Source organism: Pseudoalteromonas luteoviolacea NCIMB 1942 (genome assembly GCF_001625595.1).
GTDB classification, from domain to species: domain Bacteria; phylum Pseudomonadota; class Gammaproteobacteria; order Enterobacterales; family Alteromonadaceae; genus Pseudoalteromonas; species Pseudoalteromonas luteoviolacea_A.
This window is the reverse complement of sequence record NZ_AUXT01000216.1, coordinates 57,202-114,872: the sequence shown is the minus strand read 5'-3', so window position 1 is coordinate 114,872 and position 57,671 is coordinate 57,202. Positions and strand designations below refer to the sequence as shown.

49 protein-coding genes (2 of these 49 only partly in view) are annotated in these 57,671 nt (G+C 43.1%); 29 read left to right on the top strand and 20 right to left on the bottom strand.

Annotated features, from left to right (window positions below; translation table 11 throughout):
• Positions 1 to 587 carry the 5' portion of a DcaP family trimeric outer membrane transporter gene (locus N482_RS22915; protein WP_063379254.1) on the bottom strand. The gene continues 577 nt to the left of window position 1, outside the view, so the window shows 587 of its 1,164 coding nt (coding positions 1-587); the start codon lies at positions 585 to 587; its stop codon lies off the left edge, out of view.
• A gap of 367 nt (positions 588 to 954) precedes the next feature.
• On the opposite strand from N482_RS22915, the gene acs reads away from it, so the two are divergent.
• A complete protein-coding gene (gene acs / locus N482_RS22910) occupies positions 955 to 2,895 on the top strand; it encodes an acetate--CoA ligase (RefSeq protein ID WP_063379253.1) in 1,941 nt (646 codons plus the stop codon).
• 93 nt (positions 2,896 to 2,988) lie between these two features.
• Positions 2,989 to 3,642 carry a response regulator transcription factor gene (locus N482_RS22905; protein ID WP_063379252.1) on the top strand — a complete coding sequence of 218 codons (654 nt, stop codon included), beginning with the start codon at positions 2,989 to 2,991 and terminating at the stop codon, positions 3,640 to 3,642.
• Positions 3,643 to 3,672: 30 nt separating this feature from the next.
• Here the strand turns inward: N482_RS22905 and purU are convergent, their stop codons facing one another.
• The gene (gene purU / locus N482_RS22900) at positions 3,673 to 4,503 is read right to left on the bottom strand and encodes a formyltetrahydrofolate deformylase (protein ID WP_063379251.1); all 831 of its coding nucleotides are present in this window, start codon (positions 4,501 to 4,503) and stop codon (positions 3,673 to 3,675) included.
• A gap of 193 nt (positions 4,504 to 4,696) precedes the next feature.
• Here purU and N482_RS22895 point away from each other — a divergent pair, with 193 nt between their 5' ends.
• Positions 4,697 to 5,077, top strand: a complete 381-nt coding sequence (locus tag N482_RS22895) for a response regulator (protein WP_063379250.1) — start codon at positions 4,697 to 4,699, stop codon at positions 5,075 to 5,077.
• An 11-nt stretch (positions 5,078 to 5,088) separates the two neighbouring features.
• On the opposite strand, the gene N482_RS22890 is transcribed toward N482_RS22895, so the two are convergent.
• From N482_RS22890 to N482_RS22880, 3 genes are read right to left on the bottom strand one after another with little or no spacing between them, the layout of a single operon-like run.
• The gene (locus tag N482_RS22890; protein WP_063379249.1) at positions 5,089 to 5,682 is read right to left on the bottom strand and encodes a Crp/Fnr family transcriptional regulator; all 594 of its coding nucleotides are present in this window, start codon (positions 5,680 to 5,682) and stop codon (positions 5,089 to 5,091) included.
• A 37-nt stretch (positions 5,683 to 5,719) separates the two neighbouring features.
• Positions 5,720 to 6,586: a DMT family transporter gene (locus N482_RS22885; RefSeq protein WP_063379248.1), complete on the bottom strand. Its 867-nt coding sequence runs from the start codon at positions 6,584 to 6,586 to the stop codon at positions 5,720 to 5,722.
• A 5-nt stretch (positions 6,587 to 6,591) separates the two neighbouring features.
• On the bottom strand, positions 6,592 to 7,413 hold the full coding sequence (locus tag N482_RS22880) for an arylamine N-acetyltransferase family protein (RefSeq protein ID WP_063379247.1): 822 nt from the start codon (positions 7,411 to 7,413) through the stop codon (positions 6,592 to 6,594).
• Positions 7,414 to 7,600: 187 nt separating this feature from the next.
• On the opposite strand from N482_RS22880, the gene N482_RS22875 reads away from it, so the two are divergent.
• Positions 7,601 to 8,242, top strand: a complete 642-nt coding sequence (locus N482_RS22875; protein WP_063379246.1) for an NAD(P)-dependent oxidoreductase — start codon at positions 7,601 to 7,603, stop codon at positions 8,240 to 8,242.
• A 5-nt stretch (positions 8,243 to 8,247) separates the two neighbouring features.
• Here N482_RS22875 and N482_RS22870 read toward each other — a convergent pair whose 3' ends face one another.
• Positions 8,248 to 9,039 (bottom strand): AraC family transcriptional regulator, encoded by a 792-nt coding sequence (locus N482_RS22870; RefSeq protein WP_063379245.1) that lies wholly within the window; start codon positions 9,037 to 9,039, stop codon positions 8,248 to 8,250.
• A gap of 103 nt (positions 9,040 to 9,142) precedes the next feature.
• On the opposite strand from N482_RS22870, the gene N482_RS22865 reads away from it, so the two are divergent.
• Together N482_RS22865 and N482_RS22860 are read left to right on the top strand one after the other, a co-directional pair.
• Positions 9,143 to 9,856, top strand: coding sequence for a glutamine amidotransferase-related protein (locus tag N482_RS22865; RefSeq protein WP_063379244.1), 714 nt, complete (start codon positions 9,143 to 9,145; stop codon positions 9,854 to 9,856).
• A gap of 72 nt (positions 9,857 to 9,928) precedes the next feature.
• Positions 9,929 to 10,414, top strand: a complete 486-nt coding sequence (locus tag N482_RS22860) for a MarR family winged helix-turn-helix transcriptional regulator (protein WP_063379243.1) — start codon at positions 9,929 to 9,931, stop codon at positions 10,412 to 10,414.
• A 5-nt stretch (positions 10,415 to 10,419) separates the two neighbouring features.
• Here the strand turns inward: N482_RS22860 and N482_RS22855 are convergent, their stop codons facing one another.
• The 3 genes from N482_RS22855 to gorA form a co-directional block, all read right to left on the bottom strand.
• The gene (locus tag N482_RS22855; RefSeq protein WP_063379242.1) at positions 10,420 to 12,372 is read right to left on the bottom strand and encodes a BCCT family transporter; all 1,953 of its coding nucleotides are present in this window, start codon (positions 12,370 to 12,372) and stop codon (positions 10,420 to 10,422) included.
• Positions 12,373 to 12,672: 300 nt separating this feature from the next.
• The gene (locus tag N482_RS22850) at positions 12,673 to 13,602 is read right to left on the bottom strand and encodes a substrate-binding periplasmic protein (RefSeq protein ID WP_081251194.1); all 930 of its coding nucleotides are present in this window, start codon (positions 13,600 to 13,602) and stop codon (positions 12,673 to 12,675) included.
• A gap of 101 nt (positions 13,603 to 13,703) precedes the next feature.
• Entirely contained in the window at positions 13,704 to 15,062 is a 1,359-nt protein-coding gene (gene gorA / locus N482_RS22845; RefSeq protein WP_063379240.1) for a glutathione-disulfide reductase, read from the bottom strand.
• A gap of 153 nt (positions 15,063 to 15,215) precedes the next feature.
• Here gorA and prlC point away from each other — a divergent pair, with 153 nt between their 5' ends.
• From prlC to N482_RS22825, 4 genes are all read left to right on the top strand, one after another.
• On the top strand, positions 15,216 to 17,261 hold the full coding sequence (prlC, locus tag N482_RS22840; RefSeq protein ID WP_063379239.1) for an oligopeptidase A: 2,046 nt from the start codon (positions 15,216 to 15,218) through the stop codon (positions 17,259 to 17,261).
• Between the two features lie 126 nt (positions 17,262 to 17,387).
• Positions 17,388 to 18,542 (top strand): response regulator transcription factor, encoded by a 1,155-nt coding sequence (locus tag N482_RS22835; protein WP_063379238.1) that lies wholly within the window; start codon positions 17,388 to 17,390, stop codon positions 18,540 to 18,542.
• 76 nt (positions 18,543 to 18,618) lie between these two features.
• A complete protein-coding gene (locus tag N482_RS22830) occupies positions 18,619 to 19,386 on the top strand; it encodes a class I SAM-dependent methyltransferase (protein ID WP_063379237.1) in 768 nt (255 codons plus the stop codon).
• Between the two features lie 200 nt (positions 19,387 to 19,586).
• Entirely contained in the window at positions 19,587 to 21,509 is a 1,923-nt protein-coding gene (locus N482_RS22825) for a methyl-accepting chemotaxis protein (protein WP_063379236.1), read from the top strand.
• Between the two features lie 288 nt (positions 21,510 to 21,797).
• On the opposite strand, the gene N482_RS22820 is transcribed toward N482_RS22825, so the two are convergent.
• Positions 21,798 to 23,930: a S8 family peptidase gene (locus N482_RS22820; RefSeq protein ID WP_063379235.1), complete on the bottom strand. Its 2,133-nt coding sequence runs from the start codon at positions 23,928 to 23,930 to the stop codon at positions 21,798 to 21,800.
• A gap of 366 nt (positions 23,931 to 24,296) precedes the next feature.
• Here N482_RS22820 and N482_RS22810 point away from each other — a divergent pair, with 366 nt between their 5' ends.
• From N482_RS22810 to N482_RS22790, 5 genes are all read left to right on the top strand, one after another.
• Positions 24,297 to 25,484 carry an NAD(P)/FAD-dependent oxidoreductase gene (locus N482_RS22810; protein WP_063379233.1) on the top strand — a complete coding sequence of 396 codons (1,188 nt, stop codon included), beginning with the start codon at positions 24,297 to 24,299 and terminating at the stop codon, positions 25,482 to 25,484.
• Between the two features lie 61 nt (positions 25,485 to 25,545).
• On the top strand, positions 25,546 to 25,815 hold the full coding sequence (locus N482_RS22805; protein ID WP_419555064.1) for an SDR family NAD(P)-dependent oxidoreductase: 270 nt from the start codon (positions 25,546 to 25,548) through the stop codon (positions 25,813 to 25,815).
• Between the two features lie 214 nt (positions 25,816 to 26,029).
• The gene (locus N482_RS22800; protein WP_063379231.1) at positions 26,030 to 27,058 is read left to right on the top strand and encodes a cytochrome-c peroxidase; all 1,029 of its coding nucleotides are present in this window, start codon (positions 26,030 to 26,032) and stop codon (positions 27,056 to 27,058) included.
• Positions 27,055 to 29,406, top strand: a complete 2,352-nt coding sequence (locus tag N482_RS22795; RefSeq protein ID WP_063379230.1) for a hybrid sensor histidine kinase/response regulator — start codon at positions 27,055 to 27,057, stop codon at positions 29,404 to 29,406. Before N482_RS22800 ends, N482_RS22795 begins: the two co-directional genes overlap by 4 nt.
• A gap of 305 nt (positions 29,407 to 29,711) precedes the next feature.
• Positions 29,712 to 30,266 (top strand): hypothetical protein, encoded by a 555-nt coding sequence (locus N482_RS22790; protein ID WP_063379229.1) that lies wholly within the window; start codon positions 29,712 to 29,714, stop codon positions 30,264 to 30,266.
• Here the strand turns inward: N482_RS22790 and N482_RS22785 are convergent.
• The gene (locus N482_RS22785; RefSeq protein WP_196765374.1) at positions 30,252 to 31,169 is read right to left on the bottom strand and encodes a LysR family transcriptional regulator; all 918 of its coding nucleotides are present in this window, start codon (positions 31,167 to 31,169) and stop codon (positions 30,252 to 30,254) included. The two genes, N482_RS22790 and N482_RS22785, sit on opposite strands and share 15 nt — an antisense overlap.
• Positions 31,170 to 31,265: 96 nt before the next feature.
• On the opposite strand from N482_RS22785, the gene N482_RS22780 reads away from it, so the two are divergent.
• The 3 genes from N482_RS22780 (at position 31,266) to N482_RS22770 (ending at position 35,842) form a co-directional block, all read left to right on the top strand.
• Positions 31,266 to 31,787 carry an SRPBCC family protein gene (locus tag N482_RS22780; RefSeq protein WP_196763552.1) on the top strand — a complete coding sequence of 174 codons (522 nt, stop codon included), beginning with the start codon at positions 31,266 to 31,268 and terminating at the stop codon, positions 31,785 to 31,787.
• 288 nt (positions 31,788 to 32,075) lie between these two features.
• Complete coding sequence (locus N482_RS22775; protein ID WP_081228197.1) at positions 32,076 to 34,499, top strand: ATP-binding protein; 2,424 nt, start codon at positions 32,076 to 32,078, stop codon at positions 34,497 to 34,499.
• A 200-nt stretch (positions 34,500 to 34,699) separates the two neighbouring features.
• Positions 34,700 to 35,842 carry an RNA polymerase sigma factor gene (locus N482_RS22770; RefSeq protein ID WP_063379226.1) on the top strand — a complete coding sequence of 381 codons (1,143 nt, stop codon included), beginning with the start codon at positions 34,700 to 34,702 and terminating at the stop codon, positions 35,840 to 35,842.
• A gap of 53 nt (positions 35,843 to 35,895) precedes the next feature.
• On the opposite strand, the gene N482_RS22765 is transcribed toward N482_RS22770, so the two are convergent.
• From N482_RS22765 to N482_RS22750, 4 genes are all read right to left on the bottom strand, one after another.
• Positions 35,896 to 37,362: a DUF3526 domain-containing protein gene (locus N482_RS22765; protein WP_063379225.1), complete on the bottom strand. Its 1,467-nt coding sequence runs from the start codon at positions 37,360 to 37,362 to the stop codon at positions 35,896 to 35,898.
• The gene (locus N482_RS22760; RefSeq protein WP_063379224.1) at positions 37,359 to 38,765 is read right to left on the bottom strand and encodes a DUF3526 domain-containing protein; all 1,407 of its coding nucleotides are present in this window, start codon (positions 38,763 to 38,765) and stop codon (positions 37,359 to 37,361) included. Before N482_RS22760 ends, N482_RS22765 begins: the two co-directional genes overlap by 4 nt.
• Positions 38,765 to 39,496 carry an ABC transporter ATP-binding protein gene (locus N482_RS22755; RefSeq protein ID WP_063379223.1) on the bottom strand — a complete coding sequence of 244 codons (732 nt, stop codon included), beginning with the start codon at positions 39,494 to 39,496 and terminating at the stop codon, positions 38,765 to 38,767. The genes N482_RS22760 and N482_RS22755 overlap by 1 nt, the downstream gene beginning before the upstream one ends.
• 215 nt (positions 39,497 to 39,711) lie before the next feature.
• On the bottom strand, positions 39,712 to 40,356 hold the full coding sequence (locus tag N482_RS22750; RefSeq protein WP_063379222.1) for a peroxiredoxin-like family protein: 645 nt from the start codon (positions 40,354 to 40,356) through the stop codon (positions 39,712 to 39,714).
• A gap of 202 nt (positions 40,357 to 40,558) precedes the next feature.
• Here N482_RS22750 and N482_RS22745 point away from each other — a divergent pair, with 202 nt between their 5' ends.
• The gene (locus N482_RS22745; RefSeq protein ID WP_063379221.1) at positions 40,559 to 41,173 is read left to right on the top strand and encodes a flavin reductase family protein; all 615 of its coding nucleotides are present in this window, start codon (positions 40,559 to 40,561) and stop codon (positions 41,171 to 41,173) included.
• A 45-nt stretch (positions 41,174 to 41,218) separates the two neighbouring features.
• Here the strand turns inward: N482_RS22745 and N482_RS22740 are convergent, their stop codons facing one another.
• Positions 41,219 to 43,720, bottom strand: coding sequence for a S8 family serine peptidase (locus tag N482_RS22740; protein ID WP_063379220.1), 2,502 nt, complete (start codon positions 43,718 to 43,720; stop codon positions 41,219 to 41,221).
• Between the two features lie 718 nt (positions 43,721 to 44,438).
• Between N482_RS22740 and N482_RS22735 the strand changes: the two genes are divergently transcribed.
• From N482_RS22735 to N482_RS22720, 4 genes are all read left to right on the top strand, one after another.
• The gene (locus N482_RS22735; protein WP_063379219.1) at positions 44,439 to 45,959 is read left to right on the top strand and encodes a curlin repeat-containing protein; all 1,521 of its coding nucleotides are present in this window, start codon (positions 44,439 to 44,441) and stop codon (positions 45,957 to 45,959) included.
• A gap of 131 nt (positions 45,960 to 46,090) precedes the next feature.
• Complete coding sequence (locus tag N482_RS22730; RefSeq protein ID WP_231100917.1) at positions 46,091 to 46,390, top strand: curli production assembly/transport protein CsgE; 300 nt, start codon at positions 46,091 to 46,093, stop codon at positions 46,388 to 46,390.
• Complete coding sequence (locus tag N482_RS22725; RefSeq protein WP_063374589.1) at positions 46,384 to 46,806, top strand: curli assembly protein CsgF; 423 nt, start codon at positions 46,384 to 46,386, stop codon at positions 46,804 to 46,806. Before N482_RS22730 ends, N482_RS22725 begins: the two co-directional genes overlap by 7 nt.
• Positions 46,806 to 47,597, top strand: coding sequence for a CsgG/HfaB family protein (locus tag N482_RS22720; protein WP_063379218.1), 792 nt, complete (start codon positions 46,806 to 46,808; stop codon positions 47,595 to 47,597). The genes N482_RS22725 and N482_RS22720 overlap by 1 nt, the downstream gene beginning before the upstream one ends.
• 31 nt (positions 47,598 to 47,628) lie before the next feature.
• Here N482_RS22720 and N482_RS22715 read toward each other — a convergent pair whose 3' ends face one another.
• The 4 genes from N482_RS22715 to yegQ form a co-directional block, all read right to left on the bottom strand.
• Entirely contained in the window at positions 47,629 to 48,345 is a 717-nt protein-coding gene (locus N482_RS22715; RefSeq protein WP_063379217.1) for a helix-turn-helix transcriptional regulator, read from the bottom strand.
• Positions 48,346 to 48,550: 205 nt separating this feature from the next.
• Positions 48,551 to 49,696: a M23 family metallopeptidase gene (locus tag N482_RS22710; RefSeq protein WP_063379267.1), complete on the bottom strand. Its 1,146-nt coding sequence runs from the start codon at positions 49,694 to 49,696 to the stop codon at positions 48,551 to 48,553.
• Between the two features lie 213 nt (positions 49,697 to 49,909).
• Positions 49,910 to 50,167, bottom strand: a complete 258-nt coding sequence (locus N482_RS22705) for a YfhL family 4Fe-4S dicluster ferredoxin (protein ID WP_063379216.1) — start codon at positions 50,165 to 50,167, stop codon at positions 49,910 to 49,912.
• Between the two features lie 2 nt (positions 50,168 to 50,169).
• Entirely contained in the window at positions 50,170 to 51,528 is a 1,359-nt protein-coding gene (gene yegQ / locus N482_RS22700; protein ID WP_063379215.1) for a tRNA 5-hydroxyuridine modification protein YegQ, read from the bottom strand.
• 226 nt (positions 51,529 to 51,754) lie between these two features.
• Between yegQ and ndk the strand changes: the two genes are divergently transcribed.
• The 6 genes from ndk to hisS all read left to right on the top strand — a co-directional run.
• Positions 51,755 to 52,186 (top strand): nucleoside-diphosphate kinase, encoded by a 432-nt coding sequence (gene ndk / locus N482_RS22695; RefSeq protein WP_063358800.1) that lies wholly within the window; start codon positions 51,755 to 51,757, stop codon positions 52,184 to 52,186.
• Between the two features lie 188 nt (positions 52,187 to 52,374).
• Positions 52,375 to 53,505, top strand: a complete 1,131-nt coding sequence (locus N482_RS22690; RefSeq protein WP_063379214.1) for a bifunctional tRNA (adenosine(37)-C2)-methyltransferase TrmG/ribosomal RNA large subunit methyltransferase RlmN — start codon at positions 52,375 to 52,377, stop codon at positions 53,503 to 53,505.
• Positions 53,506 to 53,572: 67 nt separating this feature from the next.
• On the top strand, positions 53,573 to 55,264 hold the full coding sequence (gene pilW / locus N482_RS22685) for a type IV pilus biogenesis/stability protein PilW (protein ID WP_063379213.1): 1,692 nt from the start codon (positions 53,573 to 53,575) through the stop codon (positions 55,262 to 55,264).
• Positions 55,261 to 56,193, top strand: coding sequence for a RodZ domain-containing protein (locus N482_RS22680; protein WP_063379212.1), 933 nt, complete (start codon positions 55,261 to 55,263; stop codon positions 56,191 to 56,193). Before pilW ends, N482_RS22680 begins: the two co-directional genes overlap by 4 nt.
• Before the next feature lie 5 nt (positions 56,194 to 56,198).
• The gene (gene ispG, locus N482_RS22675) at positions 56,199 to 57,320 is read left to right on the top strand and encodes a flavodoxin-dependent (E)-4-hydroxy-3-methylbut-2-enyl-diphosphate synthase (protein ID WP_063379211.1); all 1,122 of its coding nucleotides are present in this window, start codon (positions 56,199 to 56,201) and stop codon (positions 57,318 to 57,320) included.
• A 144-nt stretch (positions 57,321 to 57,464) separates the two neighbouring features.
• Positions 57,465 to 57,671: the 5' end (the start) of a histidine--tRNA ligase gene (gene hisS / locus N482_RS22670; protein WP_063379210.1), read on the top strand. 1,071 nt of this gene lie beyond the right edge of the window; only the first 207 of its 1,278 coding nucleotides appear in the window; it begins with the start codon at positions 57,465 to 57,467; its stop codon lies beyond the right edge, outside the window.

Sequence of the window (57,671 nt, the reverse complement as noted above, 5' to 3'; positions counted from 1 at the left end):
GTCGTGACTGTACTTTCTGGGTTTTCTGCTGAGAAAGACCAATTACCAATAGTGTACTTTGCCATGGCCTGCCTAACGAATACGGTGCCTTCCGCTGGGCCGACAAAATCGAGCGTTTCAGGTAGCGCGCCAACATTCTGGAAGTTTGACCATGCTTGACCAAATAGCCATCCCTTATAGGTTACAAAGGCTTGCCTGATACGTGGCGAATATGAATTACTCACACGTTCGTTGCCACCGACTGAAGCGATAAAATCTAACTCAATTTTTGTTTTAATTGTACTGCCATCATCAAGCTTAGAGGCCGTGCCAAAATTGAATCTAGACTGACGCGCATGCATATCAAAGACGGCATCTTCTCCCGTACTAGGGGTGACGGGCGTGGTGCCAGGTACATAAAAGTCACGGCCGATATGTTGTGACCCGAGTGTGCCATCGGAAAAGTCACTCCATATCGCATCGAGTTTAATATACCCGCCGTAACTGACTTCGGTATTTCCGATGTTGGCAGCGAATGCCTGACCACAAAGCACAGAAGTTACAGCCATAGCTGCGAGGTTTTTTTTCATATTAATTTTAGTTGTCATAATGTTGTTCCTGTATAACTGCCATCTCAGTTGCATCGCAGAGAAATTATTTCATCATTCACTTTTGATGATGGTTGTTATTTACTCAATTACCTTTTGGTCTATAAGACTAAGGTTGAATAGCGGTTTGCATATTTGAAAAAGCCTTTGGCAATAAATAATTACACTTCAATCTTGGTTGCTTTGGCCCCTTTCTAGCTTTACTTCGAAAGAATCAGTATGCTGTTTCTAGTTAATTTATAGTTAATACTCAGCGGATTGAGTAAAGTTAGAGCAACAATTACAACTAAGGTCTAATACTTAATCGCGTAGTTGTAAGTGATCCTTGAGTGAAGCCGTAAGGCAAGTAATTAATATGGAGATAAGTATGTCACAGAGTGTTTATCCGGTACCTGAAGCGATCAAAAAGGCTGCACTGGTAGATAACGAACAATATCAATCACTATACAAGCAGTCTATTGATGATCCTGAGGAGTTTTGGGCTGAACACGGTAAACGCCTCGACTGGTTCACACCGTATGACAAGGTAAAAAACACGTCTTTTGACAAAGGCCATATCAGCATCAAATGGTTTGAAGACGGTGTCCTTAATGCTTCCTATAACTGTATTGATCGCCATCTTGAAAAAAATGCCGACAAAGTGGCAATGATTTGGGAAGGTGATAACCCTAACCAAAGCGAAAATATTACATTTCAAGCATTACATGATGAAGTGGCCAAGCTTGCAAATGGCTTAAAAAAGCTGGGCGTTGAAAAAGGTGACCGAGTCGCAATTTATATGCCGATGACACCGCAAGCTATTTACGCAATGCAAGCGTGTGCACGTATTGGTGCTATTCACTCCGTTGTTTTTGGTGGTTTTTCACCATCGGCAATCGCTGACAGAATCAAAGATTCGGGCGCGAAAGTTGTGATCACTTCTGATGAAGGCCGCCGCGGTGGTAACACGGTTCCTCTCAAAGCAAACGTAGATGAAGCCGTGGCACAGGACTCTGTTACAACTATTGAACATGTTATCGTGCACCAGCTGACCGGTGGTGAAGTGGAATGGAATAGTCATGATCTATGGTGGCATGAGTTAACAGCAGATGTACCTGCTGAGTGCGCGCCAGAACCAATGAATGCAGAAGACCCGCTCTTTATTCTTTATACATCAGGTTCAACAGGACAGCCTAAAGGCGTTGTACACACGACGGGTGGCTATTTAGTGTATGCATCCATGACTCATGAGTATGTATTTGACCTAAAAGATGATGACGTATTTTGGTGTACAGCTGATGTGGGTTGGATCACAGGCCACAGTTATATGGCATACGGCCCATTAGTTAACGGCTGTACGCAGGTTATTTTTGAAGGGGTACCAACTTACCCAAGTTCAGGTCGTATTGGCGAAGTAGTCGATAAGCACCAAGTGACAATCTTATATACTGCACCAACGGCTATTCGTGCCTTAATGGCGAAGGGTGACGAACCTACGGCAAGCTCTAAACGGACTAGCCTACGTATTATGGGCTCGGTAGGTGAGCCGATTAACCCTGAAGCATGGGCATGGTACTACGAGCAAATTGGTAATAGCGCTTGCCCAATTGTTGACACTTGGTGGCAAACAGAAACGGGTGGCATTATGATCACGCCACTACCTGGTGCAATTGATATGAAACCAGGTTCTGCAACACGTCCATTTTTTGGCATCGCGCCAGCGTTGTTTGATGCCGAAGGCAATACACTAGAAGGTGCAACAGAAGGCAACTTAGTCATTTTAGATAGTTGGCCTTCACAAGCACGTACCGTATATGGTGATCATGAACGTTTCGAGCAAACTTACTTCTCTGCATACCCCGGTGTTTACTTTACAGGTGATGGCTGTCGCCGTGATGAAGATGAGTATTATTGGATAACAGGACGTGTAGACGACGTATTAAATGTATCTGGTCACAGACTTGGCACTGCTGAAATAGAAAGTGCGTTGGTTGCGCATGAAGCCGTTGCAGAAGCAGCAGTAGTGGGTTATCCCCATGACATCAAGGGTCAAGGTATTTATGTTTACGTCACACCAAACGAAGGCGTAGTGGTAACTGACGAGCTAACGAAAGAAGTTCGTAGCTGGGTGAGAAAAGAGTTAAGCCCAATTGCGTCGCCGGATATGATCCAGTGGTCACCAGGTTTACCAAAAACACGCTCTGGTAAAATTATGCGCCGTATTTTACGTAAAATTGCCGCGAATGAGTACCAACAGTTAGGAGATACCTCTACTTTGGCGGATCCAAGTGTAGTGGACGAGTTGATTGAAAATCGTTTGAACCGTTAATTGAGCGTTAAAAACTTGAAATTAAGCGAATTCTAAACGTACTATATCGGCTGTCTTTACAACAAAGACAGCCGATTTTTTTAGGAGCTATGCATGAATCAGTTTTTAATTGCGGATGATCACCCTCTATTTAGAGAAGCGCTAAAGGGGGCATTGCAAAATCAGTTTGACGGACTAGAAGTCATTGAGTCGGAAAGCTTTGAACAGACGTTAGAGCGGCTGTCTGAATATGATGACTTAGACTTATTATTATTAGATCTACATATGCCAGGAAATGGCGATTTGTATGGACTTATTCGCATTCGAGAAGATTACCCAGCATTACCCATCGTAGTCGTGTCGGGAAGTGAAGACCTTAATACCATTTCTAAGGTGATGGGGTATGGTGCGATGGGGTTTATTCCTAAAGCTTCCTCTTCACAAGATATTGTTACGGCACTGATGCAGGTATTAGAAGGTGAAACGTGGCTGCCCTCTGATATAAAAGAAAAAATAGAAGACTTGGATGGTGAAGAAAGAGAGCTTGCACAGCAGATTGCCTCATTGACACCACAGCAGTATAAAGTACTTCGGTACCTTCATGAGGGTTTGCTTAACAAGCAGATTGCCTATGAACTCAGTATTTCAGAAGCCACTGTTAAAGCACATATCACTGCAATCTTTAGAAAGTTAGGTGTTTACAACCGAACCCAAGCAGTACTAATCGCTTCCAAATTACAATTAGAGCCAATTGAAGCAGCAAAGTAGCAAGCGCTACTTTTGCACCTTCATTATAAGTTATTTAAAGACCACCGTTTTGTTGCCATTAATAAATAGCTTGTGTTCAGAAGCAAGTTGCAGCGCCTTGCAAAAAACGGTTTTCTCTATATCTCGGCCAATTTTTGCCATTGATTCCGCGTTGTTAGCATGCGTAATTTGGGTTACATCCTGAACGATAATAGGCCCCTCATCAAGCTCATTATTTACAAAGTGCGCGGTTGCTCCGATGATTTTTACACCGCGTTCAAATGCCTGATGGTAGGGTTTTGCGCCAATAAAGGCAGGCAAAAATGAGTGGTGAATATTGATTATTTTGTCTTCAAAGCGTGCCACAAACTCAGGACTTAAGATACGCATGTACTTCGCAAGTCCAATAAGTTCTGGAGAGTATTGAGCAATTAAATCTCCCACCTGTTGATCATGTTCACTGCGGCTTAAACCTTCATGTGAAACACAGTGGAATGGGATGTTAAATGCGCTAACGAGCGGCTCTAAATCAGGGTAGTTGGAGATAACGGCAAGCACTTCAATATTAAGCGCGTTTTCAAACTGTTTTAAAAGCAAGCCTCCTAGGCAATGGGCTTCTTTGGTGGCAAGTAACACAACCTTTACCTTGGTATGGCTATGTAAGTGGGTAATTGCTCCATCGGGTAAGTTAGCTTGCAGCTGTGACAAGAAAAGCGCGCTGGGCGAACCTGTCAGCTCGGTACGCATAAAAAAGCGTTTGCCTTCGGTGTCTACAAATTCATTGTTACGAACAATATTTAAGTTGTGCTCATGGCATAAACTTGTGATTTTGGCGATTAAGCCGATTTCATCACGGCATTGTGTCGTTAATATATAACTCATGGTCCTCATCCCAGTCGTTTAGCGGTCTTTCAGATTAACCTAATGACATATAAATGCAATGCGACTTTTGAATCGATTATTCCGATTTTTGTGATTAAATGAGTCAAACTATGAATAGGGAGAGTTGAACACTAAATGTTCATATGTACTACACTAATATTTCGTTGAAAACAGCCTAGGTCTACAGGTGCGTATGGCCCGAATAAAAATACTGATCGCGGATGATTCCAATACAATGAGGCAGTTAACATTACAGACGTTGAGAGCGTTGGGGTACAGAGAGCTAGACGAAGCAAGAGATGGCCGGCAAGCGCTGATGAAGCTCAACACTTATCATTACGATGTTTTGGTCACGGACTGGAACATGCCAGGCTTGAATGGGTTTGACTTAGTAAAGATTATGAAGTCGGATGAACGCTTGAGTCGAATTAAGGTGATTATGCTCACGTCAGAAACATCAATGTATAAAGTGAGGCAAATTGTCGAACTTGGCATTAACGAGTATATCTGTAAGCCTTTTTCGCCTGATATGCTCGCCAAGAAAATATCACGTCTCAACCTAGTTCAGGGTTAGAGGACACTATTTTAGAGTTCTAATTTCCTGCGGATCCGACTTAGAGCGATGGGCGTAATACCAATATGAGAGGCGATCATTTTGAGTGGTACGTTGCCGCTGAGTTCGGGGTTGTTAGTGAGAAAGTCCAAATAACGTTGTTCGGCGCTGAGGTATGCAAAAGCATGTTCGCGTTCCTCTTTTTTTATGAAAAGGTTTTCTAACAACTGAGTATAAGCTTCTAAAAAACCAGGTTGCAGCTTCATAGTATTGAAAAAACTATGCCATTCAAATTCCAAACAAATGACTTCATCAAGGGCTTCGATACTAAAAAGGGCGGGAGTATTTCTGGTCATTGCCCGCGTTGACCCAGCGATGCTTGGGGCGCACGCAAATGACTGGGTAAACTCCTTGCCATTGGCCGAGACATTAAAATATCGTACATCGCCTTGGGTGATAAAAAATAAACTGGGTGCAAGATTGCCTTGGCTTATTAGCAAAGCGCCTTGTTGATAGTGCCTTAACTTGCCCTGTAAACCATATTTATTAAAATCCGTCACTGATAATGGCTTATGCTCGCTACTGAAAAAAGCTACAAAATCTTCTAATTGGTGTTGAATGTTCATAGCTAGATCCTAGTTTTTTATGATTATAGGTACAATCCTAGGCTTTACTTGAAATCAAGTAAAGCGCTAACAAAATGATTAATAATGCTGGTAGACAGGTAAGCAACACCTCTAACTGGGCAATGCCTTGAAACAATATAACTAAAACCGGCACCAAGTAAGTGGCGGCCAAAAAGACGTTGGGACTAAAACGCTTGAGCAGATATTGTTGTAAAAAGAATGTGCCCAAAGTCGTAAAAAGGGTCAAATAAATAATACCAAACCAAAATGCCCAATTGCCCCAAGCGATATCCTGAGGGTTGCCATACAGTATAAATGGCGGGAGAAGTAACAAGCTGCCAAGAGAAACGATCATAAACGTGCTTATCAAAGCACGTTGCGTACTTGCCCACTTTTTTGTGAGCACCACATGCAGTGCCAAGCTAAAACAAGAGAGCAAAAATAGGCTATCGCCGCTGAGCCAGTTAGTTGTTATTTCTGTGTCGGCAATCAACAAAGTCCAAATGGCACCAAATATGCCTAACAAAAACCCCAAAAGTTGTATTATCTTTGGTACAACTTGCAATAAAAAATAGCTTAGCAGCACACATATCAGCGGCAATAATGTGTAAATAACAGCTGTTCGTTGCGCTGTGGTAGTTTTGAGAGACTCAAATAATCCTACGAAAAAAAGCACAATAAATAGACTAACAACAGCATATTTCACAAGCTGTTTAACACCAATTTTAAAATCGACGCCAAATCGAACCAAAGGGAGCAGGATTATACTGGTCAGAAAAAATCGTAACCAAGTTGCGGCCACGGGGGATGCATAAGGCAGTACTTGTTCAGACACAATAAACGAAGAAGCAAGCAGGCTTACCCATGCAAAAAGCAATATGGATTGAGTGAGGGTGGAATGCATAAACGTCACCTGATTTGGCTATTGGGTAGAGCAAATTTTCTGAACAAGTAAGTTGAAATCGCGAAGTCCAAATTGAGATTAAACTGCTGGCTTAGTAGTTGGTGGAGCTGTTTTTCACAGGTGATGGTAGTGATTTCAGTGTGCTTGGCGGTGATATGGTGGTATTGGCCATTTCTGAGAGAGTGTGTTGTATCGAGTGTTTTTCTACTTACGACCAAGTTTTTGACAAAAGCGGCTTCTGGGTGCTTGTGGGAATAAAAATGACTGAGGTCGCAATCTGGCTCTGTGTACTCATTTAAATCAAAGGTATATAGAGTAAAGAATACACCATTTTTTAGCACTTGAAAGTGATACGCCGTTTCGTTTTTTTTGCTTATCTGAAAGGTTTCATTCCCTTGCTGTTGCGGGGTATCTAAAACAAGTTTTAATGGGTAAAAAGCACCTTGAGGGCCAAAGCCAACGTCCAAAAGATAGTCCGCGCCTTCATAGGTTACTAAAGTTGCTCTGTGGGTTCTTGGGACATTAATATCGCGATTATATACCACTTTTGCAAGTAGCAGTTTTACATCAAAACCTAGGCTTTGCAGTATCGTGTATACCAACTTATTGTGTTCAAAGCAGTATCCGCCGCTTTGTTTGGTAATAAGCTTATTGAATAGATGCGGTACGTCCAGCGGCATAGGTTGATTGAGTAAGACAGAGATGCTGTTAAAACTGTACTTAGCAATGTGCTTACGTTGCAGTTGGTTTATAAACTCGAGGTCGAGAACGTAATTTGTAAGGCCTAATTCTGTTAAGTACTGTTGTACTATCTGTGCATTATTCATGGAGTGCTCTTCGTCTAATAAATCATGAGACTAAGCTTAAAGAGCAAAACACGGGCTGTAATGAACCTAGGTTTATTGTGTGCAAATAAAAAACTTCTGTGACTAAACCTCGGTTAATTTCTCTTGGGACAAAGACATTTAAAGTAAACACCTAGTACAGCGCAACGAACATATAAAGGAGAAAGACATGCGTATAACCGTATTTGGTGCAACAGGTAACATTGGTCAAGTAGTGGCGGTCGAAGCGCTCAACCGAGGGCATCAAGTAACCGCGGTGACTCGCAGTGCCTCTAAAGCCTCACAGCTACCAGCAAATGTAAATATTGAAGTGGCAGATGTGAATAATGTTGAGGATGTTATTCGGCTGAGCCAAGGCCAAGATCTTGTGATTAGTGCGACAAGGCCAGTAGAGGGGCAAGAAAAGCAATTAGTCGGTATTGCGAATGCATTATTAGAAGGGCTTTTAGAAACGCGCACTCGATTACTTCTTGTCGGCGGAGCTGCTTGTTTAACCGTTCCTAACACGGATGGTAAATTGGTGCTTGACGATGAGTCATTTGTTCCCCCCGCGTGGAAAGATATTGCACAAGCTTGCTATGAGCAATATCAGCACTGTGTGTCTCATAGAAATCAAAACTGGACATATATGAGCCCTGCTGCGTTAATTGGCTCAGGAACACGCACAGGGCAATTTAGAGTGAGTGATGGAGAGCTGTTAATTGATGAACAGGGAAAGTCACATATTTCTTGGCAAGACTTTGCAGTAGCATTGTTAGACGAAGCTCAGTCTCCGCAATTTTTGGGCGGTAAATTTACCGTTGGATACTGACAACGCTATAGGCTATAAACTGTTTTTGCTTGAAGTACACCGTTTCGGTATGTGTGTGGTGTATTAACAAAAAGGGCTTTAAATGCCGAAATATAAGCTGCATCTGATGCAAAGCCAAGGCTAAGTGCGATGTCCTGTATTGAGCGAGTCGTGGTGAGCAGCTCTAATGATAGCACGAGCCTTAGGTGCTGACGCCAAGCTCTGAATGATTGATTAAATTCTTTGGTGAACAAACGACTTAATGTACGTTCAGAAGCGCCTACTTGCTGTGCCCACTGTGCTAATGTTAAGCGGGTGGCAGGTTGGTCTATGAGCCCTTCGAAAATAGCTAAAGTTCGCCGATCTTTTGGTTTTAAAAGCGGAATTTCGTAGTTGGCAGCCGCGGTAATTTGGTCATTTAAAACGTGTAACAGGTTTGAAGTGGCATTGTTGTCGGGCGCATCCGCTTTTTTGAGGAGCAGTAGTACCAACTCCTTAAAAAAAGGCGTGACTAAGCAAGACTTTGGCGCATGACAAAAAGTAACTTTGCTTGTTGGATTCAAATAGAGTGCAGCAAATTCGGTGCGAGTGAACGCCACAGATTTATGCTGCGTACCAGCTGGAATATATAACAGCGCATTATGTGGGACAACTACTCGTCGGTTGTCTATCTCTGACTGCAATAACCCAGATACTGGAAAAATGACCTGATGCCAAGGGTGCTGGTGGTAGTCATCGAGGTAGCTAGCAGGCATGCTAATTGTCTTCGCTACGAGCTGTTTTTGTTCGTTGATGCTGATTAATGTGTTGGCGTTCATAGATGGCGGTTTTTATATACTTTATGTCTTATAGTTTAAATTATGCCGTGAAAGATCGTTATATGATAAACCCACATTTATTTTGCAAAAACTAGAGACAGGCATGCATCTTCATTTTGTTATCCACGAGTATTTTGAGGCGCCAGGTGCTTTTGAGCAATGGGCGTTACAGACACAGTATCAGGTTAGCTATTCTCGACTGTATCAAGGTGATAATTTACTAAGCAATTCAGAAGGGGTGGATATGCTGGTTGTAATGGGCGGCCCACAAAGCCCAGCTACCACAATTGATCAGTGCCCTCATTTTGACTCTATTGCAGAGCAGCGTTTAATCACGCAGTTCATTGACGCAAATAAGTTAGTTATTGGCGTTTGCTTAGGCGCTCAGCTAATTGGTGAGGCATTGGGCGCTCGCCATAAATCCAGTCCTGAAAGAGAAGTTGGCAAGTTTCCTATCCATTTAACTGAAGTCGCTAAATCACATTCTCTGCTAAGCCATTTTGGAGAGAAACTTGAAGTTGGCCACTGGCATAGTGATATGCCGGGCCTTACCGCAGAAGCTAGGGTTTTGGCGTACAGTGAAGGCTGCCCAAGGCAAATTGTACAATACCAAGAGTGGGTCTTTGGTTTTCAGTGCCATATGGAGCTCACCACTGATTTGGTCAAGGAGCTCAGTAAACATGAAGACTTTAGCGAGGCTGAAAAATATCCTTTTGTGCAAATGCCAGATGTACTAGCCCATCACGATTATGCACAAATGAATGAAGTACTTTATGTCTTTTTGGACAAACTCACTGAGGCCTTTGCCCAAGGTTAGTACATTGATTTATAGCTCAAATTAAAGATTATGATTATACTGCGATTGTCGTTGTATTTATTGGTTATAAAAATGGAAAAGTACGAAGAACTCTTAGTATCGATAAGAAAAGTCATTCGGGCGATTGATCTACATTCTAAACAGTTGAATAAATCATCAGGTTTGACTGGGCCACAACTATTGATAATGCAAGAAATTGCTCGCGTAAAAGGGGTGACAGCAAGCCAAATTGCTAAAAACGTAAATCTAAGCGCTGCGACGGTGACAAATATTTTGGACCGATTGGAAAGCCGAGGGCTTGTTGAGCGTGTAAGGAACTCGCAAGACAAGAGGCGTGTTAGCTTGTTTTTATCACAACAGGGGAAAGGGCTATTAATTGATGCCCCCCAGCCTTTACAAGAACACTTTATTCAGAACTTTTGTGAATTAGAGGAATGGGAGCAGTCTTTATTACTGTCATCGATGCAACGTATTGCAACCATGATGGATGCTAATGAGTTAGACGCTGCACCAGTGTTAGAAATTGCCCCTATGAGTCAGAACGAATCCGGCAAATAAGTGCGCTACTCGCGTAGCACATTTAAAAAGTGTAGGTGTTTTTGGTACTGTGACAGTACATCATTAATAATGGCGGTTTCTGACCAGCCCATAATATCGTAATTTTGCCCGCCTTCACTTAAGTGCACCTCTGCACAATAATATGAGTCACTGTCTGTTACATCACTTTGAGTAAAATCAGGCTGTAGACGCTTATTTTTATACACTCCATAAACAAAATCGTGCTCGTCACCGTGATGAACTGTAAGAATAACTGCCGAGTTATGTACTTTCACCTCAGCTTCTAGCTGATTATTCTCAAACTCATCTCTGATTTTTTTCAGAGCCGGTTTGGCTTCTTTCAGGATAAACTTGTCGACTTTACCTTTAGCTGGCGTCGCAATGAGTAGCGCCAGACTCTCTTGCCATGTTTGCTCATCATTTACTTGGTTTTCAAAAGTCATAGGCATGGTTTGTGCGCTGCGCTTAGCATCGTCCACTCGTAGGGCGCTAATTAGGCCGTAGCAGGCGACCAATAGCACAATAGAAAATGGCAGAGCACTCGCTATGGTCAACGTTTGCAGAGCATCTAATCCGCCTGCAAGGCTTAAAGCGGCTGCAACAATCCCAACACCAATAGACCAAAACAACCTTTGCCAAAGCGGTGTGTCGTTTTTGCCGTTAGAGCACAACATGTCTATGACCATAGCGCCCGAGTCACAAGAGGTAACAAAGAACACCACAATCATGATAATTGAAAGTCCAATTAGCATTTGTGACAGTGGGTAGTTTTCTAAAAATACAAACAAGGCTACGGCCGAATTGTTGCTGACCATTTGTGAGATGTTGGTTAAACCCTGCTCAAAAATCATCGACAGGGCAGAATTACCAAAGATAGTCATCCATAATAAGGTGAAGGCTGTTGGAATACAGGTCACGCCAATCACAAATTCGCGAATAGTGCGTCCTTTAGAAATACGGGCGATAAACAATCCTACAAACGGTGCCCAAGCTAGCCACCAGCCCCAATAAAAAATAGTCCAACCACCTATCCAGTCTTTCTTTTCATAGGCGAATAAATTAAAGGTGGTTGAAACAATATCGGAGAGGTATTCACCAAAATTTTGTACATAGGCTTGAAGTAAAAACACGCTAGGGCCAATAAAAAATATTAACGCCAGTAGCACAACGGCCAAAATCATATTCGTTTGAGAGAGGATCTTAATGCCTTTATCTAGCCCTGTGGCCACTGAAATAGATGCCAGCGCGGTGATACCTATCATAATGAAGACTTGATTGAGCGTTGAAACCTCAAATGAAAACAGATAAGCCAGCCCAGAGTTGACTTGAGCTGCTCCCAAACCAAGCGACGTGGCTACACCAAAAACAGTACCAACTACCGCGAAAATATCTACGGCATGGCCGGCCCAGCCATTTATGCGATCGCCAATAATCGGGTAGAGGGCGGAGCGCAGTGTTAAGGGTAAGTTATGTCGGTAGCTAAAGTAAGCGAGGATCATAGCCACGATGGCGTAAATTGCCCATGCGTGAAAACCCCAATGAAAGAATGTGATTTTCATTGCTTCTTTAATTGCTTCGAGTGAACCGCTTTGTTGTGATGGCGGAGAAACAAAATGCATTACGGGTTCCGCGACGCCAAAAAACATCAGCCCGATCCCCATGCCTGCGGCAAAGAGCATTGCCAGCCAAGTTGAAAAGCTATAGTCGGGATCGGAGTGGTCTGGCCCAAGCTTTATTTCGCCAAATCGAGACATACTAAGATACACGACTAGGCCTAAAATAATTGCCACCGTTAACACGTAAAACCAGCTGGCGTTTTGAGTGATGGCTGACTGAGTTAACGAAAATAGGGAGGATGCGGTCGTTGGACTGAATACGGCAAAAATGACCAGTACCAGCACGACGGCCGAGGAAGTATAAAAAACGGGTAAATTTAGAGACGAGTTGTCTTTTTTCATAGTGAAACTCTAATTATTAGATCACGAATAAATTTGTTTTGTGGCGAGGCGTATTGTAGTTAGATGTATCGGCGCTAATGAATTGCCTTATACCTTCAGACATGAACCCCATTTCAAAACATAAAGCGCTAATAAATTTAGAGCTCTAATAATTAGTATTGTAACTTTTAACCATGCATAGATAAAGGAAGGCATCGTTTGTGCTGCAAGAATAATTAAGAGAAGTGGGCTTCTTAGCTTTGTAACGAGCAAGCAGTGAGGAGAAATGGTTTTAGCTGTAACTAAATTAGGGATGATTAATTATTCTAGTTCCTCTTGAAGTTCTGGTTGAATAGACTGACGCAGTTGCTCTTCGAGCTCAGCGGTATAGAAAGGGACGTAGCGCTGTATGATTTCAAGCCGTTTACCTGTTTGATTGAGTTGCTCAAGTGCGCTTTGCCATTTTGCGATAATGTCATCTGGCGTCATTAGCGAAAAAGCTATGTATACGCCTTGAGCCGGCAATTGAATATTCATCGCTTTGAGATGTGATAAAGGGTGTCCAGCTAAGCTGAGGACCTCACGGGTATTCATCAGTGATAGCATAGTGCAATCAAAGCGGCTTTTCGGTTGGAGCAATAGCTGAATAGCCCCCACTTGGCTTTGCGTCTCATGATAAAGGATTTGGTGTTGAGCATATAATTCAGAGTCACGAACTTTATGTTGCGTGATACATGTAGCCTCACTGTGCTTTATATCTTCTAAACTATTAAACTCTCTTGTGTCTTTCGATTTTTGATAGAGTACAGGGCCGTCAAATAGCAAAGGGCCCACCCATTTGAACCGTTCGAGTCTTGCCGGTGTTTTCGCCACGACCAAATGTGCTCGATGGTAGACGATAGTTTGTCGATACCTTGCACTGACAACTTTAGAGCCCTTTTCTAACATTTTGATGCCACGTGCAAATGAGCTGATTTGAACTGAATGCTGACGCCCAAGCATCTGTTCAAGTTCATGAAAAATATCCACAATAAACCCACTTTGTACTTCACCATGATGGGTAATGATAAATGGCTCTATTGGGTGCGCTGATACCAATAGTTTATGTCTATAAGTCTGGGCATGAGCTGGTTGAATAAAGGCCCACATATATATCAAACCGGCAATCCAAAGTGCTTTCATAAGTGCTTTCATGACATCAAGGTTTGTATGAGTATTGTGGCCAGAGTTGGATTTGTCTAATTTACTCAAGGGGTGAACAAAGATTAGACAAACAAAAGAGTCAAATGAAGTTATAAAATTAATAGGACCATGTTTTCAATATAGCCCTATTTATAGATTGAGCGAAGCGGTTACCTCATCGTCACAAACTCTTCAGAGCCTGTTGGGTGAATGGCTACCACTGAATCAAAGTCTGCTTTGGTTGCGCCCATCTTCATAGCAACACCAAAACCTTGGATCATTTCATCAACCGCAAAGCCAATACCGTGCAGACCTACAACCTTTTCTTCAGGGCCTGCGCAAACCAGCTTCATTCTGCAAGGTTGACGGTGTTGTGTCACCGCCGTGTACATGGCTGCGAAAGTAGAATTGTACACTTTGACGTTGTCCTCGCCGTACTCTGCAATAGCTTCTGGCTCGGTAAGCCCAATGGTACCAATTGGAGGGTGGCTGAACACAACCGTTGGTACAAGGTTGTAGTCCATTTTGGCATTCGGCAATTCCGGGTTAAATAGGCGCTCTGCCAGCATACGACCTGCTTTTACAGCTACTGGCGTTAACTCAATACCGCCTTCCATGATATCGCCCAGCGCGTAAATACCAGACACAGATGTATTTTGCCACTCGTCTACTTCCACATAGCCTTTATCAGTGATTTCAACATCGGTAGCTGCTAAGTTGATTTTATCTGTTACCGGCTCGCGACCAATTGCCCAAATCACTTGATCAACTGTGTGTGATTCGCCGTTTTCGAGATGTAGTGTTACTGAACCATCAGCCTCTTTCACGAGTTCTTCAGGTGTTGCATGAGTATGTAAAGTTGGCCCTTCCTTCTCCATCACTTCAGTCAGTGTTTCAACGACCATAGGGTCAAAATTACGAAGCGGTGCATGTTTACGCACAAATAAGTGGGTTTCAGTGCCTAGACTATGTAGTACACCGGCTAATTCAACGGCGATGTAACCCGCGCCAACGACTGCAACGCGGCGCGGTTGTTCGTTTAACTCAAAGAAGCCATTTGAATCGATACCATGTTCAGCCCCAGGGATATTTGGCACACTTGGGCGGCCACCAACAGCAATACAGATATGATCGGCTGTATATTGTTCGCCATTGACTTCAATGGTTTTATTGTCGATGAATTTGGCAACCCCGTTAATAACTGTTACGCCATTACTTGCAAGGTATTTGTTGTAACCTTGATGAATACGACCAATATAAGCTTCACGGCTTTCCACCAATTTGGCCCAGTTAAAGTTTTTTAGCTCAACATCAAAGCCGTAGTCTGGCGCATAAAGCTTGATGGCTTCAGCAACCTGAGCACCGTGCCACATAACTTTTTTAGGTACGCAGCCTACGTTAACACACGTGCCACCCATATGTTTTGCTTCGACAAGTGCGACTTTAGCGCCACGCATTGCCGCACGGTTAGCTGATGCGATGCCGCCACTGCCACCACCGATGGCAATGTAGTCAAAATGTTGAGCCATAATTTTTCCTCTTCTGAATTCGCTGAACTAGTCTTAAGATGACAGATAAAATACGTCATTACTTTCAACTAGGTTAGTAAGTTTTACTTGTATTTGCGCTATTAGCCCTTATTTCAAGTTTAATTGGGAAATAAAAAATTTAAGAGAGACATTATGAGTAACCCATTAATTGGTTTAGAAGGATTACCGCCGTTTTCAAACATAAAGTCAGAGCACATTGTTCCTGCATTAAAAGCAGCCATTGAACACTGCCGCAATACCATTGACTGTATTGTGGAACAGGACCAGTTTACATGGGATAACTTTGTTCTGCCCTATGAAGAAGCAGACGATAAGCTTTCTAGAATGTGGTCGCCAGTGTCTCATATGAACTCTGTGGTAAATAGTGAAGAATTAAGGCAAGCCTATGAAGCGTGTTTACCGCTTATCTCTGAGTATTCAACTTACGCTGGCCAACATCAAGGTCTGTATAAGGGTTATTTGTCTATTCAACAAAGTAGCGACTTCGACATGCTGTCAGTCGCGCAGCGAAAAACCATTACAAATGCCCTAAGAGATTTTAAGTTATCGGGTATTGCCTTAGATGAAGCTGGCCAAAAACGCTATGGTGAGATCAGTGCACGGCTTTCTGAGCTAGGTTCAAAGTTTGGTAACAATGTGATGGATGCCACACAAGCTTGGCATTTACATGTAACGGGTGAAGCCGATCTTGGTGGGTTGCCGGAATCGGCTTTAGCGCTTGCTGCGCATACGGCACAAAGCAAAGAGCTTGAAGGGTGGGTATTTACATTAGATATTCCTTCCTATTTACCTGTGATGACTTATGCGGATAATCGTTCTATGCGCGAGCAAATGTACCGAGCTTATGTAACTCGTGCATCTGGTCAAGGCCCTAACGCAAATCAATTTGATAACTCAGAATTAATGACAGAAAAGTTAGCTTTGCGACATGAAATTGCGCAATTGCTTGGGTTTGAAAATTATGCGGAGCATTCTTTGGCAACTAAAATGGCAGAGTCTCCAGCACAGGTCTTTGAGTTTTTGAATGACTTGGCAAAAGCATCTAAGCCGCAAGCTCAAAAAGAGGTAGCAGAGCTACAAGCGTTTGCGAAAGAGCAGTATCAGGTGACTCAGCTCGAAGCGTGGGACTATGGCTATTATGGCGAGAAGTTAAAACAAGCCAAATACGCAATTTCGGATGAGCAATTACGTCCTTACTTCCCAGCTGACAAGGTCCTCAGCGGGCTGTTTGAAACGGTCAATCGCTTATTCGGTATTTCAGTAACTGAAGTCAAAGAGTTTGATACGTATCATGAAGACGTGCGCTTCTTTGCTATTCACGATCAGCAGGGCACATTACGTGGTAACTTCTATTTAGACCTATACGCACGAGAGCATAAACGCGGTGGTGCATGGATGGATGATTGCCGAGGTCGCAGAGTATCTGAAAGTGGCACACTACAAACACCAGTAGCTTACTTAGTGTGTAACTTTAATAAGGCTGTAGGGGACAAGCCTGCATTATTTACGCACAACGAAGTGACAACTTTATTCCATGAGTTTGGTCACGGTATTCACCATATGCTGACACAAGTTGACGCACCTGCTGTTTCGGGTATCAATGGGGTTGCTTGGGACGCCGTTGAATTGCCGAGTCAGTTCTTAGAAAACTGGTGTTATGAAGTGGAGGCGTTGAACTTTATTTCAGGTCATTATGAGACTGGCGAACCACTCCCTAAAGAGTTGCTAGACAAGTTACTAGCGGCTAAAAACTACCAGTCAGCGATGATGATGCTCAGACAAATTGAGTTTTCATTATTTGACTTCCATATTCACGCAGATTATGACGCTGCACAACCGTGCCAAATTCAAGCGACATTGAATCAAGTCCGTGATCAAATTTCGGTTATTAAAGCGCCTGAGTTTAACCGTTTTCAGCATGCGTTTAGCCATATATTTGCGGGCGGTTACAGCGCAGGATACTACTCTTACAAGTGGGCCGAAGTACTCTCAGCTGACGCGTTTTCACGCTTTGAAGAAGAAGGTATTTTCAATGCGCAAACAGGTAAATCCTTTATGGAAAATATACTGGAAATGGGTGGCTCTGAAGAGCCTATGGCATTGTTCCAGCGTTTTAGAGGGCGTGCACCTCAGGTTGACGCATTGCTCCGCCATAGCGGCATAGGAAAAGCTGCCTAATTACATAGCTAAGTCACTAATTGATATATCGAAGCGCCCGAATGGGCGCTTTGTTGTTTTTGCACTCGCAAAATAAGCGTTTCCGTCTATGCTTTGGTAAAGACCTGATCTTGTAGGGAAAGCCATATGACCAACTTAGTGCTTGCCATTGACGATGACAAGCTGATCCACCATGTTATCGAGCAGTCACTATCTCAAAACTGTAAATTGATCCATGCAAAAAATGGTGAACAAGGCCTAAGGTTAGCGATAAAGTATCAGCCAGATATTATCTTACTTGACGTTGAAATGCCCGGTATGTCTGGGTTTGAGGTGTGTGAGCGGCTCAAAGGTGGGGAGCACACGGTTGATATACCCGTCATGTTTTTGTCTTCAAAAGGGGACATTAGTGAACGAATGCGAGGCTACAATGCGGGCGCAGCAGATTACATAGTGAAGCCTTTTGAAGGGTCTGAGTTACTTGCTAGAATCAAAGTGTTAGATGACTATCGGCGCCAGTCGGTGGCACTTAAACAAGATATGCAGCGGGCGCAAATTACCGCTGAAATTGCCATGACAGACTCAGGCGATATGGGGCGCATAATGCGCTATGTGGGTCAGTCTTACCATGCTCATGATTTAAGTACCCTATCTGAGTACTTTTTAGAGTTTTTTACGCCACTCAATTTAGAAGTCGCGTTGGCATTTTGGTATCACAATCAGGCCGTGTTTTTTTCGCAAGAGGGAGCAATTCAACCCATAGAGCAAGAATTATTGGAAACCAATAAAGAGGGGAGTCGTTTTGTCGATTTTGGCCGGCGAACGATTATCAATTATCCAAAAGTATCTCTGCTCATAAAAAATATGCCAACTGACGACCCTGCACTTTATGGTCGGTTTAAAGATTTATTACCCCATATATTGGAAGCGACCAACGCCAAAATAAAAGACATGGAAGTAAGCGAGGTAGCGCTTAACAAAGTGGAAGAAATTGGCTTGGCTTTTGCTCAACTCAGTGAGCAACTAAGTTGTATTGGTGAAGTGTATGGCACCAAAGTCTCTGAGCTGGAAGCATTTGTAAAACAAGATGCTGTTAAACAAGCCTTAGGGGAAGAATATAAAGCATCAATTGAAAGCCTTTGCGAGCACTTTGCCTTTGTGAATGACGAGTTTTCAATTATCCGATATAAACTGGGAGAAATAACTCAAGTGCGTCAGGAGCTCATTCAAAGCCTCAATCAAATGGCAAAACCTTGGGGAGAAGAAGAAGTCCCCGCGCAAACAGATATTGAGCTGTTTTAGCATCACTGAGCTGATGCATTCTTTTTTCTCTCATTAAACGTTATACTCTGCAGGCTTAAACAACAGGAGTCTGCAGTTGTACATTCATACGCCATTTTCTGAAAACCGCACTTACCTAGATGAGCTAACTCAACGCTTTAAACTGAGCGCTTTGACTGAACTCGATAACGATTTTCGGCTTGTTTACGATGAAGACGGATTACAGCTATTTAAAAAGGACGAGCCTAAGCTGGGTGCAATTCGAGTCGACTTTGTAACCGGAGCGAGCGCTCATAGGCGTAAATTTGGTGGCGGTAAAGGGCAGGCGATTGCCAAAGCGGTTGGCTTAAATAAAGGCGTGACACCTGTGGTGCTAGATGCCACAGCAGGGCTAGGTCGCGACGCATTTGTGTTGGCATCTTTGGGTTGTAAGGTGCTTATGCATGAAAGGCATCCAGTTGTTGCTGTGCTTTTATACGATGGGCTACAACGCGCTTATCAAGACCCTGAAATTGGTGACTGGATGAAGGAAAGCATGGCCATTGCTTTTGGTTCGAGCCATGAACTACTTGAACAAGCCACAAGCGATGCATCATCAAAACCGGATGTGGTGTATTTGGACCCCATGTTTCCACATCGTGAAAAGTCGGCACAGGTTAAAAAAGAAATGCGGGTATTCCAGTCTTTGGTAGGCGCTGATGATGATGCCGATACATTATTACCCTTTGCCACAGCGCTTGCGACAAAACGCGTGGTAGTTAAAAGGCCAGATTATGCGCCATTTTTAAATGAGCAAGCGCCAAGTATGCAGATCACCACCAAGAAAAATCGTTTTGATGTGTACGTTAACGCGGCCATGAAGTAATGACATGAGGCCGTCTAAAACTTAATTTTTAATTGTAATCGCATACAACCTTCAAAAAACTGTCAAAGTTGTACACAAAAAGCATACGTAAAAAGTATGCTTTTTCACTTGGGTGAACAGGAACTAAACAATTTACATCAAACTGTCATAAAACATTAATAGTCTAGCGCTGAAATCAACTGATAAGGCCTGTAGTACATATGCGTGTTTCGTCTTTCACCCGGTTGCTTGCTATTTTACTAGCGACAGCCAGTATCATTCTTGCGGTAACTTTATTTTGGGCAAGCCAAGTATTTAGCAAGTTGGATCAACAGGACAGTGCGTATACGCAGTTAAAAAATACGGTGTTGATTGATCTCGCAGGCACAATTGAAGACTATTTAAGTGCGGGAGATAGCCAGTATTTAAACCAAGCTAGTGAACAAATTAGCACCATCAAGCGCGTACATCTATCTGAAATTTCCTCTGATGTTATGTCGAATATGGTGCAGCAATTAGATGAGCTAGATGCAGATATACAAGGTAAATACCGAGCCTTGGGCAAACTATCTGGCAATGAGTTAGCTCTGCTCGACAACGCCTTGAGACAAATGGCAGGCTCTGCATCTTCGTTGATGAATTATGTAGCAGATGCGAATGGCCATGTACTCAGTGCGCGCTATTACTCACTGGCGTCAGACTATTATTTTGAAACAACAAACTTAAGTATTTACACCTATCAACTGGTGCTTCACTACGATAAATCAACCCAGCAGAGCTTGAATCAATCGCTTAATCGACTACAAGAACTTGCGCGTCAAATTGAGCGCCTAGATGACTTGGGCGTGATGACCGAAGTAGATGAAGACGAGCTGTTCTTGGGTGAAGAGCCAGAAGATTTAGCTCAGGAAATAAAGGCTGAACTTACAAGCTGGCCAAATCGATTTAGTCGCGATTTACAAAACACAATTGTGCAAGCACAACAAAGACAGCAGGGGATCACCGCACTAAGAGACGATATCAAACAGCTTTCTGCTTTGATGTTAGAAGCGGGAGAGCTGTTAAAGAGTGAGCAAGTTGCCGTTAAATCTCAGGTGTTTACTATATTTGGTGCAGCGATTGGTTTACTTGTACTTTTAGCCGGTGGTATGTATTGGGTGCAGTTTAGCCAAGTGCTTACACCACTGCGCAACTTACGTGACGGCTTTGCATTTCTAATCGAAAGTAATGAGCTTAAACAAATCAAGTGCAAACGCGCTAATACCGAGGTTGGTGAAATTGCGCAGTACTTTAATCAGCTGATTGAAAGACAGCGCACAGAAGCGCAAGAGCGTGAGCAAATGCTGCAAGTCATTAACGATTTTATGCAGGGTATGAATCGAAACTTGGCCAGTATTGGGCATCAGTCTGAAAATACCTATGATCAGGTTGAACATAATCAAATACAACTCGAAGAAATTAAAGTCATTGGCGGCGAAGCTAGCAATATCAACCAGCAAGTTGCTGACAACGCCAGTGATACCTTTAACGCTATGACACAAAGTGTTGGATTTGCTGAGTCCATGTTGAAGGCCAGTTCCAGTACACAGCAGCGTGTAGAGCAGGGGTTGAGTAGCCTAAACGAACTCCTTGTGGGTGTTGAAGATGTGGGTAAGGTGATTGAAATGATCCACACTATTGCAGAACAAACTAACCTTTTGGCTTTAAATGCAGCGATTGAGTCTGCTCGCGCGGGAGAGCACGGTCGAGGCTTTGCAGTGGTTGCCGATGAAGTCAGAAAGCTGGCTCGTCAAACGCAAGAGTCATTGACGGATATTAACGAGCAGTTGAATATTTTAAGTGACAATTCAAGCAAGGTGTCTAACCAGATCAGCGCACTGGCTTCTGAGGCACAGCAACAAACAGAGCATGCTCAGGAACTGAAGCGTAACTCTGAAGGCGTGGCAGGGCGTGCCCAAGGTGCAAGCCAAGTCGCAGCAGATGCGATGGCATTGTCGAATAAGCAAACAGAGCTGGTGGACAGTTTTAGTAGCTCGATGGCGTCAATGAAGCAACAGGTCAGCAGCTCGAACCAGCAAATTCAGCAAATTCAGCAAAGTTTAGAGCAACAAATGGCTCAGATCAGACACAGTCTAGGCCTTTAAGTAAGTATTAACGTGAGAGTAAGCGAAAGGCCAAACTTCTGTTTGGTCTTTTTTATGTGTTCATAATTTAACTGCTATGACAGGGCAATTCTACGGTGACCCCAAACCTGATTCAGCCCTCAAAGATATGCGCAACTTAGACAGTAAAAGATATAAGTTCTGTTAATTAAAGTGGTTCTATTTACTTTGTGCAAAAGTCACAGCCTGCGGCCATGATTTAACTCTAAACCGCACGCACAAAAAAGGCCGAACAATGTTCGGCCCATATTTACTGCAAGTTATAGGGGATTACTTATATTGAGCGTCTAGTGTCACACCTGAGAATGTGCGGTACGCTCTTACACCAAAGTGCCAAACGCCAGCAGCTGGGTTTGTGATGGTACATGTTTCAACGTTACCACTTTCGTAAGGACGACATTGGTAAGTTGAAGTAGAAGGTACAGCACCTGGATTTACATAAAGGTCTGCATCACCTGAGCCACCAGAGATTTTCACTGTAAGGCTAGACATACCAGCTGGTACAGTTAGTTGGTGACGGCTCCAGCTACCTGTTGATGCTGAAAGATTGTTTTCAGTAAGGCCACCTGGTTGTGTAGTACCTGAAGTTTCTGCGTTAGCAACAAGGCTTACACCACTGTATGCAGAGTAGCCGCGCATCATTACATGGTAAGTACCTGATGGGTTGTCAATTGTACATACTTCGTTGTTACCACTTTCGTAAGGACGACAGTCGTAAGTTGAAGTTGTAGGTTTAGAACCAGCTCTTACGTATAGGTCAGCGTCACCTGTACCACCGCCCATAGTGAAGGTGATTTTGCTTGCATTTGCAGGCGTTTCGAACGTGAAGAATGCTTCAGCGTCTTTTGCACCGCTCAGGCCTGTTTTCGTTTCACCGTCAACAAGCGCGTTGTCACCTGGGTTTGTATTACCGTTACCAAGTGCCATATCTACCGCGGCATTTGCATCTACAATACCAGTACCACAGTTGGTACATGTTGCAGGGAAGCTACGAGTCGTGTCTTTTAAGATTGTTTCGATTTCATCTGGCGTAGCAGTTGGTTTAGCTTGCTTAATTAGTGCCGCAATACCTGCTACGTGAGGTGCTGCCATAGAAGTACCTTGCGAGTAGCTGTAGCTATCACTTACAGGTGTGTTGCTACCAGAGTTGTAAGTTGAAAGAATACCTTCTGGGTCGTTAGCAAAGCTTTGCGCGCCACCAGGTGCTGCAACATCGATAGAAGTACCGTAGTTTGAGTAGTATGCACGGCCACCGTTACGGCCAACAGATGCAACGTTTACAACACCAGAACAGTTACCTGGGTTGTAGTTGTTAGCGTTGTCGTTGTCGTTACCAGCAGCGATGACAACAACTGTGCCGTTAGCACGGGCTTGGTTGATTGCACTTTGAGTCGTAGAGCTACATGCACCGCTGCCACCTAAACTCATGTTGATTACATCAGCTGGGTTTGCGTTTGCAGGTACACCTGATACTGAACCACCTGAAGCCCAGATGATGCCGTCAGCGATATCAGACGTTAAACCACCACACTTACCAAGTACACGTACAGGTACAACTTTAGAGTCGTAAGCAACACCCGCAACACCTTCACCGTTGTTTGTGACAGCCGCAACTGTACCTGCAACGTGTGTACCGTGCCAGCTTGAGTTGCGTGCGCTGTGTGTGTAACCACACTCGTTTGCAGTGACTGCATCACCTGGGTCACGTGCATCGTTATCACGACCGCCACCGTCATTTGCTACAGATAGGTTAGAGATCATGTCATAACCTTGCAGGATATTCGGGTTTAAGTCAGCGTGAGGTCGGTAACCTGTATCTAGTACCGCAACAACTACGCCGCTACCTGTTGCTTTATCCCAAGCTGCTGGTGCGTTGATACCGCCAGCTGCTTCAAAGTAATGCCACTGAGAGCTGTAGCTAGGATCGTTTGGTGTCGCAAATGGTTGTAACATCTGGTCAACTTCAATGTGCTCAACGTTGCCAGATGCGATCATGTCTTGCATGAACTTTTGTGTTTCAGCCGCGCTTAGTTTTTTGTCTGCACGCATTACGTGGTGGTTTGAAAGCGCCATCGGACGAACGTACTGCGCTTTAGCAGCTGCACGCTTGCTGTTGAAGCCCTTCACGAAACTGCGAGCGCGAGTGTTCATCATTACAGGTGACATATCTGCGCTTGAAATCGACATGATGTCGCTGTTGTTATTTTTGTATTTGATGATGAACTGAGTGCCAAACCCGGTTTGTGATTCTAGTTTTTGAGCGAGCTTTGCTTGGCTAGGTACGCTTGGACCAAATTGTTCTGCTTGCATGTTTGCAATCTCTGGTAGTGCCATTGCGTTTGCAGATAGTAGTCCTGTTACTGCAATAGAAAGAGCAGCTAGTTTGAAATTTCCTGTTGTCATGTTTTTTACCCTTTTTTTACTTGTTGTTATCTTGGCAACCTTTATTCGCCAAGAGGTTAACAAAAGTAAACTCGGTGTGATTTGTGTGAAAGTATTGTTTTGTTATTTACACTATTGTTTTGGTTATAAGGGGATGGGTAAAAGTCTTTATTATTTCATTATCATTATGTTTTTATTAAAGTTTATCAAATTATTCTCGGTTAAAGAATAAACTACCTCATATTGTAAATGATTGTAAATGATTTATCCCATATTCTAAAAAGTGATAAAAATATGTCTTTTTGGTTGTGTTTTAAACTATAAACTCCCCCTTAAGCTTAAAAATAGTTATAATTGCGACATAAGTTTTTCGTTTCAGAGTATACAATGTTGCAATATGACGTAGTGATCATCGGTGCTGGTGCAGCTGGATTAATGTGTGCGGCGCAAGCGGGCTATCGTGGACGCAAGGTGGCTGTTGTTGATATGGGTAAAAGAGTGGGAAGAAAAATTCTCATTAGTGGCGGTGGACGTTGCAATTTTACCAATGAAAATGCCAGCCCAGAAAACTACCTGTGCGCAAATCCTCACTTTGTGAAGTCCAGTTTAAGTCGTTACACCCAGCATGATTTTATTGAGTTGGTTGACCGTCATGGGCTTGCCTATCATCATAAAACACTCGGTCAATTATTTTGTGATAACAGCGCACAAGACATTGTGGATATTCTGATGACTGAATGCGAATGGGCTGGGGTCGAAGTCTTCTTGCGAAACGAGGTGCTTAAAGTGTCTCGCGATGAGCAAGGTACATATATAGTAACAACGTCTGATCATACGTTTACCTGTGAATCTTTGGTGGTGGCTTCTGGCGGGCTCACTATGCCAAAGCTGGGAGCATCCCCAATCGGGTATAAAATTGCGGAGCAGTTTGGCTTGCAGTTATTACCGACTACCGCTGCATTGGTGCCTTTTACACTGCATGATCATGACAAAGCGCGCTTTGAAGGGCTTTCAGGGATCAGTGTCGACAGTTTAGTGACCAGCGAAGATGGCACACAATTTAGAGAAAACATCTTATTTACACACCGAGGCCTATCAGGTCCTGCTATTTTACAGATCTCATCATTTTGGGAGGCGGGGCAGGCGGTGAGCATCAACTTGCTCCCAAACACTAACATTGCAGAGCTATTACATGATTGGCGCCAAAACCAAGGGCAAAAGTCACTAAAAAATCTACTTGGCCAACTATTGCCCAAGCGTTTTGTTGATGCGCTAATTGCAGAAAATACCGTACCAGATAAACCCGCTAATCAGCTTTCTCATGGCGAGATCGACATAATCGCCCGCACATTAAGCGCATGGCAAATAAAGCCTAATGGCACTGAAGGCTACCGGACCGCAGAAGTAACATTAGGTGGTGTTAACAGCGATGAACTGAGCTCCAAAACCTTTGAAGCGAAAAAAGCCAAAGGCCTCTTCTTTATTGGCGAAGTGACCGAAGTCACCGGCTGGCTTGGTGGTTATAACTTCCAATACGCTTGGTCAAGCGGCTGGGCATGCGGGCAGGTGTGTTAGTGATTTGATTTGAGTTAATTAAAGCGAAGACAATTTAAATTGGAACGAAGACAGTAGTGATTTGCATAGGATGTTTGGTGTCAATGTATTAGCACTATTGAATACGATGCAATCGGTACTTGCGCCAATGAAAGCGCGACGTGGCGGTACAATTGTCTATGTCAGTTCAATTGCTGGTAAGAAAACGTTTCCAAACCATGCTGCATATTGCCAGTACAGCATTGTTCATTCAAGAGCAACCCCAGCAAATGTGTATCCGAGAGATCTAAATTGCTACAACGCGCCAACAACCTTAAGTTTTTTGCTCGGGTCGGTCAATGTCATATTTTGACTACGACATTGACCGACCAAAGCCATTTATTATTAGCACCGAAATCAGATATTACAGCAGTTGAACGCCACGTTTCTTCGTGAATTGAGTGTGGCTAAATTACCGCATAGTTATTCCACTCAGTTCATAAATTAAACAAGCACTTGGGTGTGTTGTGTCTATACTTATTTGTATCTAATCTTAGACGAAATAAGAGTTCAGCAAGGATGTATAAATGAGTACAAGATATGTGTTGCTGATCACTGGCTTACTAATATGTGTTTGTCTCAGCCTTGTGGTTCAGTTTCATAAGACAGAGCAAAAATATCGCTGGAAGCAAAATACCGAACGCAGCGTCATCAAAATGCGGTTTTTAGAGCGTGCAGTTGATGCCCCCATTCAACCATTACCTAAGGTGATGGAATACGATTTGGCGTGGGCCAAACTGGGTAAGGCGCTATTCAAAAGTCCGTTACTTTCGGCCGATAACTCCACTTCTTGCGCCTCGTGTCACGACTTGTATAACGGGGGGGATGATGGGTTTCCTGTTTCAGTGGGCATCAAGCAGCAATTGGGCGAGCGCAATTCTCCAACGGTGATAAATGCGGTTTTCAACTTTCGTCAATTTTGGGATGGCCGCAGTTCAGATTTAATAGAACAAGCACCTCAACCTATTCATAATCCATTTGAGATGGGAACTAACTGGGCACAAGTGATTGACAAGCTCAGTGCTCAGCCCGGTTTTGTCAGTAGTTTTAATGTCCTCTCTGAAGAGGGGATCACAGAGCAAAACATCATCAAAGCCATTGTGGCTTTTGAAGAGTCTTTGGTTTCCGAAAATACCCCTATTGATGCGTTTTTACTCGGTGATACCAATGCACTGAGCCCCCAACAAAAAAGAGGATATGATAAGTTTGTTAATTATGGTTGTGTAACTTGCCATCAGGGGCGCAATATTGGTGGCAATCTATATCAAAAAATAGGCCGGTTAGACAGAGTGCCTACGAGTTTGCAGGATGATTTTGGTCGATATGAATTGACTAAAAATGAACAAGATAAATTTGTATTTAAAGTGCCAAGTTTGAGAAATGTCGCCTATACATCTCCTTATTTTCACAATGGCTCTGTCGATGAGCTGGCTGATGCAATCCGAATTATGGCAAGAGGGCAGTTGGGCCTAGAGCTTAGTGACGAGGATGTCGCAGATATTGAGGCACTTTTACATGCTTTTTCTGGTGAATTACCGAGGTCTTTGACAGAGTGAAATATCTAATCGAAGCAATACTGCTAGGGTTGATATGGTTTTTTGGCTTTGCCGCCATTGACGCTTACCACCTTCTTAATCGACACCAACATGAGTTGGAATTGAAAAGCCGCCTCAATTTGGTGGCAACGGAGCTATCACTTGAAACTCTGTCTGCGATGGATAGCAATATTTACCATTTTGACAGGCATGCGCAAAAGCAATTGGAATTTGAGCGCTACCTCAATGAATTGGCTTTAAATAACTTATTAAACCAAGAACTTGCCACAGAGTTAGATAAGTTACAGGAGACTATCGACACCTATATGCAATTGGCTTCGATGCTAAAAACATCATATCGATACATCGTTAAGCAAGAGTTGGTAAGCGCAGAGTATGCACCTCAAGCACAAAGTGTAATAAGCCGTGTGGTATCACTTATTTCTAATCTAATGGTGGCTAACTCCATCCCGGTGATTGAAAATGTTGGTGCTCAACTTGAAGCGATCTTGCCGACGCTTAAGCAACTAGAAGCAGCGGAGCCTAGATTTAGGATAATGCGACTACATGTTGAGTTTGTTCTAGAAAACGCGCTACAGGCTTCGAACTTATTAGTGCCCATTCAAGAAAGTGAGATTTCTCGTGTCATTTTAAAAGATAACCAGTTACTGGGTGAGAATATCAAAGATACTTACTGGGAGATGATACGTTCTATCATTCTGCTTTTGGCAGTGATCTTTTTGTTGGTGATCACCGCTTTGGCTCGCTTGATGATGGATTTGAAAAAGGCGAATCAATTGGCCAATCAAGCCGCTGAAACCAAGTCTCTATTTGTATCGAATATGTCCCATGAAATTCGTACTCCAATGAATGGAATTCTAGGACTGACAGACATTTTGCTTAATACTGAGCTTACATCTATACAGCGTAACTACCTTGAAAAAGTGCGCTTTTCGGCTAATGCCCTCACAACGATCATTAACGATATTTTAGACTTTTCTAAGATAGAATCTAAAAAGCTACATATAGAATATGTGCCTTTTCAATTTGAAGACTTACTCGATAACTTACGTTCTTTGATAACGCCGATAGCAAATACGAAAGGGATCAAACTGATATTTGATTTAGACCCGGAGTTGAACGACCAATATGTGGGTGATCCTGTTCGCATTAATCAGATTATGCTCAACTTTGCCTCCAATGCGGTCAAATTCACTGAGCAAGGAACAGTGACGCTTAGCGTTCGTAACAAGAGCAAAGAGCATGGCAAAGAGTGGGTAGAGATCTCAATCATAGACACCGGTATTGGTATTGCAGACGATAAGGTTGCATTGTTATTTGAACGATTTACGCAAGCAGAGTCATCCACGACAAGAAAATATGGCGGCACGGGACTGGGGCTAACGATTTGTAAGTTATTAACGGAGCTAATGCATGGTGAAATTCATGTTGAAAGTACTTTAGGGCAAGGCTCTAAATTTACAGTAACATTGCCGCTGGATACCGTGTGTAATGAAGAACCTGAAATCGTGGTGAACATGCGTGGCTCGATGTTAATCGTGGAAGATGACCCAATTTATTTGGAAGTCAGTACTAACATAGCGTGTTCATTGGGCTTAGAGGTGACTGGTGCTACACGAGGGAGTGAAGCACAGTTGTGCTTGTCTGAATCTCAATTTGATATTCTACTGCTTGATTGGGTACTACCTGATTACGAAGCTAATGAGCTGCTTAAAAAACTCGAGAGCCTCAACGTACTGCCAAAACGGGTTGTTATATATACGGCGCATACAGAAGAGTTCATTAAAACGGATTTGGATTATCCTATTTTGTATAAGCCACTGCTTAAGCGTGACTTAATTGATGCGCTAACTCGCCCCTGTGATGGAACGACTAGTACTGCTAGTATTGGTGGTCGGGTAACAGGCCGTGGTGAAGCGACTAAGGCGACAGGTGACGTATCATCGGACGTATTACAAGGCTCTCAGCTAAGGGTGTTACTAGTTGAAGACAATGAGATAAATCGAATTGTGGCCTTGAAACTACTTGGGCGTATTAATGGGCTAGAAGTAGACGTTGCTGTAAACGGGCAAGAAGCGGTGGATGTCATTAATACCTGCGACGGTGCATTTGATATGGTGCTTATGGATATTCAAATGCCTGTAATGGACGGTGTAGAAGCCACGAAAGTTATTCGGCAAAGCTATGACGCAGATACACTTATCATTATCGCATTAACGGCGAATGTGATGCAGTCAGAAATTGATAAATATTTTGCAATTGGCATGAATGGCCATTTAGGTAAACCTTTCAAAATGAGTGAGTTAGAAGATGTGTTTAAACAGCATGCAGATTTAGCCGATCAATAATTGATATAACTGCCCAAAGAGCAATCTCATCAATTGGCATGTCATTAAGGCTGTCACAATGCTCATGGCGAGAATAAGTTTTTCAAACAATTACATTAAGACTTTAAGTTACCAACCTTGTAACTACCTACGTTATAGAGGCATCAGGAACAAAGGTGATGCGGCTATCTCAAATTGTTTCAGAAACAAAATATGGCTAAGTTGAGCTTGTGATTAGTCCTTTATGCTGGTGACTAAACGCAATTACCTTTGTAACAGCGGCGTGATTCATTATTATTCTTCAAAAAATGATTAAGGAAAATTGGATGCGCATCATATCTATATGTAGTTTGTTAATGCTTGTTGGCTGTACTAGCACACAGCTAGCTCAAACATTTGTTGAAGACAATTGGCGTTATGCCACAGACCCTCATGGTAGTCAGGTGATCTTAGAAGAACCCTTAGTTCAGGATAACAGGGTGAAAATTGGGTTTGATAGAGTGCCCCGTGTAGACAAAGCAAATAACTCTTGGGTAGAACTCATTTACGATATCCCCGCAGGTAATTTGAGCGGGGTATCGAGTATCGAGTTAACCTATCAAAGTGATCGGCCTTTAGTTATTAAACTGTCACAAAAAGACTACGGTGGCGAAGGTGATAAAAGCTATGCTCACTATCAAGTTGTATTGCCGATTGCTGTGACACAAACCTCTGCTCACATTGATATCACAAGCTTTACACGCCCTGATTGGACACCCGACTGGTCATTAGATAAAGGCGTGGTTAAATCTTCTGTGTCTGCATTGTACTTTGCACCAAATTTGACCGATAAAGCAGGTGGTAAAGCCCACATGTCCATCTATAAACTAGCTCTGCATTGATGCTTCTTGGCCAAGTAGTAGGTTGTTTTGTGCGGCAAATAAGTCCACAAGTTGTGTTTTGAAGGCGCGGACCCGAGCGACTTCTCTAGAGTCGTGGTGGGACAGCATCCAAAGATCAAATGCTATGTCTGGCTTACAGCTTGGCACCCTGATTAATTCTGTGGTTTTATCTCCGATAAAGCAGGGTAAACGGGCTATGCCCATCCCTGCTTTAGCTGCTTCGACCTGCATAGCTGAATGATTTAAACGGCAGATAGTCCCCAAATGTGCAAACGGCGAGGTTTTTAGCCAGTCAGGGTAACGACCTAACTCTCCCCAGCCAATGAGTTTGGCGCTGCTTTGCTCAGTCCAAGGATCATGCTCTGTCAAATAGGCCTGCGTGGCGTAGTAACAGGTGGCAATTTTGCCTACCATACGGCCTATTAAGGGTTCTGGCGGCATCATATTGTTGGGCAAAATCCTAAGAGCGATGTCCACTTCTCGTTCGTTTAAGTCCATAACTTGGCTTGATAACACCACTTCAATATCTATATCTGGGTAGGTTTTGCTGAATGAAGTTATCATCGGCATAAGTAAGTGATTGGCTATCGCATCTGAGGTCGTAACCCGTATTGCGCCGCTAAGCTGCGCATCAAGCCCTTGAATTAAATTACATGCCCTACCTATAGCTGACTCTGCCTGCTCTGCAAAGTTCACCAAGGTTTCGCCTTGCTCTGTCAATTTAAATCCTGATACATCCCGCAGAAATAGTTTAGTGCCTAAATTTGACTCTAACTGGTCTATACGTCGTGTAATAGTTGAATGGCTACTGCCTAGCTGCTGAGCAGTGGCACGTGCACTACCACTTCGTACCATGGCCAAAAAGTAGTGAAGATCCTGCCAGTTAATGTTCGATTTTTGCAACGTAATGTTCCATTAATGTCTGTATCGTATCGTTTTTAGTCCGCTTATAGTTGCATCAGACAGTAAATTAAGCAAATAAAAATGGTAAGCACTGCTATGAATATACATAACAAACAGACAATTAATGCACCTATCGAACAAGTGTGGAAATTAGTCGCTGAAGACTTTGCAAATGCGTATAAATGGATGAGTGGGGTTGTGCATAGTTACGAGATAAACCATGGCCTAAAAGGCGAAACACCGGTTGCAGGGCGCGTATGTAACTTAGAAAACCACGAGAAGCCATTTCATGCTGTAGAGAATATTTTGCGCTTTGATGAAACATCACACACTTTAGTTTTTGAGGTGATTCCAGTCAAAGAGCGAGGTCCTAAATTGCCAGTTGTAAAAAACAAAGTGACGATTGAGCTGACGGCTACATCCGAGGGGCAGACTATAGTGTATTGGCATAGCAATGTGACATTAAAATTGATAGGGAAGTTGCTGTATCCAATTTTAAAGCTGGGTCTTTATAAAGCATTTTCAGATATTTTGCAGGATTTGAAGGCTTATATAGAAACAGGCAACCCCAGTAAACGCAAGGTAAGCTCAGACAAAAAGTTGCTAGCGGCGACTTAGTCACAGCGTATCTTTGCTCATTGGCGGTAAAATGCAAATACATTCAGGTGGGGTATTTGGACGAGTGACCTAAGTACTTTGATACAACTCAAAGTTGAAAATTTACAGTTTTTGACGATGCTTAAAGGACTGAATGTTCACCTCAGCAATATTAAAAAGGTTCGTATACTCAGACTGTAAGCACTGCCTGACATACTGTTCTTCGTTGTATTGCCGATTAGGGTGTGGAGCGTAGCTATTGATGTATCACTTCCTCTTTTTTGTTTCGAAGCGCATAGTTGGGCGGTAATGAGCATAAAATACCGCCAGACACCTTGGTTCATGCCTCCTGTATCAGCTTTTTTGGTGCTGATGATTTTGCTTTACTTTAGTGTAATGGAGCAATCAAATCTAATTGAAAAAGAGCTGTTTGAAATAAAGGAGCAACGGGCATGGCAAGCCGGTTTCATTGCTGAGCGCATAGAGCAGAGGCTGCGTTATGCATCAGCATCTTCATTTCGATTGGCTAAAGCCGTACAAACTCACTTAGAACAAGAAAATTTAAACACAAAAAATAGCCTTGCAAGTATAACCCAGCCCTACCCAGATGGTTCAGTTCGAACGCGAGAAGCTGTATTTAGCGGCCTTGAACAAGCGGGTATTTTTTTGCCAGCAGACGTTGCGCTAACAGCTGAAAAGTCGCGGCACCTAATGCTTGTCAAAGAAACCGTTGAAGTGTTCGGGCAAGGGGCACTATCTAATCAATTTTCAGATACTTGGTTTATGAGCGAAGATGGTGGCATTGTCATTTACTGGCCTCAAGAGCCGGATTTCGTTTTCAAAGCGCCTAAAGGGTTTAGCTATTTAGGCAGTGCTTGGTTGATACCCAATGCGCCGCCAGATACATATTGGACCCCTTTGATGCAAGACCCAATACCAGATCTGTTGATGTTGTCGGCAGTGACACCGGTATATGTCAACGGGGTATGGCGTGGCTCAGTAGGACACGATATCACGCTACAAAGCTTGCTTGATAATGCGAAGCTGTTAAAAGGCGAGCAACAAAGTGAGTTTATTCTACTCAATGAAAAAGGTTTGGTCGTTGCTTCTGATATCGAGGGGTTATTGCAAGTGGGTAACGACCGAGACTTCAATACTCAGGTTATGGTGCGTGATTGGAATGAGGCTTATCAACGCCTTTGGTCCCACAGTGCCGCTTATTTGGTCCATAAACAACGGCTTTATACGATGTCTACGATTGACTCTCAAGGTTGGGTATTTATGACATCCATGCCACTACAACCTGTTACTGATAAAATTAAAAGTGCATTTACTGCATTACAGACCATGGCTTTTCTGAGCATTGCGGCGGAAGTCATCATTTTAACTCTGTTGTTTGCGTACTTTCATCGGCGTAATAAAGCGTATGTCAAACACCTCAAAGATGCATCAGCGTCGTTGGCTGAGGAGAAACTTCGTTACGAAACGTTAGTGGATAAAATTCCTTCTATTGTGTATCGATGCAAGAATGATAAATATTGGACCATGCTCTATTTAAATGGCGCAGTGGAGTTAGCAACGGGCTACCATGCCGAGGACTTTATTAACAACAAATCGTTGGCATTTGCCGATATTATCTGCCCCGATGATCAAGGTATGGTATGGCAAGTTATCCAAGAGACGCTCGATACCAGTGGGCGCTTTAAAGTGGTTTACCGAGTTATTCATAAAAATGGGCAAGTGCGATGGATGATCGAGCGAGGAGGTTATAGCGATAACCAAAAGCACATTGAAGGCGTGATAACAGATATTACTGAGTTGAAAGAGATTGAGCAGAAGCTTAAAGTTTCAAATATGACATTGGATGAAAATGTGGCCTCAAAAACCGCTGAACTTCAAATGGCCAATGAACAGCTGACCGAGAAAACCGCAAAACTGCAAGACTCTATTCTGACATTACAGCAGACTCAAAACGAACTCATTGAAGCAGAAAAAATGGTCTCCATGACGAGCATGGTGGTTGGTATGGCTCATGAAATAAACACACCGCTTGGGAATATTGCCACCGCTGAGTCCACCATTGCTTCGAAAGTTGAACAGCTACAGTATGCCCTAGCACATGATCAGCTTAAAAAATCGGACTTAGTGCAAAGTTTAGAAGTCATTCAACTAAGTCTGAAATCGAATGATACGAGCCTGAACGCGTTGTTGAGCCTCAGTGAGCGGTTTCAGAATTTGCATTACAGCCATGATGTAAAGCTAGAGCGAGGTGAATTTCAACTTAAGTTATTGGCAACGCAAATTGTCGAGAAGTTTGCAGCAACACTTGGACGTAAAAATATTCAATTTGATATTAACATTGATGATGGCCTTAATTTGCGTGGCTCGATTGAAGCCATTGATGAAGTACTCACTAAACTGATTGAAAACTCACTCAAACATGGTTTTATATCTTTAGATTACGGGCATATCTGGCTAGATGCCCATTTTGATAAGCATTTGCACGCAGCGGTAATCACGTATCGTGACAATGGAAGCGGTATCTCACCTAGCATCGAAGGTAATATTTTTATACCTTTTGCCTCGCAAGCACTTAATCAAGGCGGAGGTGGTTTAGGGCTGAGTCGAGTTTACAATATTATTCGAACTGAATTTAACGGCAAAATAGAGCTTCAAACGCCTGAAAAGCAACAAGGCGCGAGCTTTGTGATCACACTGCCCTTAGCGAAGTAGTTAAGTTAAATCATGAATGTCCTTGTTTACTGAAATTTTAGAAGCTCTGCCAAATCTCTAACTCACTTTATAGAAATTTATTATTTTAAGTCACAGTTTGAGAGTGTGTTGTGACTATGTATAGAAGCTAGTCAAAACGGGGCGATATGATAATGTTGAACGACACAACGAAACATATGGAAATTAAGCAAGGAGGTACTATGAGTCGCATTGATGTACAGCTGGAGCAATTGGTACAGCGAGCAAAAAATGGTGATGAGGAAGCGTTTTCACAGCTTATTGAGCGATTATCTAATGTGGTGAGTAGTATTTCATTGGCCATTACTAAAGACGTTACCCACAGTGAAGATGTGACGCAGAAGGTGTTTATCAAGGTATGGCAAAAACTGAATGAGCTGAAAAGCAATGCCAGTATTTTGCCTTGGGTACGTCAACTAACACGTTACACGGCACTGAATTATGTGAGAGATTTACACCGTACCGACCACAAAATCATGAGCACTGAGGAGGTTGAAGCGCTATTGGCACAACTATCTGACACACGAGCAGGTCATGACAAAGCGCTTATTCGACAGCAGCAAAATGAGGTATTAAATCACTTACTTGAAAACTTACCAGAAGAAAGCCGAGAAGTGATTGTGCTATTTTATCGTGAAGAGCAAAACTCTCGTGCCGTAGGCAGCTTATTGGGGATCAGCGAAGGTTTGGTTAGGAAGCGCTTGCAGCGCACACGTGCTGTGCTCAAAGAGCAAATGTTGGCACAGTATGGCAAAGTGTTGTTAGCGAGTGCGCCAGTCGGCTTGTCCACCGCGTTGGTGGCTCTGGGTGTTACCTCTTCTCCCATAGCTGCTGCCTCAACGGGTTCGATGTTGGCAAGTAGTCAAAGTTCTTGGTTCATTAAATTATTTGCAATGCTAGGTGGGGCGGTATTTGGTGGCGGCGCAGCGCTGCTTGCTAATAACTATAGTGCCAAACGGGCACTTGCTCATTTTGACGATCCTCAGGTTAAAATACGGCTACACAAAGAGCGCAAGCAAACCAACATTTGGATAGTAATCAGTGCGGTATTAATGAGCTTGGCCTATATGTATACGTCGGGGTGGCTCATGCCAGTTTTGAGCTTCGTGTGCTTATTGGTAGGGGTTACTCGGTTTGTACTCAGTATGGCTGCGGCTAACCGAGTGCGTTTGTTAAGAGAAGCTAAGTATGATGACACTGCATATCAGCGCCTTGCTAAACAGCAAAGAAATGGGTTTTTGGGTTTAGGGTTGGGTGCATTAGGGGGTTGCGTAGGACTCATTGTCGGGTTGATACAAAGTGGTCGACTCGACGGGGTGCTCTAAATGACGAAGGGTCAGCCATACGTAGTCTGCTAAGGCTGACCCTTAAGTTTATCTTATACCACCATCTTTGTTGTTTGAGGGCTTGCTAATACACATACATTTCTAGATGTGCTGTAGACCAGCAGTAAAGACAATAAAATTAACCAGAGCATAGGTGCAAAATTGACGCTTGGTGTCGAGAAGTTCGTATCAAATTGAGGTAATGTCGAGAGATCTGTGATTGTGGGTCTAGCATTACAGCCTTTACAAGGTGAAAAGTCGCCATTTTGGTTAGCCTCAACGATTCCTTTAGCAAAAAACGATTGTAGGGCTTGGTGGTGAAGCTGCACTTGTGCCATAAATGCGTTGTGACGTACAAGCCCGTTACCCGACAGTTCGACTAAGATCGAATGTGTTAAAGTTGCCACAGATAAATATTCTAGCCACATTGCCTTGCCTAGCTGTGCCTGTTGTATTTGCTGATACTGCTCATCCAATTCTTGCATAGCTTGTTCAATAGCATTAATCGTTGCTATTTTCTTAGTTGCAAAATCACTTCCTGATGCACTGGTACTAGCAAGTTCTGGGTGGTCTTGAAAAAATTGCGCTAACGTTTTCTCGGAGGCTTTTTTAGCCTCATCAGTGCTAGCTCTGAGGCTATCTATATACTGAATTCTAGAAGGCGTTGGGTTTGCGTGAGTAATAAAGGTATTGATCAACGCAGGCAGCACGACCACAAATGACAGCCAGCAAGTCACTAAGATTGCAGCGTTGGTCGCAGCGCTTTTACCACGGCTATTGACCCAAGCGCATAGTGCGAACCAAAAGCAGCCATATAACAGAGCAATCAGGGAAAAGCTAACTAACGTCCGTGGCTCAATGTGCTCGCGAAAAAGCACCAAAAGCAAGTTGCTGAACACCAGAAACGGCACCAGTACGATTGCCCCTCGTAATAGGATCTGTATCGCTAAAAGCTGACCTGCGGAGCCCCCTTGTAATAAAAATAGGCGTAGTTGGCCGCTATGTTGTTCGTTCGACAGTGCGTTAAAGCATATGCCAATGATGAGTAAGGGCAGCAGATAAATAAGCACAAAGCTAAGGTCAAACTGGCCAAGCAATAAATTAAGCGGATGAACATAGTCATACTGCTGTACAACTTGTTGTTTTTCTTGAACTAGCATTCGAAAATAATAAGGTAATACATCGGCTTGCCCAATAGCGATTGGAGATTCAGGCAAGGGCGGCTTGGTTGCATAATTGACCATGACATAAAAAGCTTGCGCACGTAAATCGTATCGATCTTGCCACCATTGCACAGGCTCAGTGGTTGATAGCCTAAGTGGTAATTGTGTTGCGGCCTCAGTAATATTGTGTTGTTGGCTTGTCCAAGCCGCCTCAACAACCTCATTCTGCGACTGGCTAAAAAAATGGCCATTCACAAAAGCTAAACCCGCCAAAACGATGCTGAAAGCGACAATGATGACAGTCACTTTTTCGCGTACCAGGTTTTTGAACTCTGTATTCAGTAATAGCCGTTTCATCGTAGTGGCTCCTTAGTTAATTTTCGAACTGCGAAAGTGCCTAGTAATAAAGAGGCAATAAGCCACAGGATTAAACTGAACCAATTAACTTGGTAATGGTGGGCCAGATCGGTAAATGCTGATGGTTGATATTCAAATTTGGGAATTTGTTGCCATAAGCTAAGGTTGGCGACGTAGTGCCCTTTATTCTTGTGCGCATGGTCACGTTGATTGTGATTAAGCACGCGCTGCATCATTCGGCGATGCTGCTCCGCTTGCGCCAAAAAGTGCTGATGATGATGGAAGTCACTGGCGCTAAAAGCCATAGACAGCGACTGTACTGCTATCATGGGGCTGAGCAAACTTGCCAAAAAGTAACTGTCTGTTTGCGATTGCAATTGTTCAAGGCGCTCACCAAACAAGCGATCAAAAATTGCGTCGGCATATTGCTCACCAAATTGCAGCCTTGCGCCTGCAAAGTCAAATGGGAGTTCATTAGTAGAGGAAACGGCATATTCTTGCAGCAAAGATTGCTTAAAGCGTTCAAGTGCCATTTCTCTATGCTCTGTATACACTTCTCGTTTTAATCGATTTTGAAATGCTTGGCTGGAGTCGAGAGGGTAAACATGAGTGCTGTAATTCATAGCCAATTTAGGTATTAGCAAAGTCGAAAGCGCCCAAATTGTTAATAAAGCAATGAGGCTGCGCCGTGCACTTTTCAGCAGGCAAGACATGGCGATAGTAATGATTGACCAAAGAGCGACATAGCTGATGTAAACCATAAAAAAACCAGCGCTTCGAGAGGCCAGCTTGGCTGTATCGCTTTGCCCGAATTGAATAAATAGCAGATAAACAATAACGGGCAGCAGCAAGGTGGCGGAAATGGCGAATAGTACGCAGCACTTTGCCATGAATAGCTGTAAAGGCTCGACTCCGGACGCTAATAGTTGTTTCAATGTACCTTGTTCTCTCTCCGCTGAGAACATTGGGTAGCCGATTAAAAGTATCAACAGCGGTAAAAGGACTTGCAGCACGAACGCTGGTGTAAGTGAACCAAAACGCGCCATCGGGAGATTATCTTGTACTGTTCGAAACATTCCATCATTTCGAGTGTGTGCTTCAAGTCGCACGACGTTTCCTTGATATTCTTGTAATCCATCATCAAGGGCAACTAACGGGGTAGCCGGTTTAATCACGTAAATGCCATAGTGCGCTGCTGAATGAGGACCTTTTTCACCTTGATTGAGCCAGCGCATTTGTTCTTGCTGTGCTACTTCTTTGGCATCACTTTGATAACTCTGATAGCTTTGCCAGCCTGTAGTGCAAGCGAGTAAAAGAAGTAAGGATGCTATAAGGGATAACCACCACAGTTGTCCCTGGCGTTTGGCATCTAACCACTCTTTCGTAAGCGTTTCTCTGAACATTATGCACCCACCTTGATGTGTTTTAAGTAGTGAGCTTCTAACTGTGTTTCTTGAAGCTGTTGATAATGTAAAGTTTCAACCAGTTTGCCCTTATTAATAATCGCTACACGATGGGCATCTTCTTGAGCGCGGAAAAGGTCATGCGTGGCCATTAAAATAGCAACCCCTTGCCGCGCCAAGCGCTGAATCAATTGGCTAAATTCATGGCTTGCAGAAGGGTCGAGACCAGAGGTAGGTTCGTCCAGAATCAAGGCTTTTGATTTTTTTGCCAAGGCAATCGCAATGCCAACCTTTTGCCGCATGCCCTTTGAGTAGCCGGATACTGGCTGATCAATGGCGTGATTGGGCAGTGATACAGTGTCAAGCAGGGCTCTAAAATCGCAGTCAGCCATTGCCACTTTGGCAACTTTGCTAAAGTAGGCCAGATTCTCAAGGCCTGATAAACGTGGGTATAGTGCAACTTGTTCTGGGATGTAAGCAAGCTGTTGGCGAACTAATGCTACGTCTTTTTGAGGACTGTACCCAGCTACTGAAATACAGCCTTTATCGGGTTTTAAAAAGCCCAGTAAGCAATTAATTGCTGTAGTTTTTCCTGCGCCATTTGGGCCAAGTAAAGCGAGTATCTCTCCTTGATTAACTGTCAAACTTAGCCCTTGAAGCGCCGTATGATCAGCGAATGTTTTGACTAAGTTGTCTATTTGAATGACAGGACGCTTTGGTTGTGTTTGCATTGAGTAGAATCCTTAAAGTACGAGAATTGGGAATAAGCAGGGACATGATTGCGGTTTATACATATTCATAGAACACCTGAGTTTATAATTCGTTATAACATAACAATTTGTATCAGGTTGTGGTGTGAATTAAAAGAGGAACAAGCTATTCATACTAATCAAATGAGATGAAATGAAAGCTAGCACAGCATGACATTGGGTTTTACGACTTTTACTTATTTAAGTCGCTGATAAATAGCCAGTACCTCACTGGGCTCTGCCCGCGAAGTATAATCTTCTTCAACAAAAGCATACTGGACGATACCGCCTGAATCGATGATATAGGTGGCGGGGATAGGCAGCGCGAACTCTTTGCGTGCAGTACGTTCTGTGAGATCAACGCCCCATTTTAGTAACACCTGTTGCAGTGTATCATTGACCTCATAGACCAATCCAAATTGTTCCATAACAGAAAAGTTAGGGTCAATAAGTACGGGAAAGCTGAGCGCATTGTCCTGTTGTACTTGCTCGGTAAAACTTTGTTTTTCGCCAGATACTGCAATAAGGTTCGGCATCAATGGTTGTTCATTGATTAATTGCTCCCATGTTTGCAACTCCAGCATGCAGTAGGGGCACCAGCCGCCACGGAAAAAGGTAATAATGAGAGGGCGTTGCAGCAAAGCATGCAAATTAACAGCATTACCTTTGTTGTCAAAGAGCGTACCATTTGGCATTGGTTCTGAAACTTGTGGGCCTTTTGCGTGGATCCGTTGCTGTTGTAACAATGAGACATTACGGCTGAGGGTTTCCAATATTTCTGCTGGAGCCGACTGTTCATAGGTTTGCTTGAATTCACGCAAAGCTTGCGCCAGTGATGCCATAAGGGTGCACTCAGTTCAATTGGTTATTAACGCTAAGTGTAGAGTGTGTATTTAGTTTCAACAACGTTGATACAGCTTTGAACAAGGTGGCTTTTCAGGTTGTTAGTCACTAAATTGCAAACACTTTTATTGAATGCCGACGGACCATATACAAATGTACTTTGCTCCCTTATGCTAGTTTCATTTGTGCTAAGGTAAGTCAATGATTTTAAAATTTAAGGACCTTTCTCCTAATCGAGTCTATCACACACTCACACAAACGGTTGTTCCTCGACCTATTGCTTGGGTTTTATCGAAAAATGCGAAGGGGACTTTGAATTTAGCGCCCTTTTCTTATTTCACTGCAATAAGTTCTAATCCAGCTATTTTGATGTATGCAGTAGGTCAAAAACCGACAGGAGAGTACAAAGATTCGGCAGTAAATGTTGAAGTGAATGAAGAGTTGGTGATCCACATTGCCGACAGTGACCTAGCACATGATGTGACGCAATCAGCAATGACACTCCCAAACGAGCAGTCTGAGTTAGACTTACTCGACCTAAACCTAGTCGAGTTTGCTGGTTTTAGCTTACCTAGAATTGAGAAAGCGAAAGTTGCTTTTGGTTGTAAGCTGCATAAGGTGGTGGAGATGGGAGAGTTACCAATGAAGTTGGTTTTTGTCGAGGTCACTCAGGCTTATATCGATGACGCAGTGGTTGAATTAGACGACAAAGGTCGCATCAAAGTAGATGCTCTTAAGCTCGATCCGCTTGCGCGATTGGGTGGAGCTGAATATGCCAATTTAAAAGAGGTATTTAAATCTGCTCGGCCACAATAAATGTACAGCAAGAAATGGGGTGATAACACCCCATTTTTAACTTACTTATTGAAAGTTAACAGTTACTTCTTCTGAACAAACATCACCGTACTGACATACTTTATAGGTGTAGCTTGTCGCAGCAGAGTTACGTGAGAAGTCACGATATTTACCCGTGTTGTTGACAGTTCTAATTGCTTCACCGTCGCGGTAAATCGTGACTTGCTCAGCACTTGTGCCTGTCCACGCTAGTTCAACTCGGATTGAACCTAGACGCGACTTGTTAACACGGACAATTGAAAGCTCAGGGTTGTCAGAGCTAACAGAAACAGTTTGAGCCGAGGTGTCAGTATTACCCTGACTGTCAGTAACTGTTAATGCTACTTGGTAGTCACCCGAAGCTGCAAATGTATGTACAGGGTTTTGTTCTGTACTTGTATTACCATCACCGAAGTCCCAAGAACTACTTACAATGTCATCATTAGAATCGCGACTGGTATCCGTAAATGTAACATCTAGACCGTTTTTAGCGAACTCAAATCCTGCAACAGGGGGAACTTCAGATACTTCACCTAAACCGGTTAGTGTAATTGACCAGTTATTTAACGTACCTGTGTCAAGGTTTGCATTATCGACAACTTTCAGTAGCCAATCACCAGCTGCATTTTCACCATTGAATGCATCAGAGCTAAAGCTATCTACGATGTCGTCTGTACTACCACCCGCTCGATTGTGCAGTGTTGCAACAGTGCCAGTTGGAGACGTTAATGTCACGAGCAAGTCACCAATGTATGTGTGGCTGATATTCAGCGCTGTGCTACTGCCGAAAATTGTCACATCATCTGCAATTGTGATCGTTGAAGTCACACCCGCTTGATCATTATCAGGAATGTCTACGCTCGTCGTGTTGTCATAGACGAAGTCGCGTAACCCATTTGGTAATACACTTAACGATAATTGTTTTTGTTGATTTAGTTCACCTGAAACAGCATCAACAGTGAAGTTGTAATTACCCCATTGCGTTTCAGCTGTGGTAGCCACACTGAGTACAGCTGTTTCACCTGGAGTTACGGCTGTTTTTGAAAGTGTTACACCGTTTAAGCCACCTGTTGCTGACAAGTCGATATCACCTTGCCAGTTTGCAACAGAAGTGAAAGTTAATTGATAGTCAGCAGTTTGTCCAGCGGTGATCTCTTGTGACAAAGGTGTTGCTACAACTCTAAAGCCAGGTGTTGGATCTGCATCGATTAGCATCTGTTGTGCATCTAAACGTTTACCAGATACAGTTTTTCCGTCCAATGCTGCGATGCTTTTGCCTGAGTCCATGAGTAAAGCTTTCAGCTCTAATGTAGTCAGATTAGGGTTTACTGATAATGCAAGCGCAGCGGCACCAGCTACATGAGGTGTCGCCATTGAAGTTCCTGAGAATGAAGCATATCCGCCACCAGGAATTGTTGAAAGGATATCGCTACCAGGCGCACCCATATCAACGGAAGTTAGACCCCATTGCGAGAAAGAAGACATGGCATCTGTGTGCGTTGTAGATGCAATTGCCATTACGCTGTCATGATCGTAGCTTGCAGGGTAGCTTGGAGACAGGTCATTGTCTCGAGCGCCATTACCAGCGGCAGCGATAAAGAGAATTCCCGCTTGCTCGCTGGCTGTAATTGAGTCATACAATGCTTGGCTAAAGCCGCCGCCACCCCAGCTATTATTCAGCACGCTGATATTGTGGCCTGTATTTTTCATCGCCACCATGTAATCAATACATTTAATTGCATCAGCGGTTGATCCGCTACCCGATGAATTTAGGAATTTACATCCGATGATAGAAACTTCATGGTTAACACCGACTACACCTTCGCTGTTATTACCTGTTGCCCCAATAGTACCAGATACGTGCGTACCGTGACCTTGGTCATCCATAGGGTCGCCACTATCTGTGATTGCGTTTATGCCGTATACATCATCGACGTAACCGTTATTGTCATTGTCGATGCCATCACCAGCGATTTCATTTGGGTTAACCCACATGTTTGCAGTTAGGTCAGGGTGTGTGTAATCAACACCAGTATCGATAACACCGACGATGACATCACGAGAGCCTATACTGATATCCCAAGCTTCAGGTGCATTAATATCTGCATCATTGGTACCACCAGTTTGACCTGTATTATGTAGACCCCATAGCTCATCAAAGCGGCTATCATCTGGTAGTGCCATCGCTTTAACTGTGTAGTTTGGTTCTACATAAGAGATAGCTGGGTGTTTTTCTAATAATTGAATAGCCTGCTTAGAAGTCATGCCATTTAACTTGAAATGTGCAAGGCGGCCATTGAGGACATTTTTGTAGTTGTCATCTTTTTCATCAGCATTGCTGTCTGAAATACGTGCTTTTACTAAACCACGTGCCTGTGCTCGCATCGCAGCTGTCGCGTCATTTTTAAACACGACGATAACACTGTCATCAGCGGTTTGGGTAGTTGTATTGATCTGTATCGCAGCGTGAGAGGTGAATGCAAACAACGGCATCAATGCCATTGTTAAAGCTGTAAATTTTGTTTTCATCATTCTTCCAAATGTTAGTTGTTCAGACTTCGTAGATGTATGTATGACTACACAGCTACATATAAATGACTTCTTTTAGAACTGATGACAGCATCGTTTTTGGCAACGACTAACAACCTAATATAGAGAAATGAGGTACATCAAATTGAAATTAGTTCAATATTAAAAATTCATGACTTTTTGGGATTTAACGCCGTGTGTTTTGAAGTGGATTGGTACTTTTTTGGTAATTTATAATCGGAAAGACATTAATTTTTGATGAAAATCAACTCATACTTTTTTTGTATACAATTTTTATTTCAATCATTTTTTTGGTTTTTTTTGCTGTAAAGTAATGATTTTTAAATTGTTTTTCAATCAAGAAAATTTCTCATTTATCTTCTTCTAGGAGCCAATTAGAGTGAATACGTGACTCAGTTTTTAGTTTACTCATTGCGAACTACACAAGTACTGAAATAGATCAAAAATTGATGGAACAATAGTTACAGAACTTCTAATAAGAACAGGACGCATCTTGATTTATTTTCATAAATGCATTTGTCGAAAATAGGTCAAATTAAATCAATAGTGCTCAAACATTGAATATCGGTTTACTAAAATTTAAGTAGCGCTTGTTATGGCAACGACAAGGTTATTTGAGGTTAGGTTTTAGAACGATAGGGCATGTATTGGTAATTACTCTAATTTCAAATGCGAAAAAAACACTAAGGAGAAAAGTGTGAAGTTTTCTAAATCATTAATTAGCTGTGCACTGGCTATTGCATTCTCACAATCTGTTATGGCTCAAACTGCTGAAGAAACAGGTAAAGCGCAATCAACCTCAAATCTGAGCCAGTTAGAGCGCGGCCTGACAACGGGTAATGCACTCACTATTAAGCAACAAGCGGTGGTTGCAGGTAACACACTGGCGAGTTTTCAAGAAGGCACGAGTAACCAGAGTAACATCACTACAGTAGGTGATAACAATGAAACTGTGACTAACCAGTCTGGTACTCAGCACGCCATTATTGTCTCTACTACAGGAGACAGTAATGTCCAAAGCTATGTACAAAGTGGCGAGGCGCACGGCGCAGAGTCAACCTTAACAGGTAATTTCAACAACATCGCTGTGGCGCAAAGTGGCGCTGGCCACTTAGGTATTGATAATGAAGTAACTAACGTCATTGTTGGTGATGAGAATGACGTACGTATTTATCAAGGAGCTGGTGGTCACTGGTACTATAACAAAAATATGCAAGGCAACCAGAATGCTGTAACCGGTACACAAGCTGGGTCTTGGCATGAAATTCATATCGATAGTGTCAGTGGTGACCAAAACTCAATTGAAACAACGCAAGATGGTGACTTCAACAAATCAGAGTTTAAATCTATTGAAGGCGATGAGAACTCAATTGAAGTGGCTCAGTTTGGCGACGATCACCGTATCGTGATCGAACAAGTGGTTGGTAACGATAATGAAGTTGAATTAGAGCAAAGCGAAGGCAACGACAACAGTATCAGCATTGCAGGTATTGTGGGTGATGACAATGATTTGAGCGTTGACCAAGAAGGTAACAACAACCAATTTGTCAGTGCGCTTTATCAAGGTGATGACAATGATGTAACCGTAAGTCAAAGTGGTGATGAATCAGAGGTCAGTGTTGATATTTCAGGTAATGACAACACGTTCACAGCATCACAGCAAATTGGTAATCAAAACATACTTTATGCCGGTGCGATTGGCGATAACAATGAAGTAAATACGATTCAGACTGGAACTGAAAACAGCACGCACATTGCTGTATTTAATGGTGATAACAACGACATTGATGTTGGCCAGTACGGTATCCAGAATGAATTCGTTTATCAAACTTCTGAGCCAGATCCTAGTATTGAAGCAAATGACAATGATATCAATGTATTGCAACGTAAAATTGGTAACTCTGCAGCGGTTACTATGGGTTATGTAACGGCGAGTTCAAATAACCAAGTGGATATTGCGCAAACAGGTGATTTGAACGCCATCGACCTATTGCTAGAGGGTAACAATAATATGGTTGATCTAATGCAAGAAGGTGACAACAACTTTATTGTTGGTATCGAGTCGAGCGGCTTTGTTGTGAGCGGCAATGACAATGTCGTGTCTATTAGCCAAACGGGTAATGGTAACTTGGTTGAAGGTGGCATTGCTGGTAACGGCCAAAACCTAAGCATTACACAGGTTGGCGATTACAACGTAGCAACGATTATTCAGCAGTAATTAGGAAGGGGGTTTAGGCCCCTTTTACCGCAATGAAACCTATTTTCTTTATAATTTTCCTCGCCTTGGTGAATGGTCAAGTGCATGGCAGGCAAATAACCGCACATGAAGAAGAGGAGTTGGGAGGACTGGTGATTGATCAGAGTATCAGTCGCTTTGGTTACCAGTTCTATTTTGATTTTTCTCAATTGTGGCGGGACGTTCCGAATACCTCTGGAGTCAACATCATCATCAAAGAAACCGTGCTGCCCCGAGCGGGCACCCGTCTGCAAGTATTGATGAATCGGCGTGTAGTCTATAGCACAGCAATGGGACGCCGAGGTGGGTCGCTAGACGATAGAATTGAAACTGCGCTGTTTGCTGTTATGGATGCAATGGCCAGTGAGCGATATCAACAACGCTCTCCAGATTTAGCTGAAAGTGGATGGTAAAAATGAAAACAATAACACTGACTCTTTTTTTATTTGTATCTTGTTGGGGATCCGCAACTGAGATTGTATATAAACCCATTAACCCGTCCTTTGGCGGCAACCCTTTAAACGCGAGTATGTTACTCAATAAAGCAAATTCTCAAAATAAACATCGCGCGCCAGTAATTGAAAAATCTTATGGTGAGCGGTTTCAAGAATCTTTAGAGCGAACTTACTTAAACCGCATGGTGCGAGAAATCTCGGATATGGCATTCGGTGATGATGTAGAAGACAGTATTTTTAATGAAGACTCCGTATTTGTCAGTGGCGACTACGAAATCCAGGTTATCACCAGCACACCAGACTCAATAACGGTGCAAATTAAGCATATTAACAACGGTGACACCACAATTATTGAAGTGCCGAGGTTTGGCTGATGCGAAGCTTAGTAGTATTTTTTATCGTATTAATCATGAGTGGCTGTACACAAATGCGCTCGGTCATTCCTCCAGTGCAAAGCTTACCGCAAGAGTTGGTTGAAAGTCATGACTTTCAAGCGTTGAGGGCCTTGCCCAAACCGTTAGGCCGTATCCCTGTGGCAGTTTATTCATTTCGCGATCAGACAGGTCAATATAAGCCAAAAGACAACGTAAGTTCATTTTCTACGGCAGTGACGCAAGGTGCCAACTCAATACTTACGCAAGCTTTGCATGAAACAGATTGGTTTATACCGGTTGAACGTGAAGGTTTACAAAATCTATTAACCGAGCGAAAAATCACGCGGGCGGCGATGAGTGATGAGCAAAAAAGTACATCACAGTTACCGCCACTCACCATGGCCAAAATTATTTTTGAGGGCGGTATTATCAGCTACGATTCCAACGTTAAAACCGGTGGGTTAGGCATGGAGTATTTTGGTATCGGCGCGTCTGAATTATATCGTGAGGATGTGATTTCTATCTATTTGCGTGCTGTGGATGTAAGAACCGGGCAAGTACTTTTGTCGGTCGCGACAACGAAGAAGGTACTGTCTATGGAAGTAAGAGCCGGTTTTTTTCGCTATGTAAGTTATAAGCGATTAGCGGAAGCCGAAGCGGGTTACAGTGACAATGAACCTATGCATATATGCGTGACTCAAGCGATAGAAAAGGCACTCACTATGCTGGTGGAGCAAGGTATAGAAAAAGGCGTTTGGTCAGCGAAATCACAGTCTACTTCTGCATCTTAAATTTAAATGGGCGTAGTACACGCCCTTTCATTTAGTGACGTCTCATCGAAACGGTCGTTGTATTGAGTGGAATATGTTTTTGCGCCCAATTTGCTAATTCAATACGGTTTCTAGAATTGGTCTTTTTGAATGCACTGTAAATATGCGTTTTTACAGTGTGACTGCTGATATTAAGTGAGTCAGCAATGTCATCATTTTTTGCACCATTGGCGAGTAATTTGATGACTGACTTTTCTCTAGCTGTAAGCAGCTCTAGCTCTGTATCTTCAACATCTTGCCCAAGGGTATATGTTGTTTGTGGTAATTGTTTTATCAGCATGTTGAATGCTTTAGAAATGGACGTACGACAAAACCATAGCTCACCATCGATGACACGCTGTACGCCTTTAAAAATGTTTTCAACAGATGTGTTTTGGTAAATGACGCCTTTAATATTGGCGAGCAGCGCGGTTTGTTCATTGACCAGATGGGACTCAGCATTGAACAGTAATACATTTTGATTTGAAGCCAAAAGACGCACTTCAGCACTGAGTAAGTCTTGGCATTCTCTGTGGCTGATATCCACTAAATATAAATTATGTGTGTCACGAGTTGTGGAGTCTGGGAGACGTGTGTCGATTTTAATATGGTTACTTGTGGCTTCTAAAATTTTAACAAACCGAACAAACTCTGAATCTTGAGTATCGGTTTCTTTGTGTGTCAAAACAAAAAGACTAACTTCCTTGTTACTTGCTTGTATCGCATTCATTCGTACAACAACCTCTTATTGTTCCTATTACCTTAAATATACATATTTTTCACAATAAGTTTAGCTTTAATTTTCATTTTGTTTTTTGCAGTATCAATTTGTGGGTAAAAAGTCTTGCTTTTACGGCCTTTGTCAGCGGTTTCTGAGGGCATTGAATAAGTTTCAAGTGGCTAGCGTTGTAGCCACTTGAGATTTGAGGAGGGAGTTAACGATATAGTCGTGACCAAGCACAAGTTCTGTAATTATTTCGTTCAAAATAGAAACGATAGCAGTTGTCGTCATAATTGGAATTACCTACATCTATTCGGTATCCACTGATATAGGTGTTATGTAAAGAGATAAAGCGGCCGTTGTACAAGAGGGAGAAGTGAACATGTGGTCCAGAAGATTGGCCGCCTTGGCACAATGCCATAGAGCGATTGTTGGCATACCTGCCTAGCCATGCGCCGGCAGAGATATAGTCACCGCTACCGTACTGCAGATTATCCATGTGATAGTACTGCGTGGCGTAGCCACTTGAATGAGTGACTCGAATATTGCACGCCGAATATCGTGTAACGGTTCCGCCATGAGCAGCTTGAACCCAAGGTGTATTAGACCCCCATCCACCAGAACCATTGTTGAAATCTAGCGAAGAATAGGGATATCCTGAGCCGGTGTTGGAGTGGGCGCCTCCGCTGTACCATGCGTAACCTGAAGGCCAAGGTAAATTCATTGAAAAGTTAACTTGAGGCTCTACATTTGCTGCTTCAAATTGTACCTTTTTAGGTGCGAACAAATCCTGTGAAAAGGTCGTTTTATATTGTTTAGCCAAAGAGGCTAACGCGCTTGTGCTACCCAATAAGCTTGTTAAAGCAGCGGTGGAGGGATTGCTTTTTTCTGATTTATGCTCGCTCGTGTATAACTCAAAAGCATAAAAGCGTTGACTTAACTTGAGTGCGACATCTTCTAGTTGCGATGCAAAGCCAACTTTATCTGACCATTCAGCGAAAGGCTTGTTGAGCGCTTGCTTAGTTGGGCTGCTCAACAACTGACTTGCCTGCTCCATTAGGGCTAACAATAACTTGGGGTTAATACTCGTATGTCCAGCCCAATGTAGCAGGACTTCCTGATGATCTATTAAGTGTGGGGCCGAGCTATACAAAAGTGCTTGCCAATCCTCGTTGAGTAACTCATTGGTGAAAATGAATTGTGTTTCATCCACTTGAATGAGCGGGTTGATTGCCAGCTGCTGGACATCTGTGTGCTTAAAGTGGAAAGGGGCTATATCCAGATGCTGACCTTGTGCTGAACTATATGTTGATGTGAATAACAAGGCATAGAGGGCGCCTGTCTTGGTGCTTTTTTGAATTTTCATATTGTATCCTCTTGATTGTTTTTTGTACTACATTGTTCTGTATATCGGTAAGTAACAAAGTTGTAAAATAAGAGTAAATAATCTAAATTGGGGGTTTTGTACAAAAAACACTACAAATTGGCTAGATAATCAAGAAAAGTGCAAGAGTGAGGGAGAAAAGGCGGCAACTCACTACTACTATGTATGCAGTGTACTTGCCTTACTGGATTAGGTGTCTATTTGCTCTGTAAGGGTTAGGAATTTCTCAGCTAAAGTATCTAAGCTTTCTCGATGGTTTGGATCTGGCTTAATACAATCGATGGGGCAAACACTGACACAAGTGGGTTGGTCATAATGTCCGACACACTCGGTACATTTGTCAGGATCGATTTCATATACCTTACTGCCCATATAAATGGCCTGATTTGGACACTCAGGATCACACATATCACAATTTATGCACTTACTGGTGATGAGCAGCGCCATAATTATGCCCTTTTAAACGGGTTACGAGTGTCTTCCTCATTACCTAAGTTACGCATTAAAATAGCATGGTCGAGGTTGATGTCTTCAGGCAGCGGGATTTGTACAATATGACCCGACCCTTTAGCGTCATTAATAGACTCCCCTTTTTTGTTTTCCATGTGTTCTAGATTGAAAGCTATGTTTCCTTGAGGTGTCATGAGCTCTAAACTATGACCAGTGCAAAACTTATTCTTTACATCTATCTCTACCAAGCCATTGTTGTTTCTTCCTAGTACTTCACCCACAAATTGCTGTTTGTCAGATACAGAATGGCCGTACTCATAATTTTGATAGTCTTGATGCACATGGCGTTTTAAAAAGCCTTCGGTGTAACCTCTGTGCGCTAAATTCTCTAATGTATGCATTAGGTTCGGGTCAAACGGTTTCCCTGCAACCGCATCATCGATGGCTTTACGGTATACCTGAGCTGTTCTTGCTACATAATAAAATGATTTAGTACGACCCTCAATTTTAAGGCTGTGCACCCCCATTTTTGTTAATTGGTCAACATACTGTACGGCTCGCAAGTCCTTGGAATTCATAATATAGGTACCGTGTTCATCCTCAAACGCAGGCATGTACTCACCCGGTCTCCCTTGCTCTTCAAGCATAAACACTTGCTCAGAGGGTTGTCCTTCACCTAAAGTTGGGATCACATTATTAGGGTTGACCTTATGTACAATATCTCCCAGTTCTGTTTCTTGACCCGACTTGACGTCATAACTCCAACGACACGCATTTGTACAGGTTCCCTGATTCGGATCGCGCTTATTGATGTAACCTGAGAGCAAGCAGCGGCCAGAGTAGGCCATGCATAATGCACCGTGTACAAATACTTCTAGTTCTGTATTTGGGCATAACGCACGTATTTCTGCGATTTCTTCTAGTGAAAGTTCACGAGACAAAATAACGCGCTCGATCCCTTGGTTAGCCCAAAACTGCACGGATGCATAGTTAACCGCATTAGCTTGCACAGACAGGTGAATAGGCATATCAGGCCATTTATCGCGCACGAGCATAATTAATCCGGGGTCCGACATGATCAGGGCGTCAGGCCGCATGGCAATGACCGGCTCTATATCATTTAGGTAAGTTTTTACTTTACGATTGTGAGGCGCAATATTTGATACAACGTAGAGCTTTTTATTTTGCTGGTGGGCCTCATTGATGCCAATTTCTAAGTTGTCCAAGTCAAACTCATTATTTCTTACGCGCAAACTATATCTAGGTTGACCGGCATAAACGGCATCAGCGCCATACGCAAAAGCGTAACGCATATTCTTTAAACTACCGGCTGGTGAAAGTAGCTCTGGTACAAACATAACTAAACCTCATACATTGAACTGGGTACAAGCCAGCTGCTGGGGAAATTAAAAAGCGGCGCAGTATAAGTGAGATTGTGCTGTGGAATGTTGACTCAGATCAGGTTTAGCGAGGCGCTATTGCCACACTAACTAAATAAAGCGGGCGCGGGGTGTAGGCTTTTAGTCATAAAGCGCGTATAATTCGCGCCCGTAAATATCAACAATTATTAATGGAGCTAAAAAGATGGCTTTAGAGCGTACTTTTTCAATCGTTAAACCTGATGCGGTAGCTAAAAACCACATCGGCGCAATCTACAACCGTTTTGAATCTGCTGGTCTTAAGATCGTTGCTTCTAAAATGGTTCACCTTTCTCAAGAGAAAGCTGAAGGTTTCTACGCAGAGCACAAAGAGCGTCCTTTCTTCGGTGCACTAGTTGAGTTCATGACTTCTGGTCCAGTAATGGTTCAGGTTCTTGAAGGTGAAGACGCAGTTCGTAAGAACCGTGAAATCATGGGTGCTACTAACCCTGCTGAAGCGTTAGCTGGTACTCTACGTGCTGACTACGCAGACAGCATCGACGAGAATGCAGTACACGGTTCAGATGCTCCTGAGTCAGCTGCTCGCGAAATCGCTTACTTCTTCAGCGACGAAGAGATCTGCCCACGTACTCGTTAGTATCGAGTTGAGCAGAAAAAAGGGCTCTCGGGCCCTTTTTTAATCTCTTTAAGAAGCTTTAATCGTTTTTAAAAGCAATTGGGGTGTTTCTAAAAGCGATTACATCATTGCGATGTTTGATTGATTTTTGTACAATTTCGCGCTTTTATTTATGTTGTTCAATCCGTCACCTGAACTGAGGTTGTTTCATGACCACGAATGAGAAAAAAATTAACCTATTAGATTTAAACCGCGAGGGGATGCGCGAGTTATTTGCTTCATTTGGCGAAAAGCCATTCCGCGCCGATCAGGTGATGAAGTGGATATACCATTTTGGTATCGATAACTTTGATGATATGAGCAATATCAATAAAAAGTTACGAGCAAAATTGCAAAGCCAGTGTGAAATTAAAGCACCTGAAATTTCAGTAAAGCAGGTAGCAAGCGATGGCACGATTAAGTATGCGATGATTCTCGAGGGTGGTCAGGAAGTAGAGACTGTTTGGATCCCAGAAAAAGAGCGCGCCACTTTGTGTGTTTCATCACAAGTTGGCTGTGCACTAGAGTGTACTTTCTGCTCGACTGCCCAACAGGGTTTCAACCGTAACTTGAAAGTGTCTGAAATTATCGGTCAGGTGTGGCGTGTGGCGACCGATATTGGTCTTCATGATGGCGATAGTACAAAACGTCCAATCACGAATGTGGTTATGATGGGCATGGGTGAACCACTGCTAAATATCAATAATGTGGTTCCTGCGATGGAATTGATGATGGATGATTGGGCATTTGGTCTGTCTAAACGCCGTGTGACGTTAAGTACGTCAGGTGTTGTTCCTGCACTGGATATTCTAAAAGAAAAAATTGATGTTGCTTTGGCAATCTCACTTCATGCACCAAATAATCCACTGCGTGATGAGCTCGTACCTATCAACAAGAAATACCCGATTGAAGAGTTTTTAGCTGCTTGCCGTCGCTACATTGATGGCTCTAAAGCAAATAAAGATGTGACGATTGAATACGTCATGTTGCAAGGGGTAAACGATAGCACCGATCACGCACATGAGCTTGTGCAGGTGTTGAAAGGCACGCCTTCGAAAATCAACTTGATCCCATTTAACCCGTTTCCTGGTAATGAGTACGGGCGCTCTAGTAATAGCCGTATCGACCGTTTCTCAAAAGTGTTACAAGCCGCAGGTCTAACCTGCATTGTGCGTCGCACCCGTGGTGATGATATTGACGCTGCTTGTGGACAGCTGGTTGGCGATGTTGTAGACAGAACCAAGCGAGTGGTTAGAAAGCAGCAAATTCAAGACAATGCAATTGCAGTGAAGGTCGGCTAAAAAATAGGTGAAACACAGTGGCTTTCAGGTAATATAGGGTAACTGTGTCTTGGCAAAAGGGTGGTTAATGCCTGCTTTTACTGATGTTTTGCTCACGAAGCTAACCTATGCGACGATTAAGCGCTGTCTCGTAGGCGCGAGTGTTCCTGCTATATTACTTGGTTTAAGTGGCTGTGTGACCGAAACCCGCTATGCAAATAGCAATAAGCCTGTCGTACAGAAAAAAACTGATAATCAAGATGCAGCGAAAACCCGTATTGCATTGGCTTTGCAGTACTTAGGTGCCGGTAATAATACCCAAGCTAAGTACAATTTAGATCGTGCTCTAAAACTTGCGCCTAAACTGCCTCTAAGTCACTACGCGCTTGCTTATTACTTCGAGCAAGTCGGTGAGAATGAGAAGGCAGAAAGGGCTTACATTCAAGCGCTTAAATTTGGCCCTAATGATCCCAATACACGAAACAACTATGGTACGTTTTTATGTCGTATTGGTGAATATGACAAAGCGGCAGAGCAATTTTTTAAAGCCATTGATATACCAAGTTACTTACGAGTTGCCGAAAGCTATGAAAACCTAGCTCTGTGCGCAGTGCGCCAAGATAATTTTGACTTGGCGCTGGATTACCTAAAGCGAGCGCTTGACCATAACTCACAACGACAATCTGTACTGATTTTGACCGCTAGCATCTTTTACGCTAAAAGTGAGTTACACAAAGCGGAAGAGGTATTGAAGCTTTATGCAAACAAAGGCTTTGTTTCAGCAAGAGGTATGCTGCTAGAGCATTTGTTGGTATCCAGAATGGGTCGCCTGCAATATGCACAAGAGTTAGAGACATTGCTTTTACAAACTTATCCTAAGTCCTTAGAAGCGCAACTGGTACTGAATAACACTTTGCATTTAAGTGAGTTCGAACAGCTAAAAGAGCAATTCAGAACTTCTCAGCTGGGTAAGATTACCAGTACTAACGGCACAGTTGTTGTGGCAAACCCACAAATTAAAGTCAAGCGAAAAACATCAAAACGTCAAACGAATATGGTAGCACAGCCAGCTCAAATAGCAGATCAAAGTGAGTTAGATGCATCTCGCTCTTTAGTTGCACCTGTAACTACGCGGTTGCCCACACAAAATACATCAGTGCGGCCAGTACCCAGTGGGGTAACTCAACAGCAGGAAGTGATTGGCAGTGAGGCGTTCATTACAGATTCACCCGAGCCTCGTAGAGTGCAGCTTGTGCAGCCTGCTCAAGCGCAAGTGGAACCTATCTCTGAGTCCAATCAGCAAAAGGTAAAATTTACTACTGAGACACCTAATCCGCGTTCTGAGCAAGTGGTATTTCATCGCACGGATCCTAACAATATTGTGTTTACACCGGAGTCTAAAGTGTTACGGACTGACGCTGCCAATAGCGAAGGTCAAATGCTCAATGAAGAGATTTTAGTGCCAGAGGTACCGTCACATAGCATTGAAATGGGCGAGAACTTATTTAGTTTGTCGGTTAAATATAATATTGAGCTAGAAAAGTTGTTAAAATGGAATGCGCTAAAAAAATCTGACAGGCTCACTATTGGGCAGGTCGTATATTTAAATGATCCGAACACAACGCATGCAATAGTCAAGGGTGAGTCTTTGTTTGATATTGCCATAAAGCACAAATTGCTGATAGATGACTTGATGCGTTGGAATAGATTAACACCAGACGTCGCTCTAGAGCCTGGACGACGTATTTTAATTGTAGATCCCAATAACTATATTTTATGAACCAAGAAGAGATTGAAACTACAACCGAGACAGTATCGCTCGGTGAAACTTTAGCGAATGCGAGGGCTCAACAAAACTTGAGCCTTGAAGATGTTGCTGCGCGTTTGAAGCTGAACCACACTCAAATCACAAAGCTTGAGCAAGACGCATATCATAGCTTGGGCCCAGAGACATTTGTTAGAGGCTATATTAAAAGTTACAGTGCATTACTTGGTTTAGAAAGTGAGCACATACTCGCTCTTTATGAAACTCCGAATGTCCCTGAACAGAAGCGCAACATGAAAAGCTTCTCTAGGCGAACGGAAAAAGAAGCCAATGATAGCCGTTTAATGATCGTTAGCTATATCGTGGTTATCGCATTTATTGGTTTGTCAGCATTATGGTGGTGGCAAACAGCCAGTACCTCAGACACCATAGAAGAAGCGAACTTTATTCCAGAGGCAACGAACTCAACTTCGCCCTCGACGCCTAAAGTATTGGAGCCAAGAGAACAGCCTGGGCGTCCACAAGTTGAAGTGAAAGCTGAGACACCAGAGGCTGTGCACTCTCCCACGGCAGATCCAGTTAAAGTCGACTCAGCGCCTAGTGGGGAATCTGCCGATACGCAGGCGCAACCGCCAGTGACTATTGACACTGAAGTGGCATCGCAAACTGTTTCGCCAACTGCCTCCGAAGAAGCGGCAACGAGCGAAGTCGTTATGCACTTTGAGGATGACAGTTGGGTCGAAATTTTTGATGCAACGCAAGAACGCATTGCATTTGGTGTAAAAAAGGCAGGCTACACTATGACAGTAAATGGTATCTCACCATTTTTTGTTGTACTGGGAAAGCATCAAGTAGTCAGTATTGAGCTGGATGGTCAACCAGTCGATATTTCAGGGTTGCCTCGTAATCGATTAGCAAAATTTAATTTACCGTTAGCAGAGTAGTCGTCATGTTTTCAGAATCACCTATCAAACGAAGAAAGTCCACGCGGATTAATGTTGGCAATGTGCCTATAGGCGATGGAGCACCTATTGCTGTGCAGTCGATGACCAATACCGACACCCTTGATGTGGATGCCACGGTTGCTCAAATTCGTGCAATTCAAGATGCCGGAGCCGACATTGTCCGCGTATCTGTTCCTACGATGGACGCAGCTGAAGCGTTTAAAAGCATCAAAGAGCAAGTAGACATTCCGTTGGTTGCGGATATTCATTTTGATTATCGGATCGCATTAAAAGTAGCCCAATACGGGGTGGACTGTTTAAGAATTAACCCTGGTAATATTGGTAGCGAAGATAGAATTAGAGCCGTTGTTGACGCGGCACAAGAGCGCAACATTCCCATTCGTATTGGTGTTAATGGGGGCTCTTTGGAGCGTGACCTACAAGAAAAGTATGGCGAGCCAACTCCTGAAGCTCTGCTTGAGTCAGCAATGCGTCATGTTGAAATTCTACAACGCTTGAATTTTGACCAGTTTAAGATTTCAGTAAAAGCCTCAGATGTATTTTTAGCTGTAGGTGCATATCGTTTGTTGGCAAAAGAAATCGATCAACCTCTACATTTGGGGATCACTGAAGCTGGCGGTTTTAGAGCAGGTTCAGTAAAGTCTGCTGTTGGACTTGGTATGTTGCTTGCGGAAGGTATCGGCGACACACTGCGTGTATCGTTAGCAGCGGATCCTGTTCAAGAAATCAAAGTGGGTTTTGATATTTTAAAGTCACTGCGGATTCGCTCTCGTGGTATTAACTTTATTGCTTGCCCGAGCTGCTCGCGTCAAGAGTTTGATGTTGTTAACACTATGAACCAGTTGGAAGAAAGGCTAGAAGATATAATCTCTCCGATCACTGTTTCTGTGATTGGATGTGTGGTTAATGGCCCAGGTGAAGCCTTGGTGAGTGATTTGGGCCTAGCGGGCGCTAATCGTCGCTCTGGTTTGTATATTAATGGTGAGCGCCAAAAGACTCGCATTGATAACGACAATATCGTTGAGCAGTTAGAAGAGCAGGTCAGAGATTACGTTGCAAAGAAAGAAGCACAACCATGTATAGACGTTAAGATAATCGAAGAGTAGAACCGTTCGCAGGTTGAATTTATTTCGTTTACGTTTTAAGCGAGCAGGGTATAATAGGCGCATTTTATCGCATTGTACTCAGGATTTTGTTGTATCCTGCACTCGTAATTTAGAGAAAAGAATAATTAAAGTTTAGGAATTTCAGTGGCAAATCAAATTAAGGCAATTCGTGGCATGAAAGATTGCCTACCAGGTACAACTCAGATCTGGCAAAAAATTGAAACGACTCTAAGGGACACATTAGCTGCGTTTGGATATCAAGAAATACGCTTTCCAGTTGTAGAGTCAACCGAGCTGTTCAAGCGTTCTATTGGTGAAGTGACCGATATTGTTGAAAAGGAAATGTACACC

What these genes read in the sequence shown, in the direction of transcription:
- acs (WP_063379253.1), top strand. Translation starts at nt 955, where the DNA reads ATGTCACAGAGTGTTTATCCGGTACCTGAAGCGATCAAAAAGGCTGCA.
- N482_RS22905 (WP_063379252.1), top strand. Translation starts at nt 2,989, where the DNA reads ATGAATCAGTTTTTAATTGCGGATGATCACCCTCTATTTAGAGAAGCG.
- purU (WP_063379251.1), bottom strand. Translation starts at nt 4,503, where the DNA reads ATGAGTTATATATTAACGACACAATGCCGTGATGAAATCGGCTTAATC.
- N482_RS22895 (WP_063379250.1), top strand. Translation starts at nt 4,697, where the DNA reads ATGGCCCGAATAAAAATACTGATCGCGGATGATTCCAATACAATGAGG.
- N482_RS22890 (WP_063379249.1), bottom strand. Translation starts at nt 5,682, where the DNA reads ATGAACATTCAACACCAATTAGAAGATTTTGTAGCTTTTTTCAGTAGC.
- N482_RS22885 (WP_063379248.1), bottom strand. Translation starts at nt 6,586, where the DNA reads ATGCATTCCACCCTCACTCAATCCATATTGCTTTTTGCATGGGTAAGC.
- N482_RS22880 (WP_063379247.1), bottom strand. Translation starts at nt 7,413, where the DNA reads ATGAATAATGCACAGATAGTACAACAGTACTTAACAGAATTAGGCCTT.
- N482_RS22875 (WP_063379246.1), top strand. Translation starts at nt 7,601, where the DNA reads ATGCGTATAACCGTATTTGGTGCAACAGGTAACATTGGTCAAGTAGTG.
- N482_RS22870 (WP_063379245.1), bottom strand. Translation starts at nt 9,039, where the DNA reads ATGAACGCCAACACATTAATCAGCATCAACGAACAAAAACAGCTCGTA.
- N482_RS22865 (WP_063379244.1), top strand. Translation starts at nt 9,143, where the DNA reads ATGCATCTTCATTTTGTTATCCACGAGTATTTTGAGGCGCCAGGTGCT.
- N482_RS22860 (WP_063379243.1), top strand. Translation starts at nt 9,929, where the DNA reads ATGGAAAAGTACGAAGAACTCTTAGTATCGATAAGAAAAGTCATTCGG.
- N482_RS22855 (WP_063379242.1), bottom strand. Translation starts at nt 12,372, where the DNA reads ATGAAAAAAGACAACTCGTCTCTAAATTTACCCGTTTTTTATACTTCC.
- gorA (WP_063379240.1), bottom strand. Translation starts at nt 15,062, where the DNA reads ATGGCTCAACATTTTGACTACATTGCCATCGGTGGTGGCAGTGGCGGC.
- prlC (WP_063379239.1), top strand. Translation starts at nt 15,216, where the DNA reads ATGAGTAACCCATTAATTGGTTTAGAAGGATTACCGCCGTTTTCAAAC.
- N482_RS22835 (WP_063379238.1), top strand. Translation starts at nt 17,388, where the DNA reads ATGACCAACTTAGTGCTTGCCATTGACGATGACAAGCTGATCCACCAT.
- N482_RS22825 (WP_063379236.1), top strand. Translation starts at nt 19,587, where the DNA reads ATGCGTGTTTCGTCTTTCACCCGGTTGCTTGCTATTTTACTAGCGACA.
- N482_RS22820 (WP_063379235.1), bottom strand. Translation starts at nt 23,930, where the DNA reads ATGACAACAGGAAATTTCAAACTAGCTGCTCTTTCTATTGCAGTAACA.
- N482_RS22810 (WP_063379233.1), top strand. Translation starts at nt 24,297, where the DNA reads ATGTTGCAATATGACGTAGTGATCATCGGTGCTGGTGCAGCTGGATTA.
- N482_RS22800 (WP_063379231.1), top strand. Translation starts at nt 26,030, where the DNA reads ATGAGTACAAGATATGTGTTGCTGATCACTGGCTTACTAATATGTGTT.
- N482_RS22790 (WP_063379229.1), top strand. Translation starts at nt 29,712, where the DNA reads ATGCGCATCATATCTATATGTAGTTTGTTAATGCTTGTTGGCTGTACT.
- N482_RS22780 (WP_196763552.1), top strand. Translation starts at nt 31,266, where the DNA reads ATGAATATACATAACAAACAGACAATTAATGCACCTATCGAACAAGTG.
- N482_RS22775 (WP_081228197.1), top strand. Translation starts at nt 32,076, where the DNA reads ATGAGCATAAAATACCGCCAGACACCTTGGTTCATGCCTCCTGTATCA.
- N482_RS22770 (WP_063379226.1), top strand. Translation starts at nt 34,700, where the DNA reads ATGAGTCGCATTGATGTACAGCTGGAGCAATTGGTACAGCGAGCAAAA.
- N482_RS22765 (WP_063379225.1), bottom strand. Translation starts at nt 37,362, where the DNA reads ATGAAACGGCTATTACTGAATACAGAGTTCAAAAACCTGGTACGCGAA.
- N482_RS22760 (WP_063379224.1), bottom strand. Translation starts at nt 38,765, where the DNA reads ATGTTCAGAGAAACGCTTACGAAAGAGTGGTTAGATGCCAAACGCCAG.
- N482_RS22755 (WP_063379223.1), bottom strand. Translation starts at nt 39,496, where the DNA reads ATGCAAACACAACCAAAGCGTCCTGTCATTCAAATAGACAACTTAGTC.
- N482_RS22750 (WP_063379222.1), bottom strand. Translation starts at nt 40,356, where the DNA reads ATGGCATCACTGGCGCAAGCTTTGCGTGAATTCAAGCAAACCTATGAA.
- N482_RS22745 (WP_063379221.1), top strand. Translation starts at nt 40,559, where the DNA reads ATGATTTTAAAATTTAAGGACCTTTCTCCTAATCGAGTCTATCACACA.
- N482_RS22740 (WP_063379220.1), bottom strand. Translation starts at nt 43,720, where the DNA reads ATGAAAACAAAATTTACAGCTTTAACAATGGCATTGATGCCGTTGTTT.
- N482_RS22725 (WP_063374589.1), top strand. Translation starts at nt 46,384, where the DNA reads ATGGTAAAAATGAAAACAATAACACTGACTCTTTTTTTATTTGTATCT.
- N482_RS22720 (WP_063379218.1), top strand. Translation starts at nt 46,806, where the DNA reads ATGCGAAGCTTAGTAGTATTTTTTATCGTATTAATCATGAGTGGCTGT.
- N482_RS22715 (WP_063379217.1), bottom strand. Translation starts at nt 48,345, where the DNA reads ATGAATGCGATACAAGCAAGTAACAAGGAAGTTAGTCTTTTTGTTTTG.
- N482_RS22705 (WP_063379216.1), bottom strand. Translation starts at nt 50,167, where the DNA reads ATGGCGCTGCTCATCACCAGTAAGTGCATAAATTGTGATATGTGTGAT.
- yegQ (WP_063379215.1), bottom strand. Translation starts at nt 51,528, where the DNA reads ATGTTTGTACCAGAGCTACTTTCACCAGCCGGTAGTTTAAAGAATATG.
- ndk (WP_063358800.1), top strand. Translation starts at nt 51,755, where the DNA reads ATGGCTTTAGAGCGTACTTTTTCAATCGTTAAACCTGATGCGGTAGCT.
- N482_RS22690 (WP_063379214.1), top strand. Translation starts at nt 52,375, where the DNA reads ATGACCACGAATGAGAAAAAAATTAACCTATTAGATTTAAACCGCGAG.
- pilW (WP_063379213.1), top strand. Translation starts at nt 53,573, where the DNA reads ATGCCTGCTTTTACTGATGTTTTGCTCACGAAGCTAACCTATGCGACG.
- N482_RS22680 (WP_063379212.1), top strand. Translation starts at nt 55,261, where the DNA reads ATGAACCAAGAAGAGATTGAAACTACAACCGAGACAGTATCGCTCGGT.
- ispG (WP_063379211.1), top strand. Translation starts at nt 56,199, where the DNA reads ATGTTTTCAGAATCACCTATCAAACGAAGAAAGTCCACGCGGATTAAT.